The sequence below is a fragment of the Brenneria alni genome (genome assembly GCF_003666245.1).
In the GTDB taxonomy this organism is placed as follows: Bacteria; Pseudomonadota; Gammaproteobacteria; order Enterobacterales; family Enterobacteriaceae; genus Brenneria; species Brenneria alni.
The window spans coordinates 1-55,522 of record NZ_MJLZ01000029.1; the positions used below are offsets into that span (position 1 = coordinate 1).

Annotated in this window: 40 protein-coding genes; 31 read left to right on the forward strand and 9 right to left on the reverse strand. The window is 53.4% G+C overall.

Annotation, left to right across the window (positions count from 1 at the left end):
• Window positions 1-513 (reverse strand): EAL domain-containing protein (locus BIY29_RS13135; protein WP_121575597.1); only part of this gene is annotated, 513 nt, incomplete at its 3' end.
• A 702-nt stretch (window positions 514-1,215) separates the two neighbouring features.
• The gene (locus BIY29_RS20240; protein WP_170158938.1) at window positions 1,216-1,446 is read right to left on the reverse strand and encodes a hypothetical protein; all 231 of its coding nucleotides are present in this window, start codon (window positions 1,444-1,446) and stop codon (window positions 1,216-1,218) included.
• Between the two features lie 439 nt (window positions 1,447-1,885).
• On the opposite strand from BIY29_RS20240, the gene cspA reads away from it, so the two are divergent.
• The 24 genes from cspA to BIY29_RS13260 all read left to right on the forward strand — a co-directional run bounded on the left by cspA (window position 1,886) and on the right by BIY29_RS13260 (window position 37,216).
• A complete protein-coding gene (gene cspA, locus BIY29_RS13145) occupies window positions 1,886-2,104 on the forward strand; it encodes an RNA chaperone/antiterminator CspA (RefSeq protein WP_009114380.1) in 219 nt (72 codons plus the stop codon).
• Window positions 2,105-2,481: 377 nt separating this feature from the next.
• Window positions 2,482-3,405, forward strand: a complete 924-nt coding sequence (gene lpxP, locus BIY29_RS13150) for a kdo(2)-lipid IV(A) palmitoleoyltransferase (RefSeq protein WP_121575564.1) — start codon at window positions 2,482-2,484, stop codon at window positions 3,403-3,405.
• Between the two features lie 368 nt (window positions 3,406-3,773).
• Window positions 3,774-5,141 (forward strand): NCS2 family permease, encoded by a 1,368-nt coding sequence (locus tag BIY29_RS13155; protein ID WP_121575565.1) that lies wholly within the window; start codon window positions 3,774-3,776, stop codon window positions 5,139-5,141.
• A gap of 332 nt (window positions 5,142-5,473) precedes the next feature.
• Complete coding sequence (locus BIY29_RS13160; RefSeq protein WP_121575566.1) at window positions 5,474-7,120, forward strand: Na+/H+ antiporter; 1,647 nt, start codon at window positions 5,474-5,476, stop codon at window positions 7,118-7,120.
• A 297-nt stretch (window positions 7,121-7,417) separates the two neighbouring features.
• Window positions 7,418-8,128, forward strand: coding sequence for a response regulator transcription factor (locus tag BIY29_RS13165; RefSeq protein ID WP_121575567.1), 711 nt, complete (start codon window positions 7,418-7,420; stop codon window positions 8,126-8,128).
• Window positions 8,106-9,563, forward strand: a complete 1,458-nt coding sequence (locus BIY29_RS13170; RefSeq protein ID WP_121575568.1) for a sensor histidine kinase — start codon at window positions 8,106-8,108, stop codon at window positions 9,561-9,563. Before BIY29_RS13165 ends, BIY29_RS13170 begins: the two co-directional genes overlap by 23 nt.
• A 227-nt stretch (window positions 9,564-9,790) precedes the next feature.
• Window positions 9,791-10,021 carry a Flp family type IVb pilin gene (locus BIY29_RS13175; protein ID WP_121575569.1) on the forward strand — a complete coding sequence of 77 codons (231 nt, stop codon included), beginning with the start codon at window positions 9,791-9,793 and terminating at the stop codon, window positions 10,019-10,021.
• 5 nt (window positions 10,022-10,026) lie between these two features.
• On the forward strand, window positions 10,027-10,581 hold the full coding sequence (locus BIY29_RS13180; protein ID WP_121575570.1) for an A24 family peptidase: 555 nt from the start codon (window positions 10,027-10,029) through the stop codon (window positions 10,579-10,581).
• A 52-nt stretch (window positions 10,582-10,633) separates the two neighbouring features.
• Window positions 10,634-11,581, forward strand: a complete 948-nt coding sequence (cpaB, locus tag BIY29_RS13185) for a Flp pilus assembly protein CpaB (RefSeq protein ID WP_121575571.1) — start codon at window positions 10,634-10,636, stop codon at window positions 11,579-11,581.
• An 87-nt stretch (window positions 11,582-11,668) separates the two neighbouring features.
• Window positions 11,669-13,087, forward strand: a complete 1,419-nt coding sequence (locus tag BIY29_RS13190; protein WP_121575572.1) for a type II and III secretion system protein family protein — start codon at window positions 11,669-11,671, stop codon at window positions 13,085-13,087.
• A 44-nt stretch (window positions 13,088-13,131) separates the two neighbouring features.
• Window positions 13,132-13,794 carry a CpaD family pilus assembly lipoprotein gene (locus BIY29_RS13195; protein ID WP_121575598.1) on the forward strand — a complete coding sequence of 221 codons (663 nt, stop codon included), beginning with the start codon at window positions 13,132-13,134 and terminating at the stop codon, window positions 13,792-13,794.
• 14 nt (window positions 13,795-13,808) lie between these two features.
• Entirely contained in the window at window positions 13,809-15,017 is a 1,209-nt protein-coding gene (locus BIY29_RS13200; protein WP_121575573.1) for a CpaE/TadZ family protein, read from the forward strand.
• 25 nt (window positions 15,018-15,042) lie between these two features.
• Window positions 15,043-16,446: a TadA family conjugal transfer-associated ATPase gene (locus BIY29_RS13205; RefSeq protein WP_121575574.1), complete on the forward strand. Its 1,404-nt coding sequence runs from the start codon at window positions 15,043-15,045 to the stop codon at window positions 16,444-16,446.
• Window positions 16,447-16,464: 18 nt separating this feature from the next.
• Complete coding sequence (locus BIY29_RS13210) at window positions 16,465-17,445, forward strand: type II secretion system F family protein (protein WP_121575575.1); 981 nt, start codon at window positions 16,465-16,467, stop codon at window positions 17,443-17,445.
• Between the two features lie 19 nt (window positions 17,446-17,464).
• Complete coding sequence (locus tag BIY29_RS13215) at window positions 17,465-18,424, forward strand: type II secretion system F family protein (RefSeq protein ID WP_121575576.1); 960 nt, start codon at window positions 17,465-17,467, stop codon at window positions 18,422-18,424.
• A gap of 46 nt (window positions 18,425-18,470) precedes the next feature.
• Entirely contained in the window at window positions 18,471-19,337 is an 867-nt protein-coding gene (locus tag BIY29_RS13220) for a tetratricopeptide repeat protein (RefSeq protein WP_420808421.1), read from the forward strand.
• A 5-nt stretch (window positions 19,338-19,342) separates the two neighbouring features.
• Window positions 19,343-19,849: a TadE/TadG family type IV pilus assembly protein gene (locus tag BIY29_RS13225; RefSeq protein WP_205680343.1), complete on the forward strand. Its 507-nt coding sequence runs from the start codon at window positions 19,343-19,345 to the stop codon at window positions 19,847-19,849.
• A complete protein-coding gene (locus BIY29_RS13230; protein WP_121575578.1) occupies window positions 19,842-20,438 on the forward strand; it encodes a TadE/TadG family type IV pilus assembly protein in 597 nt (198 codons plus the stop codon). The genes BIY29_RS13225 and BIY29_RS13230 overlap by 8 nt, the downstream gene beginning before the upstream one ends.
• Window positions 20,428-22,080: a TadE/TadG family type IV pilus assembly protein gene (locus BIY29_RS13235; protein WP_240630140.1), complete on the forward strand. Its 1,653-nt coding sequence runs from the start codon at window positions 20,428-20,430 to the stop codon at window positions 22,078-22,080. The genes BIY29_RS13230 and BIY29_RS13235 overlap by 11 nt, the downstream gene beginning before the upstream one ends.
• A gap of 37 nt (window positions 22,081-22,117) precedes the next feature.
• On the forward strand, window positions 22,118-31,228 hold the full coding sequence (locus BIY29_RS13240) for a putative Ig domain-containing protein (protein ID WP_121575579.1): 9,111 nt from the start codon (window positions 22,118-22,120) through the stop codon (window positions 31,226-31,228).
• A 60-nt stretch (window positions 31,229-31,288) separates the two neighbouring features.
• Window positions 31,289-32,995, forward strand: a complete 1,707-nt coding sequence (locus BIY29_RS13245) for a TolC family protein (RefSeq protein WP_121575601.1) — start codon at window positions 31,289-31,291, stop codon at window positions 32,993-32,995.
• Entirely contained in the window at window positions 32,995-33,741 is a 747-nt protein-coding gene (locus tag BIY29_RS13250; RefSeq protein WP_121575580.1) for an efflux RND transporter periplasmic adaptor subunit, read from the forward strand. The genes BIY29_RS13245 and BIY29_RS13250 overlap by 1 nt, the downstream gene beginning before the upstream one ends.
• Window positions 33,738-35,078: an efflux RND transporter periplasmic adaptor subunit gene (locus BIY29_RS13255; protein WP_121575581.1), complete on the forward strand. Its 1,341-nt coding sequence runs from the start codon at window positions 33,738-33,740 to the stop codon at window positions 35,076-35,078. The genes BIY29_RS13250 and BIY29_RS13255 overlap by 4 nt, the downstream gene beginning before the upstream one ends.
• Window positions 35,078-37,216 carry an HlyD family efflux transporter periplasmic adaptor subunit gene (locus tag BIY29_RS13260; protein ID WP_121575582.1) on the forward strand — a complete coding sequence of 713 codons (2,139 nt, stop codon included), beginning with the start codon at window positions 35,078-35,080 and terminating at the stop codon, window positions 37,214-37,216. The genes BIY29_RS13255 and BIY29_RS13260 overlap by 1 nt, the downstream gene beginning before the upstream one ends.
• An 80-nt stretch (window positions 37,217-37,296) precedes the next feature.
• Here BIY29_RS13260 and BIY29_RS13265 read toward each other — a convergent pair whose 3' ends face one another.
• The 3 genes from BIY29_RS13265 to acs form a co-directional block, all read right to left on the reverse strand.
• Window positions 37,297-38,193, reverse strand: a complete 897-nt coding sequence (locus BIY29_RS13265; protein WP_121575583.1) for an Rpn family recombination-promoting nuclease/putative transposase — start codon at window positions 38,191-38,193, stop codon at window positions 37,297-37,299.
• Window positions 38,194-38,375: 182 nt separating this feature from the next.
• The gene (locus tag BIY29_RS20055; protein WP_147437158.1) at window positions 38,376-38,585 is read right to left on the reverse strand and encodes a hypothetical protein; all 210 of its coding nucleotides are present in this window, start codon (window positions 38,583-38,585) and stop codon (window positions 38,376-38,378) included.
• On the reverse strand, window positions 38,582-40,543 hold the full coding sequence (gene acs / locus BIY29_RS13275; RefSeq protein ID WP_121575585.1) for an acetate--CoA ligase: 1,962 nt from the start codon (window positions 40,541-40,543) through the stop codon (window positions 38,582-38,584). Before acs ends, BIY29_RS20055 begins: the two co-directional genes overlap by 4 nt.
• 711 nt (window positions 40,544-41,254) lie before the next feature.
• Here acs and BIY29_RS13285 point away from each other — a divergent pair.
• The 5 genes from BIY29_RS13285 to BIY29_RS13305 all read left to right on the forward strand — a co-directional run bounded on the left by BIY29_RS13285 (window position 41,255) and on the right by BIY29_RS13305 (window position 47,245).
• Complete coding sequence (locus BIY29_RS13285) at window positions 41,255-41,647, forward strand: transcriptional regulator (RefSeq protein WP_121575586.1); 393 nt, start codon at window positions 41,255-41,257, stop codon at window positions 41,645-41,647.
• Window positions 41,648-42,058: 411 nt separating this feature from the next.
• On the forward strand, window positions 42,059-44,431 hold the full coding sequence (locus tag BIY29_RS13290; protein ID WP_121575587.1) for a TonB-dependent siderophore receptor: 2,373 nt from the start codon (window positions 42,059-42,061) through the stop codon (window positions 44,429-44,431).
• Between the two features lie 187 nt (window positions 44,432-44,618).
• Window positions 44,619-45,143, forward strand: a complete 525-nt coding sequence (locus BIY29_RS13295) for a sigma-70 family RNA polymerase sigma factor (RefSeq protein ID WP_121575588.1) — start codon at window positions 44,619-44,621, stop codon at window positions 45,141-45,143.
• Window positions 45,140-46,075, forward strand: coding sequence for a DUF4880 domain-containing protein (locus BIY29_RS13300; protein WP_121575589.1), 936 nt, complete (start codon window positions 45,140-45,142; stop codon window positions 46,073-46,075). The genes BIY29_RS13295 and BIY29_RS13300 overlap by 4 nt, the downstream gene beginning before the upstream one ends.
• A 159-nt stretch (window positions 46,076-46,234) precedes the next feature.
• Window positions 46,235-47,245, forward strand: coding sequence for an AI-2E family transporter (locus BIY29_RS13305; RefSeq protein WP_121575590.1), 1,011 nt, complete (start codon window positions 46,235-46,237; stop codon window positions 47,243-47,245).
• Window positions 47,246-47,295: 50 nt separating this feature from the next.
• Here the strand turns inward: BIY29_RS13305 and BIY29_RS13310 are convergent, their stop codons facing one another.
• The 3 genes from BIY29_RS13310 to nifJ form a co-directional block, all read right to left on the reverse strand.
• On the reverse strand, window positions 47,296-48,420 hold the full coding sequence (locus BIY29_RS13310; protein WP_121575591.1) for a L,D-transpeptidase family protein: 1,125 nt from the start codon (window positions 48,418-48,420) through the stop codon (window positions 47,296-47,298).
• A gap of 170 nt (window positions 48,421-48,590) precedes the next feature.
• Entirely contained in the window at window positions 48,591-49,388 is a 798-nt protein-coding gene (locus tag BIY29_RS13315) for a deaminated glutathione amidase (RefSeq protein ID WP_121575592.1), read from the reverse strand.
• An 80-nt stretch (window positions 49,389-49,468) separates the two neighbouring features.
• Window positions 49,469-53,008: a pyruvate:ferredoxin (flavodoxin) oxidoreductase gene (nifJ, locus tag BIY29_RS13320; RefSeq protein WP_121575593.1), complete on the reverse strand. Its 3,540-nt coding sequence runs from the start codon at window positions 53,006-53,008 to the stop codon at window positions 49,469-49,471.
• 278 nt (window positions 53,009-53,286) lie between these two features.
• On the opposite strand from nifJ, the gene BIY29_RS13325 reads away from it, so the two are divergent.
• Window positions 53,287-53,604 (forward strand): hypothetical protein, encoded by a 318-nt coding sequence (locus BIY29_RS13325; protein WP_121575594.1) that lies wholly within the window; start codon window positions 53,287-53,289, stop codon window positions 53,602-53,604.
• 89 nt (window positions 53,605-53,693) lie between these two features.
• Here BIY29_RS13325 and BIY29_RS13330 read toward each other — a convergent pair whose 3' ends face one another.
• Window positions 53,694-54,248 (reverse strand): helix-turn-helix domain-containing protein, encoded by a 555-nt coding sequence (locus BIY29_RS13330; RefSeq protein WP_121575595.1) that lies wholly within the window; start codon window positions 54,246-54,248, stop codon window positions 53,694-53,696.
• A 71-nt stretch (window positions 54,249-54,319) separates the two neighbouring features.
• Here BIY29_RS13330 and BIY29_RS13335 point away from each other — a divergent pair, with 71 nt between their 5' ends.
• Entirely contained in the window at window positions 54,320-54,841 is a 522-nt protein-coding gene (locus tag BIY29_RS13335; protein ID WP_121575596.1) for a GNAT family N-acetyltransferase, read from the forward strand.
• Window positions 54,842-55,522: the final 681 nt, after the last annotated feature.

The window sequence follows — 55,522 nt, forward strand, 5'->3', positions numbered from 1 at the left end:
ATTTATTATCTCCCAGTAAAAAATTTTATCCAACTTGACATATTGGAATACAGATTGACTTACCGCATAAATATTAGCGCTTCCACTGCCAAAGTCATCTAACCAAAGTAGATAGCGTTCATACAGTTTCGCAAGTAGAGGGTTACGTTTCCCATCATTAAGATTCGGAAAATTTTCGCTAATTTCCAGACGAATAAATGGTAATTTATCCAGTAAAATTTTTGTATACGCATCCTGAGATAAAAACATCGCCATGGTGAAATCAATGTTTATCGATAGCAGTATATTGTTATCTATAAAATAGCATTTTTTCTCGGTGATAGATTCCAGTTGATCCAACAGTAACGTTTGTTTTTCAGATGTATTCATCTGCTGAATACGTTTTTCCGAATAGGGCCCCTCATCATTAAACCGGGTAAGCAGTTCCATAGCGAATAGCCGATTCTGACAACTATAGATGGGCTCTATAACATAGTGCCTCGTAGCATATGAAATTGAATCGACAATCATCATGACTCCTCGCTTGGGTATGTTTTGAACATTATTGATCGATCTATAAAATTGATCAATATAAATATATTAACCCGTTAAATTGATTGATTGACCGATCAATCTCAATCGTTTGATAGGTCAAATCTTTGATCATTCTGAGAAAAAATTTTTATATGGGATTTGATAAAAAGAACAAATAATTTGAATGAAAGTGTTCTCTATCGATGCCCTGAACAAGCCTGCGTGATTATCAATGGTTCTGATACTATCGTGAACAATAGCTATTTCTGGTCAGAGACTTTCAACAACTTGTAAGTTTAATCATCCATCAGAAGAGATATTTTTAGTTATTTATTATGCGGATATACGGGATAATTACAAAATATGGTGCACCTGCTACGGTCTTTACATGAGGATACATTGTTAAATGTGTTAATTATAAGTTTTATTAAGGGATTTTATTGATGGTTTTGTAACATGTTTTTCTGTCATCTTGTTTTGCTCATGGCACAGTATTCAAGTCGCAGTAGGTATTAATGCATGAGTGGTTGTATCGTTGTTCAGAGCAGAAATATTTCAATTAACCTAAATCTAAAAGAGATAATTACGTATGTTTTCGCAAGAAATAAACTCGTTGGTGTCGTTTCCAGCATTGTGAAAGGTGCGGTTAACAATGAGGTTGTCCTGACGTTGGATCATGGAAATTGCTGATGACCCTGATTACTACTCTTTTGCGTGTGCGTCCTGATTCTTTTCCAGAATTGAAATGGCAGTCATCATCCCTTCTATGTCTTCTTTTTTTTTCATGTCCCTGAGTTGGACATACATGAGATCAAGCAACGTCCTCGTATTCATCGGCCTGCCTTGCTCACAAACCAACACGGCAGCCTGACCAATAATGGCCTCAACACGTGAGCGCTGTGCCGGATACCAGGTTAAATTATGGATATGCATTGATTATCTCCGGCTTTTTTCGATGCGGTATCTTAACACCTTTTACCTTAAAGTACGGGAAATGATATCCAACAGACAGGGCGGGAAAGAACCGGTTATATGGAAATAAATTTATACTTATCATCGGTATGAGTGGTTTTTTCCTGGCGCTTACTTAAATGTTTCTGTCTTGAAAGGTTGTTTCTTTATCATTGATAGGTGTTTGTGATTCTTTGAAAGAAAGGCTTGCTATAAAAATTCGTTCGTGCGTTAATAGCCTCATCGGCCTGGAATACAGACCTATTTATGAAAGACATTGTAATTAAGTGGTTCCTAGTTCAAGCGATGCACCCAGTCTCTTATCCGACGAATTTCCTTCTTATAAGTGCCCATAAGTAATCACTGTGACAGACCATCTCCGCCCTATAGTGGCTATCTAAATATATAAAGGAAATTCTCTATGTCTAATAAAATGACTGGATTGGTAAAATGGTTTGATGCTGGTAAAGGTTTTGGTTTCATCACCCCGACTGACGGCAGCAAAGATGTATTCGTTCATTTCTCTGCCATTCAAGGCCAGGGTAACGATTACAAAAGCCTGGACGAAGGCCAAAAGGTAGAATTCAGTGTTGAAAGCGGCCAGAAAGGCCCATCAGCTGTGAATGTTAGCGTAATCTAATGGTTTTCCGCTGATGATAACCGACTTGGCTTAATCGCTCTCGTCTGATTTCATTACTGAAAATACCTGATTATGTGTAAGCCCCTCAGATATTCTGAGGGGCTTAATTATTTCTATTGTTACTATTCCTATCCTTATTCTGAATCGAGTATGATAGCCATCGCTGTTGCCGATTGGCCGGTTTAACTCGAGTTCTTCCAATGCCCTTCAATAATCAGCCTCAGATGCCTGGTGTTAACCTCAGGGTTTGAGACGGTTAGATTGAATTTCATACAACAGGGCAACTATATACAGTAGTTAGTGTCACAGTAGATGTAGCGCGACAGGGGAGTGATTCTTTATGCGGTACGTACTCTGACCACTTAAAGATGAGTCTCATGAAAATTAAACAAAAATTTACCAGGGCTTTACTCCATCCTCGTTACTGGATCACATGGTTCGGCCTCGGAATTCTGTTTCTGTTGGTTCAATTGCCTTATCCGCTGCTGATGAAAATTGGCAGTAGTGCCGGGCGCTTCTCCCGTCTTTTTCTAAAACGCAGAGTGTCTATTGCCCGACGTAATCTGGAACTTTGTTTTCCCAATATTGCGGTTGCCGAACGGGAAGCGATGATCGTCGATAACTTCTCTTCACTGGGTATGGCGCTGGTGGAGACCGGAATGGCCTGGTTTTGGACGGACCGCCGCGTTCGCCACTGGTTTGATGTGTCAGGGTTGGAACATTTACAACAAGCCTGCATAAAAGAGCGCGGAGTAATGGTGATTGGCATTCACTTTATGTCGCTGGAACTGGGCGGCAGAGCGATGGGGCTGTGCCAGCCGATGATGGCGATGTATCGCCCCCACAACAACAAAGTGATGGAACTGGTGCAAACCTGGGGGCGTTCCCGCTCTAACAAAGCGATGATCGATCGTAAGGATCTGCGTGGTATGGTGCGATCCCTGAAACAAGGTGAAGCCGTATGGTTTGCCCCGGATCAGGATTACGGCCCGAAAGGCAGTGTTTTTGCGCCATTCTTTGCCGTGAAGAAAGCGGCAACTACCAGTGGCACCTTCACCATTGCGCGGTTAGCTAAACCAGCAATGATTACAACGGTTCTGATCCGCAAGCCTGATGCTTCCGGGTATAAACTGGTAATCCAACCTGAGTTGAATGATTATCCGTATCATGACGAGCAGGAAGCGGCATGTTATATGAATAAAGTGATAGAAAAAGAAATCATGCGGGCGCCAGAGCAATATCTTTGGCTGCATCGCCGTTTCAAAACGCGGCCCACTGGTGAAGTCTCACTGTATGCCTGAAAATAAGAATAGCCGCCGCAATGACTATTCCCGATCAGTTGCTTAACTGATCGGAATGACTTCTCCCGCCCATTTTTTTCCCCAGTGTCTGATAGCTGCTGCTTTTGAAGCCGATGTGGGCCTACACGGCAACTATAGGTAAATAGTCTTGATTAGCTGTTGAAATAGACGTTTGAGAAGCAGGATAATCGTTTGTTTCAAATAACCCGGCAAAATTTTGTGGCTGTGCACCGAACGAGCTAATCGTTTGCGTACACGGCCTTATGGTTCATGGCGTGTCGGCTGTGCTGACGCATACCCTGTGCAAGGCTGGGAGAACCGCCTACGATTTACCTTATATAATGATGACATTTCAGGGGATATCCACCATGTCAAATACCACTCGTCAGGCTGATAGTGCGGCTCGTTCGCATGGTGCGCTTGATGCATTTTTTAAAATAACCCAGCGCGGAAGCAATGTACGCCAGGAAGTGTTGGCGGGGCTAACCACGTTTCTGGCCATGGTTTACTCGGTTATTGTTGTTCCGGGCATGTTGGGCAAAGCGGGTTTTCCTCCGACAGCGGTGTTTGTCGCAACTTGTCTGGTCGCCGGGTTGGGTTCATTGCTGATGGGGCTGTGGGCGAATCTGCCGATGGCCATCGGTTGTGCGATTTCCCTGACGGCTTTTACGGCGTTTAGCTTGGTATTGGGTCAGCAGATCAGCATTCCGGTTGCGCTGGGTGCGATTTTTCTGATGGGCATCCTGTTCACTCTTATTTCCGTCACCGGGATCCGTACCTGGATCTTGCGTAATCTTCCGCTTGGGGTAGCACACGGAACGGGGATCGGGATCGGTCTGTTCCTGTTGATTATTGCCGCCAATGGCATCGGTCTGGTGATTAAAAATCCGATTGACGGCCTGCCAGTCGCATTAGGCGATTTTACTTCCTTCCCGGTTATCATGGCGTTGCTGGGGCTGGCCGCCACCATCGGCTTGGAAAAGCGTCGCGTGCCGGGGGGGATTTTGTTGGTCATCATGGTGATTTCCGTTATTGGCCTGATTTTCGATCCAAACGTGCAGTATAAAGGCTGGTTTGCCTTGCCAAGCCTGACGGGGGCCGACGGTACTTCACTGATTTTCAGTCTGGATATTATGGGCGCATTGCAACCGGTGGTTTTGCCCAGCGTTCTGGCGTTGGTCATGACGGCGGTATTTGATGCAACCGGCACGATCCGTGCAGTGGCAGGTCAGGCAAATCTGCTGGATAAAGACGGACAAATCATCAATGGCGGTAAAGCGCTGACGGCTGACTCCGTCAGCAGTATTCTCTCCAGCCTGGTAGGGACATCTCCGGCGGCGGTCTATATTGAATCCGCAGCGGGTACGGCGGCTGGCGGTAAAACCGGTCTGACTGCAACGGTAGTCGGCGTATTGTTCCTGCTGATTTTATTCCTGTCGCCGCTGTCTTATCTGGTTCCCGGCTATGCGACTGCGCCCGCGCTGATGTACGTCGGTTTGCTGATGTTGGGCAACGTGTCAAAACTGAACTTTGACGACTTTGTTGATGCGATGTCAGGTCTGGTTTGTGCGGTGTTTATCGTGCTGACCTGTAACATTGTTACCGGCATTATGCTGGGTTTCAGTTCACTGGTGCTGGGGCGTATTTTCTCTGGCGAATGGCGCAAGCTGAATATGGGCACTGTGCTTATCGCCGTTGCGCTGGTGGTGTTCTACGCCGGTGGCTGGGCGCTCTAAATCCTGTATGGGGACATTGTCCCCTTTTAGCTGGCTGACAAATCTGCTTATCCTTTTTTCTTCCGTCCAATTTCTGCTTTTTCCTATATCTTTAACACCGATTTGAATGTGTTATGGTTTCTTTTCTTGTCGGTAATCTCGCCGTTTCGCACAGATCCTTCATTTGTTATTGGTTAACACTTGATATGTAAAAATGTGGAAAAATATAAATTTCTCCACTCAAAAATTCATTTTAATGTCAGAATAATTGCGTTAAATATTGGCAGTACGTCATGGAGCTGGCAGGCAGATAACTCACCTTTTAATGTAGCAGGAGATAGTCTAAGGACAGCATGGAAATCTTTTTTACGATTCTTATTTTGACCCTGGTGGTCTCTTTGTCAGGGGTAGTTACACGGATTTTACCTTTTCAGATACCTCTGCCGTTAATGCAAATCGCCGTTGGCGCCATACTCGCCTGGCCCCAGTTTGGTTTGCACGTTGATTTCAATCCCGAGCTGTTTATGGTGTTGTTTATCCCGCCGCTGCTGTTTGCCGACGGTTGGAAGACGCCGACCCGTGAATTTCTGAATCACGGGCGCGAAATTATTGGGTTGGCGCTGGTTTTGGTATTGATTACCGTGGTGGGTGTCGGGTACTTCATCTACTGGATGATACCCGGAATGCCGCTGATTGCCGCTTTCGCGTTGGCCGCCGTGTTGTCGCCGACTGATGCCGTGGCGCTGTCCGGCATCGTGGGTGAAGATCGTATCCCGAAAAAACTGATGGGTATTCTCCAGGGCGAAGCGTTAATGAATGATGCTTCCGGTCTGGTATCGCTGAAGTTCGCCGTGGCGATTGCTATGGGGACGATGGTGTTCAGCGTTTCGGGTGCCACGCTGGCATTTATCAAAGTAGCGATGGGCGGGCTGCTGGCCGGTGTGGCGGTCACCTGGTTATATAGTAAATCATTGCGCATCATCAGCCGCTGGAGCGGCAATGACGCGGCTACCCAAATTGTTTTGCTGCTGCTGTTGCCCTTTGCGGCCTATCTGATTGCCGAACATATCGGGGTTTCAGGCATTCTGGCGGCGGTCGCGTCCGGGATGACTATCGGCCAGTCCGGGGTTATCCGTAATGCGCCGTTGACGATGCGATTAAGGGCGAACGGCGTCTGGTCGATGCTGGAGTTTGTGTTCAACGGTATGGTGTTCATTATGCTGGGGCTGCAATTGCCGGGCATTCTGGAAACCTCGATTACCCAGGCGGAACTGGACCCGACGGTTGAAACCTGGATGCTGTTTACCGACATCGCGGTCATTTATGTGGCGCTGTTGCTGCTGCGTTTTGGCTGGCTGTGGGTAATGAAAAGATACAGTATGCATATCCAGAAAAAGAAGCCGATGGTGTTTGCCGAGTTCACGACGCGTGAACTGTGGATTGCCTCTTTTGCCGGCGTACGCGGCGCCATTACGCTGGCCGGTGTGCTTTCTATTCCTTTGTTGCTGACCGACGGCACGGCTTTCCCGTCACGTTACCAACTGGTGTTTATCGCCACCGGCGTTATCCTGTTTTCCCTGCTGTGCGGCGTAATGGCGTTGCCGTTACTGCTGCGCGGGATTGTGGTGGCGGATAAAGCGACTTACGCCAAAGAGGAACGGATGGCGCGCCGCGCCGCAGCGGAAGTGGCGATTAATAGCCTGCACAAAATGGAGGAGCGGTTGGTCGCCGACCGGGAAGAAAATATTGACGAGCAGGTGCTGAAAGAGGTCAGCGCCAGGGTGATAGGCAATTTGCGACGGCGGGTGGTGGATAAAGACGATCTGGATAATAGCCTGCTGATTGAAAACCTTGAGCGCCGTTTTCGCCTGACTGCTCTTAATTCGGAACGTGCGGAGCTTTATCACCTGCGCGCCACCCAGCAAATCAGTAATGAGACGTTGCAGAAAATGCTGCGCGAACTGGATTTACTGGAGGCGGTTTTAAGCGAAAGTGCGTAAGTCACGTCATTTGATATCGCTATCGCATTGATTTCTTTCTTTTCCTGTTAATCCCACTGCCGAGGGCAGTGGGGAGCCAGACTTACTCTTGTCTTTCTCACTTTGTAAATGACTTGTCACTAAATGATAATGATTGTTATTATCCGTCTAATAATTTTCAGATGACATCTTTTGTTCATGCTCATGATGCGCTTGCAAGAGTGATATGAGCGTTGCCAGATATGACAACCTGAAATAATAAATGGGTATTATCCATAATTAAAATATGTGAATAGCGACATTTAGCAGGGGAAAACAATGCGCGTACTAGTAGTTGATGATGATTCTGTATTGTGCCATTGGCTGGGGTCTAAATTACATTCCCACGGTCATTCCTGTCGAATGGTTCATGATGGCGTACATGCATTAAAAGCCATAAAAGATGAAGTTTATGACGTGGTGCTACTGGACAGAATGCTGCCGATTATGGATGGATTTACTGTCCTGCGTGAATTGCAGGGATCGCGTCATCCTCCTATTATGCTGCTTTCCGCTTTGGATCGGGATGTCGATCGAGTGATGGGATTAGAACTTGGCGCGGAAGATTATCTCGGTAAGCCGTTTAATTTTAATGAATTAAGGCTACGTCTGGATATCATGGCGCGGCGTGGTATACGTCATGCGGATAATTCCTCAATTCTGACGTTTGAAGATCTGCAACTTGACCGTCTGCAACGGGTCGCCTGGCGCGGCGGTCAGCGTATTGATCTGACGGATAAAGAAATCAAATTATTGATTATATTGATGGAAAATCCAGGCCAGGCAATTACGCGCACCATGCTGCTGGAGCGGGTATGGGGCTATCATTTCGATCCGCAGACCAATTTAATTGATGTTCACATGTCGAAACTACGGGCAAAAATTGATAAAGGTTTCCCGCGTCCGTTAATCAAAACACTAAGAGCGATGGGGTATGCGTTAGGGTCTGTTGACAAGGATAGAACGGATGCTGGCAGCTACACTGAATAAGTTTAAAATAAAGAAATTGGGCCTATTCTGGCAGATAAAGATAAAACACTGGCAATTAATAGGGGCAAGCCATTACCCCGGCTTTTTATGTACCTCTAATTTCAGGCAGGCGATCACCATTGTTTTTTTATTTTTAATGATGATGCTGATATGTATTATCGGCTTCAGTTCATTAAGTGAAACGTTAATTAGAACGCATGTCCGTGAAGTTATTCTGGGTAATATTTATGATTACTCCATGCAGTCTAATTTAACCAATACCGATACTCTGATTACCCAGTTGCGTCAGGATAATCAGGCCAGAAATGATGAATTGCCGCTATTTCTTGTCATGGATAAAAGCGGTGATATTTTGTATCACAACCCTCCGTTAAAAAATGTGCCGCGTACTGATTGTCAGATGAATGTCGCCTGCCTGAAAGCGATCCTCTCCAGCAAGAACGATCCTAACCTGATCGGCCTCTCCGTAATGCTTGATGACGGTGGGGTATTTTTTACTGCCTACAATATTCGCCCGATGCTTGAACGCGTGCGGACTATCCCTTTGGTGGCGGGGGCCGGGTTATTTATCGTGCTGCTGTTTTGTCTGTTTGTCAGCCGCCACTTCAGCCTGCGCAGTCTGCGCAGCGTGGAACAAATCCGTACCGCACTGCATCGCTACAGTACGGGTGAGAAACAGATGAGGATGCCGTTGTCGCCCTATGGTGACGATTTCGACAGCCTGAGTGCGGATATCAACCAGAATCTTGAGCGGATCGAACGGCTGATGGAGCAGGTGCGCAGTACTTCCAGTCATATCGCGCATGAGTTGCGCACGCCGTTGACGCACCTGCAAAACCGCTTGTTTAACCTGACGGAACGTGTGGGCCTGGATAGTGAACTTCGTGATGAGCTGAATCTGGCGGTGGGCGAAGTGCATAAAATTCTGGCACTGTTCCGCACGGTGATGCGCATCGGTGAGATTGAAAGCGGGCGCTGTATTCACCAGTTTGAGTGTATTGAAGCGCGGTCTCTGCTGGAGGAGATTGCCGAATATTATCAGCCGCTGGCAGAGGAGCGCGGATGCCGCCTGGTGATAGAAGTGAACGCGGGTATTCAGCTATTTGGCGATCGGGCCTTGCTGTTTCAGGCGTTGGCTAATCTGATTGAGAATGCCCTGAAATACGCCTCGAACGGCAAGTACATCACCTTGAGCGTAAAATTATACCGGGGCTGGATTGCGTTGAGCGTTGCCGATCGCGGGCCGGGCATCCCGACCGCGCAACATGAGAAAGCGCTACAGCGTTTTCAGCGACTGGCGAGCTGGCAGCAGCAGTCCGGTTATGGGCTGGGTTTGTCGTTAGTGAAAGCGATTACCGATCTGCATGGCGGCAAACTCTGTCTGGAGTCAGTCAATCCTGGATTAAACGTTTATTTATGTCTCAAGCGTTGTTAAAAGAGTAATACCCCCTTAAAAAACCTGTTTATCCATTATCATTACACTTGCTGTGTGGTTGTATTATTTATTGATTTATATTGATAATTTTATGTATTTAAAGATTAACGAATATTAATGTTCTGCATCTTGTAGAGTTTGATAATAAGTCTCATTATTGCTCTTATTAGCGTCATGGCACCCGTTATTTGCCATGATCCCTTTGGCTGCAAATAAGAGGTCTCCCCATGAACAATATGAAAGCAACATTGCGTTCTTTCCTGCGTGATGAAAGCGGTGTGACGGCAATTGAATACGGCATTCTGGCGGCGGCCATGGCGGCGGCGATCGGCGCTATTTTTGGCAGTGACGGTATTTTTGTTCAGGCCCTGAATGAGAAGTTCAGCGAAATTGCAGATCAGATTACCGGTTCCGGCACCAGCACCGGCGGTTCCGGCACATCAGGGACGGCGAAATAAACCCAGTGGTTGGGTATGACACGCACTGGCTGCAAACGGCATTACTGGCGGGATGCCTGTTGTGGTGTATCGCAACCGATCTGTTAATGAGAAAGATCGCTAATCAGGCGGTATTGATTCTGTTGTTGGGTTGGCTGTTTTTCAGCGTGATCGATGCCCTGCAATCCGGCGCGTTTGATATGCCGAAACTACAGCAGGCGCTGTGGGCGTTGCCGGGAGCGGCGGCGGTGCTGATGGTCGGTTTTTTACTTTTCCTCACCGGCAGACTGGGTGCGGGGGATGTGAAACTGATGAGCGTGTTATGCCTGTGGGTGGGTCATGGGCAACAGATCGTTTTTGTTATGATCACTGCGCTGGCAGGTGGGGCACTGGCATTGAGCCTGCCATTACTCAATACCGTCCCGACTGCGGTCGCTATGGGTATCCAAACCACCAACCGGATGTTTAAAAGCCGGTTACCCATGCCGCCTGCGTTGCCAGCCGATCTTTCACAAGGCATTCCCTACGGGATAGCCATTGCATTTGGCGCGGCGTACGTCCTGATTTTTCCCTTGTTTTAATTTAATTCTGTCGCAATTTTTAAGACGCACACACCAGGGTAGGTAAGTTGAAATGAAAGTTAACTCTACGTATGTACTGTCGGGCGCTTTGATCCTGGCAGGAATTGTTGCGCTGTTGGTGCGTAGCCAGTTGTCGTCATCGCCCCCTGCGCCCCAGCAGATCGTGGTAAAAGCGCCGGAACAGACCGCCGTTCTGGTGGCTGCGAAAGACCTTCATCCCGGTGATTTTCTTGATTCATCCTCGTTGCGCTGGCAGGTATCGGAAGAACCGGTATCCCGTACTTTCAATTTCATTCGCGGTAAAGACAGCCAGACGCTGCTGTTAGGCGCGACCCTGCGTGAAACCGTTATCGAAGGCACGCCGCTGACCAGCAATGTGGTGGTAAAGCCGAATGAGCCGGGCTTTGTCGCCGCCGTATTGCGCAAAGGGATGCGCGCCATCTCCATTCCAACCAATGCGGTGGCCAGCAACTCCGGTCTGGTCGCTGCAGGCGATCGTGTTGATATCATCCTCAGTCTGCAAAGGGATGAACAGCCAGAACTGTCGCCAAGCCGCACACAGCCGGTGGTTGCTCCGATGCTGGCGTCACAGACGATTGTGCGCGATTTACGGGTTCTGGCGCTGAATAACCAAACCGATACCGATGTTCGCCCCCGGCAGGATGTTGAACCGGAAGATAACAGTACGCTGAACGCCTCGGCCAAAAGCCGGACGTCCGCCACGTCCAACCGACCGCGCACGGCCAGTTTCCAAACGGTAACAGTAGAGGTTACGCCAGAACAGGCGGAAATTCTGGCGGTAGCAAAAGAAGTGGGGATGCTGCATCTGGCGCTGCGCAGCACAACGCCGGACGACCAGGAGGATGACCGGCAGAGCGCCTCGCGTGTTACCACGCTTTCACAGAGTACCAGCATTTATAACGGTCTTTCCAGCAGCGGCCGTCAGGTAAAGGTATTCCGCGGCGAACAAAAAGATGTGTTGACGTTCCCGGCACGGTAGGACGTGCGAATAATCAATCTGGCAGCCTCTGAATCGCTCAATCAGGCTGTTTATGGAAAAAATGAAGCCTATTACGGAATTAAGTAAATGACGATGTTTTCCCTGTTTTTGAAACCGGACTCTTGGGATAGGTGCAAAAGATTGTTGGCGGTTGGGTTGCTGGCAACCATGTTGACGCCCGCGATAACTTCTGCGACAGGTGTCTCTGAAGTGGCTGAAACGAATGTTATTCGTCTGACGGTGAATCAGGGGCGGTTATTACAATTGGATGCCTTACCGGACAGCGTGCTGGTGGCGGATCCGAAAATTGCCAGTTTTGAATTGCCGTCTCCAGGGAATCTGTTTGTTTATGCCAAGAGCGTGGGCACCACCACGCTGTATGCCATGGATGAAAATGGCAATGTCATCAATGCCATCCGTATTGTTTCCGAACATGACCTGAAAGCACTGAGCGAACGGATGAAGCGTGAGTTCCCCGGTGCGGATATCCAGTTGGAGGCCTCTGTTCCCAGCGGTGTGATTGTGCGCGGCAGCGTTGATACGCCGCAGGATGCCAAGCGCGTCATTGATAGCGTACAAGGTTATATCAGTGCTTCCATGTCGGCAGGAGCCGGTAGCGCCGCCAACGGCCTGCCCGGCACCAGCGAGACGTCACCCAACGTTATTAACCAGCTAAAAATCAAAACCCCTTCACAGATCAATATCCGTGTAAGGGTGGTGGAAGTCTCCCGCAATTTGACGCACGAATTGGGTTTTAACTGGGACGCCTCACTTAACCGGGGCAGCGCCAACTTTGGTCTGGGCACCGGTACGGTAAGCGGATTTTTTAATTCCAGCACCGGCGCATTTACCGGCGTTGAGGGCAGTAACTTCTTCGGCGCCAATGTCGGCGGCGGGGAAGGTTCTCTCAGCGGGTTGCTGTCCGCCATGAATAAACAGGGCATGGCTTCCGTTCTGGCGGAACCTAACTTAACCGCCATGTCCGGTGAAACCGCCGCATTCGCTGCGGGTGGAGAAGTCCCCATTGTCCTGATTACCATCAATAACGTCAGCATTGATTACAAATCTTACGGCGTGATCCTGCGCATGACGCCCACCTTACTGTCCGCCAACCGTATCAGTCTGCATATTGCGCCGGAGGTCAGTGAATTGACCTCGGTCGGTTCCGTGCAACTGGAAGGGGGGTCGACCATTCCCGCGCTGACCGTGCGCCGCGCCGATACCACGGTGGAACTGGCCAGTGGACAGAGTTTTGCGCTGGCGGGGATGTTGCGCAGCTCCAATAGTCAGACGGTGACCGGCGTGCCGGGGTTGAGCAGCATTCCGGTGATTGGCCGCGCCTTTGAAAATGAATCTTCCGAGCATGAGGAAACTGAACTGGTGATTATCGCCACCGCTTATGTGGTGGAACCCGTGAACGCCGGTGATCTTCAAATGCCGGGTCAGGGCGTCAAAACGCTGGACTCTGTGATGCCAAGCTACGGCGCGGTGGGCTACCTCTACTGAACCTGATGATAAACGGTGAGAAAATGAATAACCAAAACAATGGAATGAAACCGTCAGCCAGCCCGATATTTCGCCTGACAGTCTGTGCTGTCTGTTTGTTGCTGGCCGCATGTGGTGACAGATCCGTTAACAGCCAGCGGATGCAGCGTTATCAGCAACCGGCATTAACACCGATAGAGGTGCGCCCTTCCTCACTGGCGGTGACGTTGCAGGTGGCGGCGAACGGACGGGGGTTTACCCCGGAATCGCTTAAACAGCTCAACGTGATGCTCAAAGATCAGGGGCGTTTATCCAAACAAACGCTGACGCTGATCCCCCGCACCGTGCGTGGTGAGCAAATGGCGGGCAGACTGGTCAGCGTATTAAAAAATGCCGGTGCCGATGCGCAGAAAGTGAAACAGATGCGCATCACTTCCGCCAGCGGTCAGTCCGGCGATCTGGAGGTGATCTCCGAAGCGCTGGCGGTAAAAACCACCCGTTGCCAGGTGAACGATCCCGATCTGCTGATGGTGAAACCGTTTGACGGCATTGGGTATCTGGGTTGCGCCACCCAAAACAATCTTGCGCTGATGGTGTCGGAACCCCGTGATTTGATTCAGGCGAAAACGCTGGATGAGGCGGACGGCGTGGCGGCGGTCAACAGTATCGAGCGGTATCACACCGATAACGTGAAAGATCTCATCGATATTAACTTTGAGGAAGATTAAGGGAGTGGCCAGCCATGAGTGAAGTGACGCTTTCTCCGTCGGTTGACAGTGACGATCCGGCGTTATCGCTGGTAGCCTTTGTGTATGAAAATCATGACGTTGCTGATATCAGCGACCAGTTGGCACGCCTCAAGCAGCAGGAGGCGCCGGTGATGGCGGGCGGCATTGCAGCAGCGCGTCAATGGTGTGAGTTGAATGTGCCTCCCCGCATTCTGTTGGTGGATTTGGACGGTACGCACTGGCCGTTGCCTGAGCTGGAGGCACTGCTCAACGTGTGCGGGCCTACCAGCCAGGTGATTGCCACGGGTAAGGAACAGGATGTCGGTCTGTATCGGGCGCTGTTACAGGCGGGCGTGGTGGATTACCTGGTGAAGCCGTTCACCCTGGATCTGTTGGCGGCGACGTTGGCGAAATGCGAAGGCCAGCAGTCCGGCCCGGAATATGCCCGTATGGGACGCACTATCGCCGTGGTCAGCGCCAGCGGCGGCTGCGGCGGCAGTACGGTGGCAATGGGACTAAGCCGGTTACTGTCTGGCGAACGTCACCTGCCGGTGGCGTTGGTGGATTTCGACCGTCGTAATGGCGATCAACTGCTGTTGCAGGGGCAAAGCGAAGACGCCGGACTGGCTGCGGTGCTGGGAACGCAGGAACTGGATACCCGGCTGTTGCAGCGTGCCATGTTGCGGGTAGACACACGTTTGCATTTGTTGGCGCAAAAACCGGAACTGGGCGAGCCAGCTCCGGTTGAGGTGGACAACGTGCTGAATCTCGGCGGCGCACTGTGCCGCATGTTTAATCAGGTCATCTGGGATTTACCCAGCAGTTACCCCACCGGGGCGCTGGATGTGCTGACCTATGCGGATTTACGCATCATCGTGACCGAACTGACGCTACAGGATGCCCGCAATATCCGCCGGGTGCTGCATGAGATTGGTGATGAAAGCGAAGGGCAACGCCTGCTGATCGTGCATAACCAAAGCCGGTTTGCCGGGGCGACGCCGCTCAACCGTGAGCAGTTTGAACAGTTCACCGGGCGGAAAATCGACGCGGTGTTGCCGAATGCCGGTCATGTGCTGGCGCAGAGTCTGAGCCTGGGGGCACTGGATACGGCTGTAGCGCCGGCGTTCCAGCAGGGGTTGCGCCAGCTTGCCGATCTGGTCTGTGGCGTGCGTGCTCGGCCAGCGGAAAAACGCTGGTTCTCGCGCTGGTTAAAGCGAGCCTGAGCAGCTAACGAAAGGATTACCGATCATGCTGATTCGTAAAAATAACCTGCAAAAAGGTGAGACACATAAAAGTGCCGCTCAACCCGCCGTGACGGCCAATGTGACCGAACTGAAAGCGCGTCCGGCGGTTGAAAGCCGCGCACCGTCCACGGCTGGCAATCCGGCGGTATCAACGCCGTCGGCACGACAGACGGAAAGTCGCACCAGCCAGCGGCGTTTGATCCGCGCCCAGCTTTACGATCAGATCGATGCCGGTAAAGCGGCCATGATGGGGCGCGACAAACTACTGATACAGATCGAAACGGTGATCCGCCGTATTTGCGACGAACAGCGCTTGCAGCTCTCCCGACAGGAAGAAGAAGCCATCGCTGCGGAAATGCTGGATGAGATGACCGGTATCGGCCCGATCCAGCCGCTGTTGGCCGACGATACGGTCAACGACATTCTGGTGAACGGGGCCAATCAGGTATTTGTCGAACGCTTTGGCAAACTGGAGCTTTCGCCAATCACTTTCATTGATGAAGAACATGTCTTCAATACCGCCCAGCGTATCGCGGCGGCGGTCGGTCGCCGTATCGATGAGGCCAGCCCGATGGTGGATGCCCGCCTGCCGGACGGCAGCCGGGTTAATGTGATTACCTACCCGCTGGCCATCGACGGCACCACCATTTCTATTCGTAAATTTATGCGCCGCAACCTGTCGCTGGAAGCGCTGGCGGAAAGTCGCTGTATGTCATACGCGATGGTGGATGTGCTGAACAAAGCCATGCAGGCGCGGGTTAACGTGATTGTCTCGGGCGGCACCGGCGCGGGTAAAACCACGTTGCTGAACGCGCTATCGCAAAAGATCGGCAGTACCGATCGCATCATCACCATTGAAGACGCCGCCGAGCTGCAATTGCAGCAGGAACATGTCATTAGGCTGGAAACCCGTCCGGTCAGCGCCGAAGGGACTGGGCGTATCGATCAGCGTGACCTGATGCGCAATGCGCTGCGTATGCGGCCCGATCGCATCATTCTTGGTGAGGTTCGCGGCGGCGAAAGTTTCGATATGTTGCAGGCAATGAATACCGGCCATGACGGCTCGCTGTGTACCGTTCATGCCAACACCTCGCGTGATTCGATCCAGCGCCTGGAAAACATGGTGATGATGGCAAATATGCAACTGCCGCTGATGGCGATCCGCCGTCAGATCGCCAGTGCGGTGCACCTGATCGTACAGATTGAACGTATGCGTGACGGTATGCGCCGTGTGGTGTCGATTACCGAAGTGTGCGGCATGGAGAATGAAGTGATTCAGCTACAGGACTTGTTTACTTTCCAGATCAAAGGAATGGATGCACAGGGAATGCTGACCGGCGAATACGTGCAACATATTCAGCGCCCGCAGTTCTACAGCGATAAAGCGCATCTGTTTGATGCATTGTGATGGAGTGAGGAGACGCCGATGACCCCCTTATTCCTGAATCTGATCACCTTGCTGGTGTTTTGCTGCGTGCTGCTGTTGGTTTTTGTCGTTTATCTCTGGCAAAAGGCGCGTCAGCGCAGGGCGCAGGGCGAACAGCGCTGGCGGCAAGTTCTGGCTGACGTGGAGCCAGCATCGACGCAGCCGGTTTCCGATTCTATCCTGCGCGACGAGATAACGACGCCGCTGATGCGGGTGCCGTTATTGGGGCACTGGCTGGCCGGGATCTGGTCGCAACTGGCGTTTATTGGCTGGAAAAAAAATTTGCGTCAGCGGACATTGCTGCTGGCGGTGCCGTCGCTGATGCTGGGCATGGTGATGGGGCAAAGAACAATGCTGCCGTTAACGCTGGGGCTGATATTTTCCCTGCTGTTGTTCGTCGGCATCGGTGGTTTACTGTTTCGCTCCACGCTGCAAAAACACCTGAAAGCGCTGCGCGAAAGCCTGCCGGAAGCCATTGACGCCATTACCCGCAGTTGCCGGGCCGGTGTCCCGGTGGCGAATACCTTTGCCATCGTGGCGGAGCATCTCACCGGGCCGCTGGCGGCTGAATTTAAAACCATCGACCACTGGTTGAAACTGGGGATACCGCTGCGTCAGGTGATTCAGACCTCGGCGGGCAGGGTGCCGATGGCGGAATACCGCTTCTTTGTGGTGATCCTGATTATCAATCAGGAAGCCGGCGGGCGGTTGGGCGAAACGCTGGAGCGGCTGTCCGCTACGCTGCGCGATCGCCGTGAGTTGCAGCTTAAAGTGCAGTCCAAAACCTCCGAGGCGCGGGCGTCCGCCAAGATTGTCGCGGCGCTGTTTCCTTTCTGTCTGGCCTATTTGTATATGAGATCCCCTGATGATTTCAGCTTTCTGTTTTCCGATCCGATCGGGACAACGGTACTGATGTATTCCCTGTGCAGCGTCTCTCTTGGGATGCTGGTCACGCATTTTATGGTCAAGCGAATAAGCTAAGGACGAGGGAGAGGCCAACATGACGGTATTTAGCGATCCCTTATTATTACTGGCGCTGGGATTAATTGGCGCGGGAATATACGTTGCCCGTCTTCACCAGAGCCAGCGGCAGCACAAGCAGTTGACGGAGCGGATGCGGGCGCATTTGCCCGCCGCCCCTATAGGGGCGGCCTCTCAGGATAGTATCCTGAGAGGCCAGGGAACAACAACAATACCCTGGCTGGAAAAAATTCTTTTACCGATAGCGCAACAGGGCTATCGCCTGTCTGGATCCGATCGGGATCGTCTTAATTTACGCCGTCTGCTTGATCTGTCCGGGTTCCGTCGTAGCGAAGCGGTAGGCTGGCTGGTGATGGGCAAGTTTCTTGTGGGTTTGCTATGCGCGGTGGCGCTGGTCTGGGGCTGTTTGCCGCCTGCGGATCGATTGGGCCTGACCGGCATTTCCGCCGGGTTGATCGGCTATTTTGTCGGGGCGATGCTGCCGGAATGGTGGCTGAAATGGCGGGCGGCCAGCCGTGGGGAAAAGCTGGCGCGGGCGGTGCCGGATGCGCTTGATCTCATGGTGGTCTGTGCCGAGGCAGGGTTGCCGATTGGCCGTGTGTTGCAGGTGGTATCGAAGGAATTGGGGCTTTCGTCGCCGGAAATGGCCGATGAGCTGCATTACACCGCCGCTGAACTGCAAATTCTCTCCGATCGTTCCCTGGCAATGGCGCATCTGGCGGAGAGAACCCGTGTTGCGGAAATAGAAAGTATGGTCGCTACGCTGATTCAGGCCGAACGCTACGGGACGCCGCTGTCGCAGGCGCTGCGCACCATTGCGGACGAAAGCCGTAAGACGTTGATTCTGGGGTTGGAAGAAAAAGCGGGCAAATTACCGGCACAGCTCAGTGTACCGCTGATGGCGCTGATCCTGCCGCCGATTATCGCCATTATGGCCGCACCCGCATTGGTGCGGGTGATTCGGCTACTGTCGCAATAAAGGCGTTTCCCCGGCGATATTGGCCACAATGGAAAAATAATGACGGATGAAATTCTCGATGATGATCGGTCTGATAACAAAATATAAACGCAGATCGCCACTCCTGGCGCTGGTGGTTGTGAGTACGCTACTGGCAGGGTGTGGCAGTTCAATGGCGATTAAAGGCACCAAAGATGAGGGGCTGCGTCTGGCCCGTTTACTGCGCGATCAGGGCAGAATTGAAGCGGCAACGGAAGTCTATGCCCGCCTCGATGGACGTGGAGAACTGAAAGGAACCGAACTGCTGGAGTATGCCAGCGTGGCGGCGCCGGTGCGTTCGCCCCAGCAAGCGCTGGAGTTGTATGGGCGCACCCGTCATGAGTTAGGCGGTGATACCGACAAGCTGAAACCACAGGAAGCGCTGGCCATCTGCTTAGGTATGGGGCGTGCGCATCTGGCGCTGGGACGCCATGAGATGGCGCGGAAAGATTTTAGCTGTGCGCTGAAAGCGCAGCCGGACAGCGCGGGGGCGCTCAATGGTATGGGCGTGGTGATGGATGCATCCGGCAAACACAGCGAAGCCCGTCAACTGTTTGAAAAGGCGTTACAGATTAACCCGGCGGATGTGGCCGCCATGAACAATCTGGCGCTGTCCTGGCTTGCCAGCGGTGATGCGGATCAAGCCATCGGTTTATTGCGATCGGCTGATAACAGCAACCCCGCCGCCAAGCTCAATTTGGCGTTGGCCTATCTCTACAGCGATCGCCAGGATGAGGCGCGCAGTACGCTGGCGACCATTGCGCAGCCGCAGCGTATTGATGGGTTGATGGAGACGTTACAGCAGCGTTTGGCGCAGATGCGGCAGGACAAAAACGGCGGCGAAACCCTGCTATTGTCCAGCCGCCAGCGTTTGCAACTCAGCAGCCCGGAGTGATGAAGATGTTGCGGCGCAATGATCTGGATTGGCGCAGTACGCACGGCGTGATCGCCGTAGAAGTGGCGTTCCTGGTGCCGGTGGTGCTGGTCGGCGTGATGATGCTGTTCGAACTGGCGCGTATCGCGCTGGTAATTGCCGTCGGCAGCGCGGCGTTGGATAACGCGGTGCAGAGTTTTCGTCTTGACGATCTCCAGACCGACAGCGCCGAACAGATGGGCCAGAATCTGAAAGAGCGGATGATTAGCGCGGCATACGGCTATCTGCAAGAGGATGATTTAACCGTCAGCGTCTTGCATTTCGACAATCTGAGTCAGTTAGGCGGGCTGACGGTCAATACCGACAGTGAAGATGTGGACGACAGTGAGGTCACCAGCACGTTGCCGGTCTGGTCTGTCACGGTGCAGATCAAAAAGGCGTTTATTACCCCGTTACCGGCGGTGCTGACCCTGGGCGATACCTTCCGCTATCAGTACAAGCATGTTTTCGGTACGGAGCTGAGTAATGAGTAAGGCCGTCCTGTCCCGGCTGCGTCGTTTCTGGCGTTGCGGCGGCGGTTCAGTCGCCGTTGAAACGGCGCTGGCGTTTCCCATCGTGTTGGCGATCGGCATGCTGTGTGCGGATATCTATACCGTCAGTCTTGAACGTGAGCGTATGGAGCAACGTGCCGGGGCGATAGTTTCGGTGCTTGCGCTCCAGCAGGAACTGACTGAAGAAGGGTTGCAAGGGTTGCTGGATACGGTGTTGCCGCAAGACGGCCTGGGCAATTACCAGTTGCTGATCAGCAACGTGCGGCAGACCGGGGAACTTTACTGGCAGCTAGGCCGGGGGACGGCGGAGGATCTGTGCAGCGAGAATCAGGCCGGTTACGGCGACACCTATCCGGGTGATTTGCCGGAAAAAGATACGCAAGACGGTAAAGAGGACATTTCGATGGTGGTGGTGGAACTGTGCCGTGAAGGTAAAGACATCAGTCTGCTCGGCGGGTTGTCGTTGAACAACCTGTTGCACGTCACGTCGATAAATCGCGTGGCGAGGGGCGTCGTCGCGCTTGATGAAGCATTAATGCAGGAAGCGGGCTTGCCGGAAGATGATGAATAATCTTTATCGCATGATGAAATGTCGGATCGACGGATGGTGCAGCGCCGTTCGCCGCGATCTGTGCCGCTTTCTGCGTCAGGAGCGTGGCGCGGGAGCCGCTTTCTATGTATTGGGCGCAATGGCGTTGCTGGTCACTGCCGCGTTTATTGTCGATACCTCAACCTCGACCGGCGATGCGGCGCAAATCAAACGTGCGACCGATGCAGCGGCGCTGGCGGTGGGGTATCAGGTGGTTGTCAGCGGCAATGAAAATAAAAAGTATGATCAGCAACAGATGACGGAGCTGGCGTTCGATTACGTCAAAGCCAATATCGGGCTGAACAGCGCACTGGCCGAAAAGATCGCGCTTGACAAGGTGAGCGTCCGCGAAGGGCGCAGCGATAATGATTATCCCACCTATACCGTGACCGTCAGCTTCACCACCGCGCCCGAACTGCTTCAACTGGGGGAATCAGAACAGGAGATTTATTCCACTGTAGAGGTGCTGAACCGCTCGACGGAAGTCGCGCTGATTTTGCCCAATACCTCGAAAGAGGATAGCGCCAATCTGGCCGTATTGCGCCGTATCGGCAACGAGTTTGCGGAAAATCTGATCGGCGAACGCGAAAACATCTGGCTGGCGCTGGTGCCGCATAGTCAGGCGGTCAGTGTCTATGACGCCGAACATACCAACCGGATCCGCGAGTGGGCCGCTCCAGGGGCGCTCACCCCGGTGGAGCTGACCTCGCTGTTCAACTCGGGCTACGGTGGTCTGGCCGATCGCCGTATCCCAGACCGCCGTTTCAACCTGCTGTGCATGTACCGTGGGCTGAACAGGGGCGACAACTATTTCTGGGACGAGACGCCGACGGGACAATTCCGCGTCTATTATCGGGCGGATCTGCCGCCGAATGCCCCGGAGGCTTATTTTATCTCCTGGGTCGGACCAAATCCGAGTTTCGGCCAGGCTATCGGTACCAACGACACGCGCTATCTGGTTGTGGATCAGGGCTGCCCTTATGCGCCTCTGCTGCCGCTCACCAACGATTTCGACAAGATCGCCGGGCGGCTCGACGAGATGCGCACCGGTTTTAATGTCAACTACGCCATCGCCATCGGCTGGGCGGCAATGGCGCTGGCCCCGAACTTTCGCGGCAGCGCTGGCTGGGATCTGGACGACGATCTGCCCAAAGACTTTGACGAGGGCAATGGCGAACGCACCAAAGCTATCGTGCTGCTGGTCAATTCCAGCGACATGCTGTGGTTCGACAGCGATTCCTATAACGCTTATGTGGGCAGACCGATCGACGGCTGTAGCGCGCAGACGACGGAGAATGACGGTTGCACCAGCGAGCAGTTGATTACCGCACGCTTCGCCAATCTGTGCACCAGCTTACGTGAACGCAATATACGCTTCTTTCTGGTGGTGACCGGCAACGACGAGGCGGTAAATGAAGATAAAAATGGCGGCACCGTCGCCAGCGCTTCCGAGTTTCGCCGCCTCGCCGATGCGGGACTAGGCGGCTGCGCTGAAAAAAGCGCTGATCTCACCTATTACAACGGCGAGGATTTTGTCGCATCGGAAAGCAAAATAAGAAACCGCCTGAGTGAAATTACTGACGAACTGCATCAGCAAAGCGGTTTCGTCCGGCTGATTGAGTAACGGCCCATGTGCCTTTTGACTAACAGGATATGACACGATGACTTTTTCTCGCTCAAAAGCCGGTTCTGCGCCGCAGCGTATTCCCCGTCAGGCATGGGTGCTGGAACCGCGTATGATGTTTGACGCCGCCGCCGTCGCTACGGTGGCTGATGTTGCCGTGCAGGTGGCGCCTACCGATAGCGCGCCCGGCGCTTCAGCTACGCCCGTTGCGGCTACCGTCACCATTACCGACAGCAGCGACAGCTTCCCGGCGGTGGATCTGTTCAGCAATGTCAGCGTCTCGCCCGATACCGGCGGCGGGGAGCTACAGGAGTTGGTCATTACCGTGGACAGCAGTGGTGGCAATCAGGCGCTGATTATCGACGGTTCGGTCATTACGCTGACCACCGCCACCGGCAATACGAAGACTAATAACTATTTCTACTCGGTTGCGGTCAGCGGCAATGTCACGACCATTACGGTGAATATCGCCTCCTCGGACACTGGCTATACGGCAGAGGGCGCAGCCGCTTTGATCGACGGTATTTCCTATCAGGCGCAGGACAAGAGCGTCGAAAGCGGCGAGGTCTCCGTCACCCTCACTACGTTGAGCGACGACAGCGACAGCGCCAGTCTGAATATCAGCGCCACCATCACCATTGACAGCCAGATCAATGTCGCACCGGTGCTGTCCGGTGATAGCGCCCTCGAAGCCGCTGAGTCATTCACCGCCGACGAGCTTGGCGGCAGCACGGAAGTCGCTTATTCCAGCGACGGCAGCTACGCCTATGTCGCCGGGGACGGCGTCCTCTCGGTATTCTCTGTTGATGACTCTGGGCGATTGGCCCTGCTTCAGACGCTGGCCGTCGACAATCTTGGTGCCGTCAGCCATATGGTGACCAGCTCTGACGGTCTGTCTGTTTATGCTACCGATGGCAGCAGTAATATTTTCGTTCTTGACGTCAATGAAGACGGCACGCTGCGCTATGTCTCAACCATCGATACCAATAATGGCAACGTTACCGGCGGGTTGGCTATCTCGCAAGATGGCGCCTGGGTCTATGTGGGCACCGAATGGAACGGAATGGTGATCTACAGCCGCGACGCCGCCAGCAGTGCGCTGAACCATGCGGGACGCGTAGATGACGGCAGCCGCGACGGCGTGATCGCCACCGCTGGCGACTATGTTTACGCGATCTATTCTGGCGCGGGTCTTTTCGGTTCGGTCAGCCTGAGCGTTTATCAGCGCAATGATGATGGTTCACTGACCACCATCACCAGCGTGACCGTCAGCGACCTTAATCTCGACTTCAGTAATATCGACTGGAGTAACCCGAACTACACCAATAATGTCAGCACTGTCACGCTGGCGGTTTCGGCGGATGGTCAGTATCTCTATATTGCCGCACCGCTCAAAGGGGTTGTTTTCGTCTATCAGTTCAGCGGCGGCAACCTTACCCAGCTCGATAGCGTTGCCATTAGTGGCGTATCCAGCATTACCCTCAACGATGAGGATGGTTTGCTCTACGCGGTGTCCGGTGACGGCGCTATCAGCGTCTACTCGGTCGCCGGCAATGGCGGGCTGATATTTTCCAGCAGTATTGCCGGCAACACCAGCGGTAGCGATATTGCGGTGTCCGGCGACGGTTTATCCATTCTGGCGGCAGGCGGCAGCGTAAGCCGCTACACCAGCGCACAGACGCTGAATCTGGGGGAAGCGCTGACCTTTGCCAGCGGCCTGACGCTTAAAGACAGCAACTATGATGTGCTGAACGGCGGCGAGGGCGACTACAACGGCGCCAGCATCACCGTTAGCGCCAGCGTCGATGGCGGCAGCTTTGGTTTTGCCGATGGCAACGGGCTGACGCTTGAGAACGGCGTCATCTCCCTCGGCGACGACGCTATCGCCGCCCTGAGTGTGAGCGACGGCGTACTGACCGTGACTTTCACCGATGTTGCTACCCGCGCAGTCGCCAATCAGGTGTTGCAGCAACTAAGCTATACCAATGCCAGCGTCGCCATGGGGAGCCTGCTTACGCTTACCGTGCGCGGGCGGGACAGCGGCGCGGGCAATCTGTCCAGCAATGACATAACCCTGACGCTGCGCGCCAACGCCGTGCCGCAGGTCAACACCGACGCCGCCACCGGCTATGGTCTGAGTTCGGCGACCAGCGAAACCGCCTATCGCTTTACCCTGTTTTCCGGTCTGTTCCATGATGAAGACGGCGACACGCTTACCTGGAGCGTCAGCGGTTTGCCTGACGGGCTGACTTTCGACGCCACGACCCGTACTATTGCGGGGACAACTGCGGAAACCGGCACTTTCACCGTGACTGTGAGCGCCACCGATCCCTCGGGCGCCAGCGCTTCTCTGGCGTTGGATTTGGTGGTTGAGCAGGTCGCCAACCGTGCGCCTGAAATTAACCCGCAAGCCGCCGCCACGCTGGACTCCGCCGTTGAAAACACCGCCTATAGCGTCACGCTGGACGCCAGCCTGTTCAACGACGCCGATAGCCGCTACGGTGATAGCCTGAGCTGGAGCGTAAGCGGCCTGCCCGACGGTCTGACTTTCGACGCCGGGACTCTGACGCTCTCCGGCGCCGCCGCTACGCTGGGCAGTTATACCGTCACCGTAACGGTAACCGATCAGTCGGGGGCCAGCGCCTCGACCGAACTGACGTTGCGGGTGATCACTCAGTCCGAGGCGGACAACAGCGCGCCGGTTCTTGATGTTGACGAAAGTGGGTTGGTCTATACCGCTGAAGGCAACCTGACGGGTTTCAGTCAGTATGTCTACGGTCTGGCGCTGTCGCCCGACGATGGCACGCTAATGGTATTAGGCAGCGGCAGTAACTCTCATGCGATCACCCCTTCCGGCAACAGTACCCTGTATGTTTACAGCCGCGACGCCGATACCGGCGAACTGACTCTGGTGCAGACCTTCGTTCAGGGCGCCGCCGACGATGGCGACGACAGCAACGGCATCGAAATCAATGGGCTGGACAGCGCGACCTCGGCGGTTTATTCCGCTGATGGCAAGTACGCTTATCTGGTGGGCAAGAACGCATCCGGCAACTATGTGGTTACCGTGTTCAGCGTCAATGACAACGGTACGCTCGGCGTCACTGGTTTGAGCGCAGAGGTGACGGGTGCATCGGAGATCAAACAGTTGACGGTTTCGGCTGACGGCGGCGCACTCTATGTTATTTCCTCCAGTACTCTTTATGCCTATACGGTTGGCGAGAATGGCGCGCTGAACCTGTCCGGCAGCTACAGCGACAGTTACAGCACAGCTTCCGCCATGGCCATCGATTCGTCGGGCAATGTCTATGTGCTGGGCGGCTCCAAACTGATTGTCTACACCGCCAACGGCGACGGCACCCTGACCTATGCCACCACCGGCACCGGTATCGGCTTGAGTGGAACGTCGAGAGGCATCGTGGTTTCGGACGCGGGCTACATTTATGCGACGACCGGCAGCAACAACACGGTGGTCACGCTGTATTACGACAGCGCAACCAACACGGTGACCCGGACATCGACCGCTTCCCCTGGGAGTCAGGTCTGGGGGCTTTCACTTTCGCAGGATGGCACCGCGCTTTATGCAGGCGGCCTGACGGGGCAGGTATACATCTATAGCGTCAATGGAGATGGCTCACTGACGCATACCAATACGCTGGCTCTCTCCACCAATGGCCGTGCATTCCGCTATGCCATTTCCTCGGACAACACGTCCATCTATGTGGGCGGTTTCTACAACCGAGCAGGTTTGAGCCTGATCAGTGCTGGCGCGGTATCCGGGGCTTACACCGAAGGCGAAACCACCAACCCCGCCGCCAGCGTGTCGCTGTCCGACGTCGACTACGATGCCCTGGCCGATGGCGCGGGCAACTACAACGGCGCAACCATCACGCTGATGCGCGAAGGCGGGGCCAACAGTGCCGACAGCTACAGTTTTAGCGACGGCAACGGCCTGACGCTGGCCGATGGGGTTCTCTCCCTAAACGGCGCGGCCATCGGCACGTTCGCCAGCGACAATGGCGCGCTGACCATCAGGTTTACCGCAGACGTGACCACCGTCACCGCCAATCAGGTGCTGCAACAGATCGGTTATGCCAACACCAGCAGCGATCCTGGGAGCCGTGTCATGCTGACGCTGGCCGTAGGCGACGAATACACTACCAGCAGCGTCAATATCTTGCTGACGGTGGATGAAATCAATAATGCCCCCAGCCTGGTGAGTACGGCGGGCGATGTGACCTACACCAGCGGCGGCAACGCGGTAAAACTCTTCAGTGATACCCGTATTTCAGCCGGAGAGGTTGACCAGTTAATCTCGGAACTGACACTGACGGTTTCAGGCGTAGTCGATGGTGAAAGCGAAACGCTGACCATCGACGGCACAGCTATCGCGCTGGTTGCCGGTAGCGGCACGACGACCCGTGGCTACCGTTATACGGTAACGGTGGAAGATAATGCGGTCACCGTTACGCTGACTGGCAGTGAGGGGATAGCAGCCAACACCGCAGAAGCCCTGGTTAATGGTATTGGCTATGCCAATCATAGCGATGAACCCACCATCAGCAGCCGGACTGTTACCCTGAAGACGATTAAGGACAATGGCGGCACCAATAATAATGGGGTGGATACCACTGCGCTGACAATCAGCGCCAACGTCACGCTGTCGCTTACCAACCATGCACCGAGCCTCAGCTCCACGGCAGCCAGTACCACCTATGTCGAGAATGCCGACGCCAGCAATCTGTTCAGTAATACCGTTTTGTCTACCGGAGAGGATGGTCAGGCTATTCGTTCGCTGACGCTGACGGTCGCTGGCCTGGCGGATGGTGAAAATGAAACGCTGATTATCGACGGTATCAGCATCGTGCTGGTGGAGGGGATTAGCGGTACGACTACCAGCGGCTACGGCTATACGGTGAGCGTGGCGGAAGGAACCGCCACGGTGATCCTTAATAGCGTCGACGGGATCGCGGTGGGTGCCGCCGCCGCGCTGATCGATGCCATCGGCTACGTTAATACTAGCGATGATCCTACCGCGACTGCTCGTACCGTGACTCTGGCGGCCATTCAGGACGATGGCGGCGCCAGTAATAATGGCACTGATATCGCAACGCTGGCCATTGCCGCCACAGTAAACGTGATCGCCGTGAACGACGCTCCTGGCGTGGTATCCAGCGCCGTCAGCGGCATTTATACCGAAAGCGGCAGTTCGATTAGCTTGTTTAGCGATACCGCCATTTCGACGGTAGAGGACGGTCAGGGCATTATCGGACTGACGCTGACGGTCTCCGGGGTGGTGGATGGCGGCAGTGAAATCCTGGAGATAGACGGCGCGACTATCCGGCTGGTGGCGGGATCGGGCGCCACCGACAGCGGTTATCGCTATACCGTCACGGTAGAGGGGGATACGGTCACGGTCGCGATCGATAATAGCGGCAGTATTGATGTCAGTACCGCAGCGGCGCTGGTTGACAGTATTAATTATCTCAACCTGAGTACGGCGTTTACCGCCGGAGACCGTACCTTCACTCTGAGCGTCCAGGATAATGGCGGTACGGAGAATGGCGGTAGCGACATCACTACACTGGCTGGCAGCACCATTGTCACTCTGGTTGAAAATACGGCCCCCGTGCTTGGCAGCACACCGGATAACGAAACGTTGGAGGTGATCCAAAGCCTGCCTGCCATTGAGGGGATAACGGCTATCGCGGCCACTGCGTTGAGCGGAGACGGCAGCCATTTATATGTTGTCGCCAGCGACGGCGCTGTCGCAACCTTTAGCCGCAACGCCAGTACGGGCGAACTGATTTATCAGGGGAGCATCGTCAGTGGTGTGACCACGGTTTCCGATATCCAGATCAGTGATGATGGCGCCAGGCTTTATATACTGGGCGAGGGTGGCGATGCTATCGCCATCTTTAGCCGCACGACCTCCGACGGCAGTTTGTCGCTGACACAAACGCTGGCAACGGAGAATGTCGTCGATCTCGGCATCTCCAGTGATGGCGGCGCGATCTACGTGGTCGACGGTAACTACGCGGGACTGAGCGTCTATACGCTTGATAGCGAAAGCGGTCTGTATGCGCTCACGCAGCAGATCGCGGCGTCCACCTCGACCGAGCCTTACTTGTTCACCGGGGTAGGCATCAAGGCTGTGGGCGACTATGTGTTTGTTATCACCGATCCTGCCGCCAGCACCGTGGCCGACACGCTTATTGTCTACCAGCGTGGCAGTGATGGCGCACTCAACGCTATCTCCTATCTGCGCGACGGCGCCGACGACAGCGCAGGCACGATGGTGGAGATGTCCTCGCCCATTGATATCACTGTCTCCAGCGACGGCCAGTCCGTCTATGTCGCCAGCGCCGACGGTGTGTCGATCTTCAGTTTTGATGCGGATAGTGGGACGCTGAGTGTCGCAGGACACATCGCGGGTCTGAGCAATGTCACGGGTGTTGCGCTGGCTGGCGATAACCACACGCTGTATGTAACGTCGTCGGATGGCACCCTTAGCCGCTACGATATCAGCGCCAGTACGCCGGTTCTGCTGCAAGTGCTTACCAGCGACACCGACAGCGGTCTGTCTGGCGCCCGCCACATCAGTGTGAGCAGCAACGGTATGGCCGTCGTTACCGGCGCGGGCGGACTGGTCAATCTCAGGGATGGGCTGGCCGCCAGCCTTGATCTCGCTTACACCGAACAAAGTACGATTTTATTGGCTCAGATACTGACGCTGACGGACGCGGACTATGACGCGTTAAACAATGGCAGCGGTAACTACGCAGAGGCGACGATCGCGATTGCCCGCGCCGATGGCATCAGCAGCGACGACAGTTACGGCTTTATGGATGGTAATGGCCTGACGCTGGTCGACGGCACGCTTTATCTCAATGATGCGGCCATCGGCGCTTTCGTCAGCCGTGATGGCGCATTGACCGTCACTTTCAGCGCCGACGTGACAACCGCCACGGCTAATCTGGTGCTGCAACAGATTACTTATACCAACAACAGCAACGATCCCGGCAGCAGTATTGCCCTGGTGCTGACGGTGTCCGACGCTTATACCTCTGACAGTGTGAGGCTGGCGCTGGCCGTTAACGAGGTCAATAATGCGCCGTCGTTGACGACTACCGGCATGACGGCAGCCTATACTGAAGATGGCGCTCCTGCCAGCCTGTTTAGCGCAACGGCCCTCAGTACGGTGGAAGCGGGGCAGGAGATTGTCGGCCTCACGCTGACGGTATCGGGCCTGACCGATGGTGCGAGTGAAACGCTGACGGTTGACGGCACGGTGATTGCGCTGGTGGCGGGGTCGGGCGCTACCGCCAGCGGCTATGGCTACACGGTGACGGTCACAGGGGACACGGCCACCGTTGTTCTCAGTAGTGTAGACGGTATTGAAACAAGTGCCGCCGCGGGCTTGATTGACGCTATTACTTACGCCAACGCCAGCGACGATCCCACCACTGGCACTCGTACCGTAACGCTCACCGCCGTACAGGACAGCGGAGGGGTACAGAACGGCGGTAGCGACATCACGGCACTGAACATTGCCGCCACCGTTACCGTGGCGGCGGTTAACGATGCGCCAGTGGTGAGCGCCAGTGCCAGCAACAGCGATTATACGGGCAGCGCCATCAGTCTATTCAGCAATACTCATATTGATACGGTGGAAGCGGATGACCGTATTCTTGCCGTGACCTTAAGCGTTGCCGGAGTCGTGGATGGCGTCAATGAAGTCCTGAATATTGACGGGAGCAGCATCACCCTGACGGATGGCGCCAGCGTGACCACGGGTAATGGTTACCTTGTCAGCGTCAGCGTTAACGCAGATGGCGTTACCACTGTGACGATCGCCAGCGGCGCTGGCATCACCGCCGATCTGGCCGCAGCGCTGATCAATAGCATCAGCTATCAGAATGCCGCCGCCAGCGGCGGCGATCGGGTCATCACCCTCATTGCGGTGCAGGATAGCGGCGGTAAAGATGGTGCTGGCCGTGACACGGTTAATCTGGCTATTTCCGCCACGGTATCCGTTAATTTTGTTCCGGAAATCACCGCTACTGACTATCGCCTGAACCAGGCCACCGAGAATGAAGCCTACAGCGTGACGCTGCCGGACAATCTGTTTACCGACGCCGATGGCGACACGTTGACCTGGCGCCTCGACGGATTGCCTGACGGCCTGATTTTTGATGCCGACACCCGAACCATCAGCGGTACGCCGACTGAAAGCGGTACGTTTAGTCTGACCATAAGCGTTCAGGACAGCGCCGGTGGCCGCGCCACGTTGACGCTAACCCTGACGGTTGGACGGGAGATGACATTTAACAACCTGATGCTGTTTGCCCGCCCAGGTGATGCTTTTGCGCCGGATAACACTGATCGTGAAGATGAAGGTGGATTAAATGAGCGCGTATTTGCCAGTTCCCGGCCAACCGGTTCGTTGCTCAGGGCCGCCATACCGGCTGTGACGGCTGATGCGGCGGAAACACAGCGTCAGCGTGCAGCGGAATGGGGGCTGGAACCCGTTATGACGACGCTGCTGCCCGCGCTGGAAACCGTCAATTTCTCTTCCCGCGATCAGGGAACGCTTGTCAGCGATACCCGCTCAACCCTGTTCCAGACCATACGCGGACAAACCACGGCGCTGGAATCCGCATTCAGCAGTTTACAAGGCACACTCCAGCCGGATAACGCCGGAGCGCTGGTTTTCACCTTGCCACAGCACATTTTCAGCACCCGCGAAGGTGGCGCGGTGCTGACGTTGCAACTGGCAAATGGTCGTCCGCTGCCGTCATGGGTGCAGTTTGATGCCCGCAGCGGCGTGGTGCGGATAACCGATGCCAGCGCATTACAGGTCAATCAGATCCAACTGTCGCTGACCGCGCAAACCGCAGATGGCTCCAGCCGTACCCTGCCAATCACCCTGCGCGTCGGGCAGGGGGTAGAACCGCCAGTGCCGTTAACGCAGTTATATGAAACAGAGGCGGCAGCCACGTCATTATCTGTCCAGCGGCTTACGTCTGACCCGGCTGAAGTCGCCCATAGCGCAGGAAAAGCAGCATTTAGCCAACAGCTTGAGGCGCGCCGGAACATAGATGAATTATTGAATGCATTAGATCAGTTAACAGGGAGTGTGTCGTAACACATGACGCCACGTGAATTTCAATTAACCAATGAATTAATAAGAGGGGAGAAAACCCTGGTGAATCAACACATAGCAACACTCTGGGATAGTAAGCCAAAATCCGCCGGTTCCCGCGCTCTGACGCTGGCGGTGACACTGGCCTGTCTGGGACTGGCCGGGTGTGCGGTAAAGCCCGAGCCGATAACGCCGGAACAACAGATTGCGCAGGCGTTAAGCGATCGCACGCAGATGTTCGCCAATCAGGAGCCGGTGCGCGGCACCATCACGCTGGATGAGGCTATTGCCCGTGCGCTGAAATATAACCTGCAACAGCGGGTGGCGCTGATGGAGCAGGCAATGGAGGACGAATTGCTCGGCGTACAGAATCTGGATATGCTGCCTAAGCTGGCGGCGCGTGCCGGGTTGCAAACGCGTAACAACGTGGCTGGCTCCAGCAGTGAATCGGTGACTACCGGCGAGGAGTCGCTGGAAGCCTCCACCAGTCAGGATAAAACCCTGCGTACCGCCGATCTTTCACTGAGCTGGAACGTGCTGGATTTTGGCATCAGCTATTTCAACGCCAGGATGCAGGCGAATAAATCGCTGGCAGCGGAAGAACGCCGTCGCCGTGTGGTGGCGGATATCACCCGTCAGGTGCGCACGGTCTATTGGGAAGCGGCGACCGCCCAGCGTTTACAGCCGGAAGTGACGGCGGCGCTGGCCGAGGCGCGTCAGGCGCTGGAGTATGCCCGTCAGACGGAGCAACAGCGCCTGCTGGCACCGATAGACGCGCTGCGTTTCCAGAAAAATATGCTGGAAATGGTACGCCAGCTTGAGATCGTCGACAGCGATTTGGTGGTGGCCAAGTCCCGCCTGGCTTCGCTGATGAATTTACCGCCCGCCAGCAAGTTTGATGTGGTGGTGCCTGGTGAAAGCAGCCTGATGGCGCCGAAAATGGCCTATTCTCTTGACGATCTGGAAAACTTCTCGATGGTAAAACGTCCTGAAGTGCGTGAAGAAAGCTATCTGGCGCGTAATGCCGTGTTGGAAACCCGTAAATCGCTATTGCGCCTGCTGCCGGGCGTAGCGCTGTTTGCCGGTATTAATGGCGACAGCAACAGCTATCTGGTCAATCACCAGTGGGCGAATGCCGGTGTGCAGGTCAGCGGCAACCTGCTCAATGTCCTGTCATGGTCATCGGTGAAACGTACCGGTCAGACCAATGAAGAACTGGCGGAAGTGCGGCGTCAGGCGCTGCGTATGGCGGTGCTGACCCAGGTGAACGTGGCCTGGCAGGAGTATCAGCAAAGTACCCGCATGTTCAGCCGTTATCAGGAGCTGGCGCGTATTCAGCGCGGCATTCTTAATCAAACCGAACTCACCGTGCGTAATCAGGCGGCGACCCAGATGGAGCAGGTGCGGGTCAGCACCGAAACCATTCTCACCACCCGGGCGCGTGACCGCAGCTTTGCCGACGTGCAAAACGCATTGGGCGCGGTGTATCAGGCCGCCGGTCTGGATGTATTGCCCGATAACGTCAGCGATACCAGTCTGGCCGCCTTAAGCAATACCATTGCCCGTACCACCAGCAATCTTGAAACCGGCAGTGTGCCGGTGCCGCGCCTTTCCCTGGCCGCGCCGATGGCGGTCGCCGACACTCCGGCGGTAACCAAACCGGTCGCCGCCGTTACGCCGCCAGCCGCCATTGCCGGAAAACCCTACCGCACGGTCAGCACGGATATGTGGGATAACCTGCAATCGTTACAGGCCGGGGGATCGCATTGATGAAAGCGTGGCCGTTTCTGCTGGCAGGGGCGTTGCTGACGCCCTTGTTGGCTCAGGCGACAACAGGCAATGACATCCGCGTACAGCTCAGTGCGCTGCGTTACACCATGCTTTCCAGCGAAATTGCGGCCAAAGTCACGGATATCGCGGTGAAAGAGGGGGAGCGCTTTAAACAGGGCGATACGCTGCTCACCTTTGACTGTACGGTACTGAGAGAGAAACTGAATTACTCCGCCGCCGCTGAAAATGCCGCCCGTAAAAAACTGGCGATTGCCAACCGGCTGGACAAGCTCAATTCGATCAGTTTGTCTGAGGTGGATCAAGCCCGTTCGGCGGTATCGATGGCGCAGGCGGAAAGCGGCGTGAACCGCGCCATGCTGCAACGTTGCGTTATCATAGCGCCGTTTTCAGGCCGGGTAACGGAAACCAAAGTGAAACGCTGGGAATCGGTGCCGGAAGGCAAAGAACTGCTGGCGATTTACGATGACAGCGCCTTTGAACTGGAAATGATCGTGCCGTCGCGCTGGCTGGTGTGGTTAAAACAGGGCAATAGCTTTCAGGTCACGCTGGATGAAACCGGGCTAAGTTACCCGGCGGAAATCAGCCGTATCTCTTCAGCGGTTGAGCCTGTCAGTCAGTCCGTCAAAGTGTTTGGACGCATTACTCAATCCACCGCCGGGCTGCTGCCGGGGATGAGCGGCGTGGCGCAGATTATGCCGCCGACGGCAGGCGGCGTTGCGCCATGACTCAGGCGGTAAGCGAGCAGGATAGTCGGCTGGCGCTGCTGGCGGAGCTGTTGCAACTGGAAAGCCGCGCCAGAGCGCGGGAAACACAGGATGAACTGGCGTTTTTCATCGTTAACGAAACGCACAATCTGGTGAAGTATCGTCAGGCGCTGCTGTGGGAGGGTGAAAGACAGCGTTTGTGCGCGGCGTCCGGTCTGGCGACCCTCGATGCTAACGCGCCGTTTTGCAGTGAATTCAGCCGTCTGTGCCGCCAGTGGCAACAGCAAGATCGACCAACGCAAACCTTGCGCTGGCAGAATCTGCCAGCCAGCGACCAGTTGCTGTGGCAGGAATATCTGCCGGAGTTTCTACTGTGGCTGCCTTTGCGGCGTCCGCAAGGGGAGCCGCCGCTGGTGCTGATTCTGGCGCGAGACAGCGGGTGGCAGCCAGCGGAAGTCGTGCTATTGGAAAAACTGGCCGACGCCTATTCCCACGCCTGGATTAGCTTAGGCAAAAAAAGACGCGGTAAAACCGTTATCCCGCCTAATCGGCGTCGGCTGATACTGGCGGGGGCGATAGCGCTGTTATTGATTATGCTGATCCCGGTGCGGCAATCGGTGCTGGCGCCAGCGGAGATTGTGGCGCACCGTCCGGTAATGGTGCGTGCGCCGGTAGCCGGGGTGGTCGACGATATCCTGGTACGCCCCAATCAGCAGATTACGGCCAATCAACCGCTGGTACGGCTGGATGCCCGCGAACTGGAAAACCGGCTGGAGTCCGGCCGTCAGGCGTTCGCCACCGCCGATGCCCAGTTCCGGCAGGCGCAGCAACAGGCGCTGTTTGATGCCAACAGCAAAGCCAGTCTGGCTGTACTGCAAAGCCGACGCGAACAGGCGCAGAGTGAAATGGATTTTCTGCAACGGCAACTGGAACGTATGCAACTGGTTTCCCCGCGTGACGGCGTGGCGATTTTTGATGACGTCAGCGATTGGATCGGGCGGTCGGTGGCGGTCGGCGAACGCATTATGATGATTGCCGATCCGCATGATGTTGAGCTGGAGATCCAACTGCCCGCTGCCGATGCCATTGCGCTGGATAAGGGGGCCGATGTGCGCCTATTCCTTAATGTGGCCCCAAACTCGGCACTGCCAGCGCAGTTGGAGCACATTGGCTACCGTTCGGCGCCCACGCCGGACAATATTATGGCCTACCGGCTGCGGGCCAAATTTATCCAGGATGATCCGCTGCTGCGCGTTGGGTTGAAAGGCACGGCGAAATTGTATGGTCAGCGCACGGTGCTGTTCGTCTATCTGTTGCGTAAGCCTTTAGCGACGCTGCGCGTGTGGCTGGGCGTGTAATGACCGCATCCGCTCTGGATCCTCATCCGGCCGCCCGGCTTAGTCCGTTGCGCGATGAACTGATCCTCCATGCCGGGCCTGCCAATCGTGATGGATCGCCCAGTTGGACATTGGAAGATCCGTTGCGCGGTCTGTTTTTCCGTATTGGCTGGGCGGAGATGGCAATGTTGTCACGCTGGTCGCTGGGGGAGACGGCGAAAATTGTGGCTGAGATCAATCAGACGTTGCCGCTGACTGTTGATGATAGCGACGTACAGTATTTCAGCCAGTTTTTGCAGGCCAATAGTCTGACGCGGGCATCGGGTGATGAGGCGCTGGCGCAGTTTGGGCGGCAGTTGGCTCACACGCAGGTTTCGGTGTGGCGCAAACTGCTGAAAAATTATCTGTTTTTCCGCATTCCGCTGTGGCATCCCGATCGTTTTCTGACCGCCACTTTATCGTGGGTGGAACCCTTTTTCAGCCGGTTTTTTTTAACGCTGACGCTGATAGCGGCGGTGCTGGGGCTGTTCCTGGCCGGGCGTCAGTGGGAAACCTTCAAGCACACGTTTCTGCATTTTTTTACCCTGGAAGGCGCTGCGCTGGCGGGGATCACATTGTGTTTCACCAAAGTGCTGCATGAGCTGGGTCATGCCTACACCTGCAAGCGTTTTGGCGCACGGGTTGCCAGCATGGGCGTCGCGTTTCTGGTCATGATGCCGGTGCTGTATACCGATACGTCCGGCTCATGGAAGCTCACCCGCCACCGGCAACGGATGGCGATAGGCGCCGCCGGGATGTTGACCGAACTGACGCTGGCCGCCTGGGCGACACTGGCGTGGAGCTTTCTACCGGACGGCATGTTGCGCAGCGCGGCGTTTATGCTGGCGACCACCACCTGGATTATGACGCTGGCGATTAACCTCAGTCCGTTGATGCGTTTTGATGGTTATTTCCTGCTGTCGGACTGGCTGCAAATACCGAATCTGCAAAACCGGGGCTTTGCCCTTGGCCGCTGGCAGATGCGTGAATGGCTGTTCGGCTTGGGTGACCCCCCGCCAGAGCCGTTTCCCCGCTGGTTACGGCGTACACTGGTCGGCTATGCCTTCTGCGTGTGGATATATCGTTTTTTTCTGTTTACCGGCATTGCCATTCTGGTTTATCACATGGCGTTCAAATTGCTGGGTATGCTGCTTTTCGCGGTAGAAATCGGCTATTTCGTGATAATGCCGGTGGTTAATGAACTGCGTGAGTGGAGCAAACGCCGCAAGGATTACCGTATGAATCGAAATATGATGGTGACGCTGACATTAAGCGGCATATTGCTGCTGCTGTTGGCGATCCCCTGGCAGCGCACGGTGTATGCTCCGGCGCTGCTGCGTGCCGAACAGCAAAGCAGCCTGTATATGCCGTTGCCTGCCATGATCAACCGCATCGATGTTCAGGTCGGCCAATCGGTGCAGGCCGGTCAGGCGCTATTTACGCTGTCGGCGGAGGCGTTATTACATGAGCAACAGCAACTGGAGCGGCAAATTGCCACCTTGAGTTGGCAGGGCGCGTTTCAGGTATTCAATAAAGAGGCGGTGGGCGAACACCAGCGGGTGAATCAGGAGCGTGAGGCGGCGCAACAAAAGCTGGCGGTACTGAAACGACAGTCGGCGCAACTGACGGTACGCGCACCGATAAGCGGCGTGGTGGCGGACGTTGCCGCGCCGCTGGCAACCGGGGAGTGGCTGGCGCAGGGCGAATGGCTGGCGGTGATCGCCAAACCGACCGGCGGGCTGGTGGAAGCCTTTGTTTCGGAAAAAGACTGGCAGCGATTGAAAGCCGGTGGACAAGGGCGTTTTTACCCGCAGGATGTCAGCCGCCCCGCGTTGCCTGTGACGATTGTGGATATCGACCATACCGCTACCCGCGATCTGAGCGCCGTACCGGAACTGACCTCGACTTACGGTGGGGACATCGCCACCTTAAGCGATGCACAACGCAAGTTGCATCCTGAGCAGGTGGTTTATCGGGTGCTGTTGACTCTGCCTGCCGACAGTACGGCCCAGCCGCAGATGCTGCGCGGCACGGTGGTCATGGACGGCGAAGCGCAAAGCCTGCTGGTGCGCGGCTGGAAAGTGGTATCGGCAGTGTTGATCCGGGAGCTGTCGTTCTGAAGCCGGAGATGCCGCACTTTTCCCTTAATCGTCGCCCTTTCAAACAGATGAAGATAAATGGTGCTACTCCGGGAAGCTGATTATTCGCCGTCGGACAAAATTAACTGCTTAATCTCGTCGGCGGAAAGTTTGGTTATCTGCTGAACGTGCTCGCTTTCCATCCCTCTTAGCAGTAGTTCCCGGGCGATGTGTTGTGCGCTGGCTTTCATGCCTTGCTGAATGCCTTCTTCATACCCGATCTGCTTCAGTTGCTGGGCGATGGTCATAAGTTCCTCCCGATTTGCCGACAATGGCTCTAATACGGTTTTAATAAAATCTGCTGGTCTGGATGTGTTGCCGCTCTTAACAATATAAAACAGCAGCGCTCTTTTTTGTGTCAGCGGCACTTGCCAGCGCTCAAATAATAACCCGATATCCTGGGCCAGTTCCAGCATATCCCTTGTGCGGATGTGTTTTTGTACCAGAGACAGCAACGCCGCCCGCCCATGGGTCTTAATCTCCTCATCTGGAATGACGGTGAGATCTATCAGTGGAAATGCATGACAGTAAATTTGTTCTGCCAATTGAGGGTTTTCAAAACTATCCAGCCAACGCAGGCTATGGGGATAAGGGCTACGTTTTCCATGATAAAACAATAGCGGTACAACCAGCGGTAATGCCTGATGGCCTTGTGCCAGATGCTGTTGCATAGCGGCCAGACAGTAACGTAATAGCCTGAACGCCATCAGTTTTTCAGGCCGGCTTTGATGCTCTATCACACAATAGATATAACCTTTACCAGCCTCGGTGTTTAGCGAATACAGCATATCGGATAGCCGAGCGCGCAGCTCATCGTCAATAAAGGAAGAGGATTCCAGTTGCAGGGTAGTGAAATCGCATCGTGCCCGAATAGAGGGTGGCAGATGTACTGATAGAAAATCCCGTGCGACATCAATATCACTCAGGAATTGTTTAAAGATTGCATCGTGAGAATGCATTGGCGTCCTTTCTCTCTGATTGCTGATACTCAGCAACCATAATGGATAAACCGTATCAGCCAAGCAGGAAAAGGAAAATCAGGAAAGCGCCCCGCAAAAAACTTTCGGGAGCTGTCGTTCTGAAGCGGGTTTATAGCACGGGGCTGCCAGACATCGATGAGGGATGTTGCAACTAGCTACTTTCAGGGGACTTCCTGGGTCATATGTTGTTCAAGTTCCATCGCATCGTGCAGAACCCGGCCAACAATAAAGCGTTCAGTTTTCATCCGATAGATGAGAAAACGGCGTGGACGATGAACGACGCCATCCTCATTGAGAACAAAGCCCAGACGCCACCAAAGCCACAGTCTGGGGTTTGGTGGTGTGCAAGGAGAGCATGGGGTCAGATTCATTGAGGGGACAGGTTCATTGCCTGCTTTTCTTCCAGCAACTTTTCGACCACGCCAGGGTCGGCCAGTGTTGAGGTATCCCCCAGATTACTGGTGTCGCCTGCGGCGATTTTGCGCAAAATGCGGCGCATAATTTTACCGGAGCGCGTTTTCGGTAACGAGTCGGTCCAGTGCAGGATGTCAGGTGTGGCAATTGGCCCGATTTCTTTACGCACCCAGTTGCGAACCTCCGTATACAGTTCGCTGGAAGGTTCTTCACCGTGGTTTAGCGTGATGTAAGCATAAATCGCCTGACCTTTCATATTGTGCGGGATACCCACCACCGCCGCTTCGGCAATTTTGGGATGAGAAACCAGTGCGGATTCTATTTCCGCCGTTCCCAGTCGATGACCAGAAACATTCAGCACATCATCGACGCGCCCGGTGATCCAGTAATAGTCATCTTCGTCGCGGCGGGCGCCGTCACCGCTGAAGTACATCCCTTTAAAGGTGGAAAAGTAGGTTTGTTCAAACCGATGGTGATCGCCGAACAGTGTCCGCGCCTGTCCTGGCCAGGAATCGGTAATGACCAGATTACCTTCGCACGCCCCTTGCTGCGGGTTCCCCAGATTGTCCACCAGCGCTGGTTGAACGCCAAAGAAAGGATAGGTTGCCGAACCTGCTTTGGCTTCAATCGCGCCGGGCAAGGGGGTAATCATGAAGCCGCCGGTTTCCGTCTGCCACCAGGTATCAACGATCGGGCACTTGGCGTTACCGATCTTGTTGAAGTACCACTCCCAGGCTTCCGGGTTGATCGGCTCGCCAACGGAACCCATGATTTTCAGCGATTCACGCGACGTGCCTTCAATGGCTTTGTCGCCTTCCGCCATCAGAGCGCGGATCGCCGTAGGGGCGGTGTAGAGAATATTGACCTGATGTTTATCGATCACCTGCGCCATGCGCCTGGCATCGGGCCAGTTGGGAACGCCTTCAAACATCAGCGTAATGGCGCCACAGGCCAGCGGACCGTACAGCAGGTAACTGTGGCCGGTAATCCAGCCGACATCGGCAGTGCACCAATAGATATCACCCGGATGATAGTCAAAGACATACTTAAATGTCAGCGCCGCGTAGACCAGGTAACCGCCGGTGGTGTGCAACACCCCTTTAGGCTTACCGGTGGACCCTGAGGTATAAAGGATAAATAGCGGATCTTCGGCATTCATTTCTTCCGGCGGACAATGATCGTCCGCTTGTTCGATCAGATCGTGCCACCAAAGATCGCGTGCGGCGTACCATTCCGTCTGTTTCCCTGTTCTACGCAAAACGATCACGCTGGTAATGCTTTTCACCCCAGAGTTTTTTAATGCTTCATCAATATTTTTCTTGAGTGGGATAGTGCGTCCGGCGCGGATGCCTTCATCGGCGGTAATCACCAGTTTGGCGTTGGAGTCGATGATTCGCCCGGCGATGGCTTCCGGGGAAAACCCGGCAAAGATAACGGAATGGATGGCGCCAATGCGCGCACAGGCCAGCATGGCAATGGCCGCCTCCGGCACCATCGGCATATAGATGGCAACCACATCACCCTTTTTGATCCCCTGCGATTTCAGGGCATTAGCGAAACGACAAACCGACTGATGTAACTCGCGGTAGGTGACGGTTTTACTTTCTCTGGCGTCATCCCCTTCCCAGATTATCGCCGTTTGATCGCCGCGCTCTGCAAGATGACGATCGAGACAGTTGGCCGCGACATTCAGCGTACCGTCTTCAAACCAGCGAATACTGATATGACCGGGGTCAAATGACGTGTTTTTCACTTGTTGATATGGCGTGATCCAATCAACAATCTTTCCCTGCTCACGCCAGAAAGAGACGGGATCGTCAATGGATTGCCGATACATCTTTTTGTATTGGAGGGCATTTATCAGGGTTTTTTCCGCAATTGCGGCAGGTATGGCATGTTTATAATGTTGGGTCATGGGCGCTTCTCCTTAAACATGTTAAGGATATGTCAACGGATGGTTAATTGTCATTAACTGGCAACATTTGTTTCTTTTTTGCGCGATGGATCACGCAATGCGGGAAAGGCAGAAAGGAATTAATTAAACTCAATCGCCTGAATGCTCATGAATAACTAAACTGTTGCGCAGCGGGTAAAACATCATCAGTTATATATGCCATAATATGAAAAATTATAAGAATTATCCCCTTATTCCCGATGAACATAACGATCAATCTATTGTTTTCAATAGACTTCATCTATTGTTATTCGCACTTTGATCGTCTTTTACGATCAAAAGGCATAAAGATCTCTCTTATTCCGCCGATAGCGACAATATTGTTCAGGTATATTTTTACCCGCTATCGCTATTTGGATTTATCTGATTATCAACAGCCGGTCGGTGTGGATAATCTACAGCGCAAGGCGATACGGCGATAAAATCGTCGATTTATCGATGAGAAACAGAGAAGAACCGTTCGCCAATCACAAAGAAAACGCTAATTGTTATTTTTTTGTTTTTTTAATCAACAAGATCCGGTTTTCAAAACTAAACAACATAGATAACTACATTATGCCGGGTGCCACGGTGGCGCCGGTGAGTTGAATGCTTATTGACGGGTTGCTGTAGAAGAGGCTTGCCTGACAGCGCTTCGCAATATCTTTTATATAGCATGAGGCAGAGGAAATAATGAGTCTGATATTTGGCCGGAATGAGATCATCGGTATGCTAAGTCAACCTGTTCAGAATGAACGGCGTGCTGTCGCAGTGATTGACGAGAAGTGTAAGGTAGTTTGCGCCAACTCTGCTTTCAATGCCCATTTTGGACTGCGTTCCGAAGCGAATACGCCGGTTTCCATTGATGATGTACTGCCGATTAACGTGAAGTTTGCCTATCAGGACTTTATGACTGATTCCAATATATTAAGTACAAATGTGGTTTCAGATCTGTTGTCTGATGGCTTTACTAAAAAGCAGTTGAGTACGCTGTCTTTCTCTAAATTAAATGTCGAAAACCGTGTGCTTTCTCTGTTGATCCTGAATCAGGACTCGACGGAATCGTCAACGAATCTGGCTTCTTAAATAAGCTCCTGAGTGTTTTGTTATCAGAGATGGCGAAGTGTTGTTAGTAACCATGCGGTCGTGAGCAGCGTATTGTAATGGGATAGAGAGGGCGGATATCAAGAAGTAATCGATTACGTTGGTATTATGCAACGAGGGCTATTTATCTATTTTAACCTGGTTGAGAATTCATAATTGATTCTTATTAATATTCTGAGGATTTCATAAGCGAAATTTCCGTATCCTCGGTTTTCGATCTATTTTTCTGCTTAATTTTTATACTCATCATACTTCAAGGTACACGTGAGTTGGCCGCGATTTTGTATCAATGATCTAAACCATTTTTTTTCGATTTTATGGTTCCCCTTTTTATCTGTTCAGTTGGCATACCTATTGAAACCGATAATTTTTTTAATATAAAGGGGATAAAGAATGGCAAGATTGCGTACCCAACTGTTGGCCCGCGCCTTACACGCCGGGGTGCTGGGGGCTTCTTTCGGCGTAACTCTGCCGGTTGTGGCGGTGTATGCCGCCCCGGCAACACCTGTTCAGCAATATAACGTGCCGGCGGGGCCGCTTAATCAGGTTTTAAATCAGTTTGCACAACAGTCTGGTGTGTTGCTTTCTTACGATCCGGCATTGGTGGCGGGTAAAAATAGTGCAGGTTTGCAAGGGCGCTATCGTGTTGAACAGGGGTTTCAGCACATCCTTAATCGTAACGGTCTGACGGCTCAGTACAGTGAGGATGGCAGCGTAACGCTGGTACAGCAGACGGTGAATGTTCCCGTGCCGGCTTCTGCTGTCACGCCGTCCGACAATGAACAGATTGTTGTCACTGCGCCGCCCAATACTGCACTAAAACTGGATGTTCCTATTTCAGAAACGCCACGCGCTGTCTCGGTGGTTAACGAAAAACAGATTCAGGAGCGCGGCGCTCAGAAAATCGATCAGGCATTACGTTACAGCGCCGGAATTCTGGCTACGCCGTATGGCCCGGATAACAAGGCTGAGTGGGTAACGATTCGCGGCTTCAGCGATCAGTCCCGTTTTCAGAATGGGCTGGCCACGCTCAACGAGGACGGTTTTTACGGTCAGCAGATTGAGCCTTTTGGCATTGAACGTATTGAGGTGTTGAAAGGCCCGGCGTCTGTGCTGTACGGACAGAATCCTCCCGGCGGTTTAGTCAACGTTATTACCAAGCGACCAACACGTCTTCCACAGGGGCAGATTGAACTGAAATACGGTTCTGACGATTACCGTCATTTAGCGGTTGATAGCTCCGGCCCGCTGAATGACGATGGCACGATTTTGTACCGTGTGGTAGCGCTGGCGCGAGACACGTCGGGTGAGGTTGATTTTGCCAAGAGTAAGCGTTTCTACCTTGCACCCAGTATGACCTTCCTGGGAGAAGATACCGAGTTAACGATACTGGCCAGCTATATGGACACCCAGTCGGGGATGACCAACGGGTTTAAACTGCCCTACGGCACCCTGCATAACACCCCATTTGGCAAGGTTGGCTATAAAACGTCGCTTGGTGAACCGGACATTAATCACCATAACACCCGCCAGTTTAATCTTGGTTATGAGTTCACCCACCATCTGAACGACACCTGGACGTTTCATCAGAACCTGAATTATGCCTACCTGAATTTGGATCTGCGCGGGGCGTATGTCCTGGGCATGGTCAGCGACCGTCTGGCTAACCGTGGCCTGACTTATCGTGATGGTTTTGCGCAAAACTGGTCGACGGATAACCGTATGGTGGGCGAGTGGCAATTTGGCGATATTGAGAATACCTTGCTGCTGGGATTTGATTATCGCCGTGCCAACACGCAAAGCCGTGATGGGAATTTGTACTCCTTTGGCGATCCGATAGATATCTTTAACCCGGTTTACGGCAACTATACCTCACCCACTGATAACGAGCTTTTTGATCATCGTTCAGGACGTCATCAGACGGGTTACTATATTCAAAATCAGATTAAATATAATGAGCGCCTGATCTTTCTGCTAGGGGGGCGTTACGATGTGGCGAAGTCCCGCGATCGCAATCTGACGTCAGGCGTCGATACCCGTACAGATGATACCAAATTCACTAAAACCGCTGGCTTGATGTATCTGTTTGATAATGGCATATCACCTTATGTCAGTTATTCGGAATCTTTCCTGCCGGTTTCAGGGCGTGACGGATATGGTCGCCCCTATGTCCCAGAAGAAGGGCAGCAGACTGAAGTCGGGGTAAAATATACGCCGGAAGGCTTTAATGGCTATGCCTCGGTGGCGTTGTTTAACCTGGAACAAAAAAACGTTCAGACCACCGATCCCGCTAATCCCAATATTACTGTTCAGGCCGGAGAAGCTCGCTCTCGCGGTGTTGAAGTCGAGTTCAGCGGTGAGGTGTATTCGGGGCTGACGTTAACGGCGAACTATACCTATAACGAGGTGGAGACAACCAAATCCGGCACGGTCGGGGAAGTGGGCAAACGTCTGCCTGGATTACCGGAGCATATTGTTTCCGGCTGGGCGACCTATGCGTTTAACGGCCCGCTGGAAGGCTTGACGATTGGCAGCGGTGTCCGGTATGTGGGAAGTTCTTACGGCGATATTGCGAATACGGCGAATATGAAAGTGCCTGCTTACACGCTGTGGGACGCAATGATCGCCTATGATTTCAGTAAAGACTGGCGGTTACAGGTTAATGCGACCAACCTGGCAAATCACGAATATGTCAGCGCCTGTAATTTCTGGTGTTATTACGGTGAGGGGCGAAACCTGAGCGCCAGTATCAGCTATCGCTGGTAAAATATTTTCCGCACGCGGTGAAGGAAGCGTATGGCTTCCTTCTATCAAGTGGTCTGCTTGATTTTTTGATTTCTCTTCCTGTTTTAGCAGCAAACGACATAGCGGATAGTCAACACCGCGAATATTCATTGACTTTATTGATAGTGATAATGAAAATCATTTCATTGCTATGAATTGAGCTACGCCTGTGAATAGTTCCGCGCTCGTTTATTCAAATCAGACTGAGTCTTTAGTCGTTCAGCAGATTTATCACGATCACCACTCCTGGTTACAGGCATGGTTGCGTCGGCGTTTAGGATGTTCGCAACAAGCGGCCGATTTGGCGCAAGATACCTTTTTACGGCTTATCAGCCAGCATCAGGCTATGCAAATCCGTGAACCCCGAGCCTGGCTAACCACTGTGGCGCATGGGCTGGTGGTCAATCACTGGCGGCGTAAAGATATTGAAAACGCCTATCTGCAAGTGCTGGCCAGGCAAGACGATTCGGTTGCGCCTTCTCCCGAACAGCAAACCCTCATTATTGATGCATTAATCGAGATTGATGGCATGTTGGCAACGCTGCCCGCCAATGTGCGTCAGGCGTTTCTATGGGTACATCTTGACGGATTAACCTACCAACAGATTGCCGAACGATTAGCGGTCTCTGAACGGATGGTAAAAAAATATATGGCGCGGGCAATGCTGAGTTGTCTGCTCTGTCAGGATCTATGATCTCCACTGTTAAATCCGCTATCTCAAAAGAGGTGCTTTATGCCGCCGCACAGTGGTATGCCACCCTGTACGATGAAGATTGTACTGAACACGATCGGCAGCAATGGCAACAGTGGCTGCTTTGTGACGACGAACACCGTCTGGCGTGGCAACAGGTCGAACAGATCCACGCGCGTTTCCATGCGGTAGACCGCCAACTGGCCTCTTCGGTACTGAGCAACAGCGGGCAAGAACGGCGACGGATGCTCAAATTGCTGGTCATTGCCAGCCTGAGCGGGGCAATAGGCTTCGGATTACCGTGGGAAAGCTATGCCGCCGACTATCGGACGGGCACGGGCGGAACCCGTGAATTGAAGATTGCCGATGGCATCACCGTCTGGCTGAATACTGATTCCGCGTTGAATCAACGATCCAGCGGTTCCCGAGCGCTGACGTTTCAGTTGGTCAAAGGGGAGCTGATGCTGGAAAACCGCACTGCCCAGCCGGCTGGCCTGATAACTCCACATGGGAAGATTGATGCCCCATTACCCTGTCAGATTGCTTTACGCTACACCGCTGCGCAGAGTTTCCTGTCGGTATTCAGCGGCGACGTCATGCTGCATACCGCCATCCGGGCACAGCAGGTTGTTACCGGGCAGCAGGTTGTCTTTACCCAGGATGAGTGCAGCCTTCCCATGCCCGTTGAGAGCTTCCGCCAAAGCTGGCGCACCGGTGTGCTGGTGGCGGATAACATGCGTCTTGACCAGTTGGTTAGCGAAGTTTCCCGTTATCATAATGGCTATTTCCACGTTGATAAGCTGGCTGCGCCATTGCGCATTTCCGGGGTATTTCCGCTGCGTGAAACAGATCGCTTGCTTGATGCGTTGGTCCGAACGTTGCCGGTTAAAGTGACGAAACGCTTTTCCTGGTGGATTGATATCCGCCAACGCTAAAACCCGCTGGTGTTTCTGCCGTAAAACGCGAAGAATAACGGTTTAAACAGCCGATTTAGCCTCTAAACCCAATAGATTTCAACATGCGGGAAGCCGACGTGCCTGCAACTTGAAAGATGCCGGGTTCAGCATTGGGTTTTACGTACACAGGACGTCATTATGCAGTTACTGAATCTGAAACAAGCTCGGTTTTTGAGCTTTTTCTTTATTATGGGTGGTTTGTTACTGTTGCTGCCTTTGCGCCTGTTAGCCTGCTTTATTGCCGGTTTTCTTGTTTATGAAATCGTTAACCTGCTGACGCCCTATTTTCAAAAAGTGATTAGTGGTAAACGTGCGCGCTGGATAGTGGTGGCGATCATCAGTACGCTGGTCGTCAGCTTGTTGAGCCTGCTTTTCGGTAGCCTGGTGGGGTTATTAATGCAGGAAATGAAAGACACCACGGCGTTTAACACACGCATTGCCTATATCCTCAATGATATCCAGCGGCAGATGATGCTGTATTTACCGGGATACCTGCCTGTTAGTGTAGAAGAGTTGCAGCATGAGTTTTTGCAATGGGTACAGCAACATATCGCTATCCTGCAAAACATGGGTAAAAGTTTTCTGCACGGTTTTGTCACCATGCTTATCGGTATGGTGCTGGGCGCCATTATTTCTTTATATAACGTGGAAGCTGATGAAGAAAAACCGATGCTGAAAGCGGAATTACTGCGTCGGGTGTCACTGCTGTCGGCTTCATTCCGCAATATTGTTTTTGCTCAGGTAAAAATTTCCGCCGTCAATACCGTATTGTCTGCTATTTTCATTCTCGGCGCTTTTCCTTGTTTCGGCATTCACTTGCCTTTCTCTAAAACCCTGGTTGTGTTGACGTTCGTTTTCGGCTTATTACCGGTCATCGGTAATTTGATTTCTAACACCATCGTCTTTATTTCCGCATTATCCATTTCCTTGCCGATTGCGCTGATTGCACTGATTTATCTGATGCTGATTCATAAGCTCGAATATTTTCTGAATGCGCAGATTGTCGGTACAAGAATTAAAGCGCACGCCTGGGAAATCCTGCTGGCCATGTTGGTATTTGAAGCGGCATTTGGCTTATCCGGCGTGATCGCCGCACCGATTTATTACGCATATCTGAAGAGTGAACTTAAAGAAGCATCGCTTATTTGAGAAAATTATAGGAAACCAGTTTCCATTTGGTTTCCCGTAATCGTGAGATATTAAGAGCGATCGGTGCTGGATTCTGGTTCTATAGCACCCGTTTGTGGCGCCGTATTGTCTTGAATGGGAGCGTTTTGATTTAATTCGTCTTGCACTGAATCCTGCGCTGAATTATCTTCCGGCAGTGTTTCCGGCTCGGCAGCTTCTGGTTCAATGGGCGCAGCAACAGATTCAATCGGCGGAACCGCTGGCATGGCTTCTTCAATCAGGCCGTTGATCTTGACCGGCATACCGGAGCGTACCTGAAGCGCCTTGTCAATATCACTCTGGTTGACGCTGGCATCAGCCACCACTTTGCCCACACTGGCCGTGATGGTCAGTGGTGCTGGCGTATCGGAGTTAAACTCCTCTATGGTACGCGATAGCGGGTGATGGACTTCCACATAACGGGAACCATCCGGTTCTACCGTTGCTTTAATCGGTTCGTTGATAAACTGTACGCGAGTGCCGACCGGGACGTGATCGAACAGGTATTTTATGTCATCGGCCCGTAAACGAACGCAACCGTGACTGACTCGCAGGCCGATACCAAAATTGGCGTTAGTGCCGTGAATGGCATACAGCCGACCAATATACAAGGCGTAAAGTCCCATCGGATTATCCGGGCCGGGCGGGAAAACTTTCTGTAAAGTTTCACCGCGTGCGGCATATTCTTCATGCATGGCGGCGGTCGGCGTCCAGGTCGGGCCAGCTTTTTTACGCTGCACCGAGGTGGTCCAGTTAATCGGCGTATCTTTACCTAACTCACCGATGCCGATCGGCAACACCACCACAGTTTTGCTCCCTTTCGGATAGTAATACAGGCGCATTTCCGCACTGTTGATCACAATACCTTCACGCGGCGCATCCGGCAGAATCAACTGATGAGGAATGATCATGGTGCTGCCAGGTAGTGGCAGGTAAGCATCAATTCCTGGGTTTGCTTCCATCAGGTTGCTTAACCCCATTTGATACTGAGCGGCAAAATGCTCCAACGGCAACGTGCTGTCTGCCGGGATAGTCACTTCCAGATTTTCTCCCACCAGTCGGCTATTGGCCGCAGGCAGAGGATAGACAACGGCAAAGGCGGCCTGGCTGAATGCCGCGGCTGCCATAACTAAGGTAAGGATCGTGCGAATACTCATTTTGATGTCTTTGTTGAGAGATAAATACCATACCAGCGGTAATGGATCTGGTTTGTGTCTGGTCAATATAACCGGATGCGCATTATATGTGCAGAACGACCTCTGAGGGAAATAACATGTGTAACTAATCACACTTTTTGCTCGACGTTGAACGCCCTTGCTGCCGGTACTCAGTATTCCCCGTCAAGCAGTGGTTTCTTAAAGCGGCGATTAGCCAACACCGGCAGCGCCTGACGAGCATAGCTGAGGCGTTCCGGTAGGATGTCAGCGTAGAGCAAGGCTGGCACTTCCGGTGCCTGAACAACGACAACGCCTAATGGATCAACGACCATGCTGTTACCGATATTTCTCACGCCGCACTCTCCGACAGCCACCACATAAGCCGTATTTTCCAGTGCCCGCGCCCGAACCAACAGCTCCCAATGAGACTCTTTTAGCGGCCCTTTGATCCAGGCTGCGGGAAGAACCAGAACCTCCGCGCCATCCAGCGCCAGGCGTCGTGCCAATTCGGGGAAACGAACGTCATAACAGGTCATAAGACCGATTTTCATACCCGCAACGGAAACCAGCGGAGGCACTTCATCTCCGGCGACAACGTTTTCCGATTCGCGCATTGAGAAAGCATCGTACAGGTGCAGCTTTCGGTATTGGGCGATGATGACGCCGTTGCGAATAGCAATAAGCACATTCCACACTTTTTCTGCACTATTTGGCACATGAAGGCTCATTATGGTGGTCATTTCGCTGCCTTTGCTGGCGGCAAGCACCTGAGTGACGAAGGGGCCGTCCAGCGGTTGGGCGGCGGTTAACACCAGTTTGGGATTGGTGATGTCGCGTGCCAGCACGCCTTCGGGCAGCACCAGCAAGTCGGCGCTGTTTTGCTGTGCGGCCAACATGAGTTCTGATAGGGTGGCAACGTTGTTTTGCCATGCGCGATCGACCGCGAATTGCCCCAGTGCGACTTTCATCCCTTTTCTCCTTTAACTCAAATTAGTTGGTTTATATACCCAAAATATAAGGTGACTTCCAGGTTGTCAGCTTCTCCTTATTAACGATCGGGTTGGGGATTTTTCTCCGCTTTACCTGCCATCATGGTCAGAAAATCATAACGGCGGCGCAGATCCTGTTCCGCCTCTTGGTAAAGCAGCGCTGTTTCTTCCGGCATCTGGCTGTTCAGGCGGCGGAAGCGCTGTTCTTTCAACAGGGTTTCGCTCAGGCTGCTTGATGGCGGGCGGGAGTCCGTCACCAGCGCTGCCTTGCCTTCTTCAGTGCGACGCGGATCGAAACGGTAGAGCGGCCAGAAGCCGGTGGCGGTCAACTGGCGCATCTGATCGTGGCTGAATGCCAGATCGTATCCGTGTTCTTCACAAGGGCTGTAAGCAATAATCAGCGACGGGCCCGGCCAGGCTTCCGCTTCCTGAATGGCTTTCACTGTCTGATTCAATTGCGCGCCCAGCGATATCTGCGCCACATAAACGTGGCCGTACATCATCACGTTGATACCCAGATCCTTACGCGCCTTGCGCTTGCCTTTTTCGCCGAATTTGGTCACCGCGCCCAGTGGGGTGGCTTTCGACTGCTGCCCGCCGGTATTGGAGTAGCACTGGGTATCCAGCACCAGCACATTGACGTTTTCGCTCAGGCTCATCACGTGATCCAGACCGCCGTAGCCAATGTCGTAAGCCCAGCCATCTCCGCCAATCAGCCAGATAGACTTATCCACCAGATGATCGGCGGCGGCGGCCAGCGCTCTGGCCTTATCACTGTTGAGATCGGCCAGCAGCATTCGTAGTTGTTCAATCTGTTGACGGCGCAGTTCCGGGGCAATCGCCTCTTCCTGCAACGCCGCTACTAAATCTACCGGTAACTGCGGCGCAAGCTCATGCAGTAAACGCAGGACGCGCTGACGATGTTGGTCGACGCTCAGGCGGAAACCCAGTCCAAACTCGGCGTTATCCTCGAACAGGGAGTTGGCCCAGGCCGGCCCGCGTCCGTTGGCGTCGGTAGTCCACGGCGTGGTGGGCAGGTTGCCGCCATAAATGGATGAACAGCCGGTGGCATTGGCCACCAGCAGGCGATCGCCGTAAAGCTGCGTCAGCAGTTTGATATACGGTGTTTCGCCGCAACCGGAACAGGCGCCGGAATATTCAAACAACGGTGAAATCAACTGCGAGGTGCGGATATCGATACGTTCCAGCGTGGATCGGTCGATTTCCGGCAGTTGCAGGAAGAATTCAAAGTTCTCTTTTTCGACGTTCAGATTATCCAGACGCGATGCCATGTTGATGGCTTTGATTTCTGGATTCTGGCGGTCTTTCGCCGGACAGACTTCCACGCACAGGTTACAGCCGGTGCAGTCTTCCGGCGCGACCTGCAAAACGTATTTCTGACCGCGCATATCGCGGGCTTTGACATCCAGCGATTGCAGTGACGACGGCGCGCTTGCCATTGATTCGCCCGGCACCACTTTGGCGCGGATGGCTGAGTGCGGGCAGGCTGCGACGCAGTGATTACACTGGGTACACAATTGTGGCTGCCACAGCGGGATGGCTTCCGCGATATTACGCTTTTCCCAGCGGGTGGTGCCGGTCGGCCAGGTGCCGTCGGGCGGCAGGGCGGAAACCGGCAGCGTATCGCCCAATCCGGCCAGCATGGTGGCCGTCACGGTTTTCACAAAGTCGGGGGCGGCATCGGAAACTATCGGCGGGCGCTGGGGGCTTTGCGGATTAACAACCTCCAGCGGCACGGCGGCCAGTGCTTCCAGCGTGGCGCTCAACGCCTGCCAGTTGCGTTCAATTAGCTCCTGGCCTTTGTTGCCATAGCTTTTGGCGATTGCCGTACGTAGTTTTTCAACCGCCATTTCACCCGGCAGGATCTGCGACAGGTGGAAGAAGGCCATCTGCATCACGGTATTAATACGGGCGCCCAACTGACATTCTCGGGCAATTTTGGCCGCGTTAATGCAGTACACCTGCGCCTGGCGCTGGTTCAAGCCAGCCTGAACTTCCTGCGGCAGACGGTGCCATACATCATCACTGGTGTAAGGGGCGTTAATCAGGAACACGCCGCCGGGTTTCAGCCGCTCCACCATGCTGTACTTGTCGATGAACTGCCACTGGTGACAGGCAAGAAAATCCGCCTGATCGATAAGATAAGCGGAATTGATGGGATACGGGCCGACGCGCATATGAGATACGGTCAGGCTGCCGGCCTTTTTGGAGTCATAGACAAAATAACCCTGCACGAACATCGGGGTGGTGTCGCCGACGATTTTAATCGAGTTTTTGGTAGCGGATACCGTACCGTCACTGCCCAGCCCATAGAATAGCGCCTCCAGAGAAGCATGAGCGGGAAAATGCTGGGTAGGTAGCGGCAGTGACAGGTTAGTCACGTCATCGTAGATACCCACTGTGAAGCGCGGTCGCGGGTTGGCGAGCGCCAACTCATTAAAAATAGCCTGCACACACTGCGGGGTGAATTCTTTAGATGACAAACCGTACCGCCCGCCGATCACTCGTGGCATCTGTGAGCGTTCACCCGTGGAAAACGCCTCAGCCAGGGAGGTCATCACATCCAGATACAGCGGCTCTGCGACCGCGCCCGGCTCTTTGGTGCGATCCAGTACGGCAATGCTTTTCGCCGTTTGTGGCATCTCCGATAGCAGATGACTGGCGGAGAACGGACGATACAGGCGGACCTTGACCACCCCTACTTTTTCACCGTGTGTCAGCAGCGTATCGATCACTTCTTCACAGGTGCCGACACCGGAACCCATCAGGACGATAACCTGGGTGGCCTCGGGATGGCCGTAATACTCAAATGGCCGGTAACGGCGGCCAGTGATTTCGGCAAAGTCATCCATAGCCTGTTCAACGTGCCGACAGGCAGCGTTATACCAGGGGTTGGTCGCTTCACGCGCCTGGAAGAAAGTGTCGGGGTTGGAGGCAGTGCCGCGGATCACCGGTCGTTCAGGAGTAAGCGCTCGCTCACGGTGAGCATCAATGGCCTGCTGGGGCAGCAACTGACGCAAGTCGTCATCACTCAGCCGTTCTATCTTGTTGATTTCATGCGAGGTGCGAAAACCATCGAAGAAGTGGATAAACGGCAGCCGGCTGTTCAGGCTGGCTATCTGCGAGATCAGCGCGAAATCCTGCGCTTCCTGTACGTTGCTGGCGCAGAGCATGGCGCAGCCGGTCTGGCGTACCGCCATAACGTCAGAGTGATCGCAGAAAATGGACAGCGCATGGGTTGCCACCGTGCGGGCTGCCACGTGCAGCACAAACGGCGTCAGTTCACCGGCCAGCTTATACAGCGTGGGGATCATCAGCAGTAAACCCTGCGATGAGGTAAACGTGGTGGCTAATGTACCGGTTTGCAGCGCGCCATGCACGGTGGCAATCGCGCCCCCTTCCGACTGCATTTCGACAACGCGGGGCGTGTCTCCCCATATATTCTTTTTTTCGTCGCTCGACCAGGCCGCTGCCTGCTCGGCCATAGTAGAACTGGGGGTAATAGGATAGATGGCGATGACTTCGTTTGTCCGCCAGGCCACAGAAGCGACTGCATTGTTACCGTCGGTGGTGATCATGACTTAGCCTTTTTTGCTCACAAAGCCCTTCATCTTTCAGGTTACAGACGGGTTGGCTTCCCGCATGTTGAAATCGATTGGGCATAAATGGAAATACGATTCTTATCCGGGGGATTATCGCATTTCAGGTACGAAGATGATGGATCGATTCGCGTGGAGTTGTATCAATATGTGTTTTCGTCCGTTTAGCACTATTATATACACAGAAGCGGGTCGTGGCGCCTTTGCGTACCTATAATCACACCTTATGAGAGGCGCTGATGACATGAAGGAGCTGAATGGTGGCGAATGAATTAAAAGATAAACTGGTTTCCGTACTTGCCTCGTTGCAGGCACAAGGCATGACCCCGGAACAGGCTGCCGACCATGTCCTTCAGGCTCTCGGGGGAAGCGCCATTGAAATCTCGGCTATTTCGGTGATTACGCCGGGGTTGATTGCCGATGTGTTGCGCACGGTGTATCAGGAGGCCATTTCCGCCCGGCAAATCGCCACCATCCTGCACCAACTGGGTTACGACCGACAGGCCGTGGCCGATACGCTGCGTGAACAGTTTCCTGAGCTTGCTCGCTCAGGCGGCAGGGCGGCGGGGGCTTGATGATGGCGTCTACCCAGAGAGATCTGCTATAAGCGCCGGGTTATGCAAAATGTTCTCCCCAAGAATGGTATTACGCGCTTTATCTGCCGCTATTCATTGGTTATCACCAATAGATAACGGCATTCATTCGGGTGAGGGTTATAAAAAGTGACGGGATGCCCTACGTCAAAATGCAGACAGTCACCTGACTCTAGCTCAAAGCGTTCATCGTGATACTCGACGATCAATGCCCCTTCAATCATCCACAGACGCTGCTGATAGGGATGGCTGCTCCAGCTCGGGTAGCTGACTCTGGCGAACGCGGGGAGCGTAATTTCAATCATCTCCAGCCCGGTGGTCGACTCACGTTCTGAAACCTGTCGACGCAAATAGTGCAGTGCCGGATCGCGCCATGTATCCTGATCCGCTTTTCTACGCAGTCGCTGCCGCGGCTGATGGTCATGGCTTAAAAGCTGGGTAATAGGTACGCCCAATCCAGCGGCCAATCGCCCGAGGATTGTGGCGCTGGGGCTGCTCTCTTTTCGCTCAATTTTGGAAATCATTGCCTTACTGACGCCTGAGTGCTGCGCCAATAGTTCAATACTCATGTTTTTGGATTTGCGTAATTGATAAATCTGCACCGCAATGACATCGTCTATTGACATGGGAATTTCCTTTTTATTACTTTAGTAGAATAAATTCCACTATAGTGAATTTTACTAAAAAGGTAACGAAAATGAAACGGGTTGACTGTACTGAAGCACGCCATGCACAGCAGATTCTGGATATATTTAATGATGCCATTCTAAATTCCACGGCGTTATATGACTATAAGCCCAGGCCACTGGAGAGTATGACGGCCTGGTTTGTCAGCAAAACAACCCACAACTTCCCCATCGTTGGCTATGAAAACGAACAAGGAGAGTTATTGGGATTTGCCACCTATGGCACGTTCCGCGACCGGCCGGCTTATAAATATTCCGTTGAACATTCCCTCTATATTCATAAGGATCACCGGGGAAAAGGGCTGGGTAAGCTTTTGCTTCAGCAATTGATTGTGGAGGCAAAAGCGCAGGGGATGCATACTCTGGTTGCCGGTATTGACGCTGAAAACAGTGTTAGCATCGTCCTACATGAAAAGCTGGGGTTTTGTCATGCGGGTACGATATCCCAGGCGGCATTTAAATTTGGGCGCTGGCTGGATTTGGTTTTTTATCAATTGATTCTCGATACACCGCGTCACCCGACGGAAGAGTAGTTCGCACCAGCGTGTTAATGCCATACTTACCTTAGCGCTTAAAAAGGGCAAATGTCCGGTGGCCCGGCGGGGTTCATGCCGACACCCGCTTTTCAAAAATGGCATTACTTTGTCGACACGACCAACGTCGTTCCTGTCAGTATCAAAATGCTGCCGGTTTGGCGTTTGAACAGAGTTATTCGCCGTAGACTGGAAGAAATAGCGGATAATTACGCTCTGTGAAAGCACGGATTAGCCTTTTATTCGAGGCTATTAATCAACAGCCTTACCATTTTTTTAATTATTATATTTTTAATCATAATGTCATAAATATCTTTATCAGTTATCGATCTGCTGATTTTACGTTCATTTAATGTATGGCATTTTTTTTAATTACTACCGGGTATATGTAATACGTTTGTCTTATTTGTGGTGTTGCTATCTGGTCAATTTCACCTGCCCAACTCCGGTGATATTTTTTGTCTGTAGGGTAAGCAATACCTGAACGTATGCCATAGTAACTGCGCTGTAAGCCTTGCCATCAGCGGGTTGCGCCTATTGCTGGCTGTTTTCATGGTATCTCGTTTCAAACACGATTAAATGTGAAGTTATGGGATATTGTTGTTAGAGAAATAATTCTTTGCACAGAAAATAATGATCTTCGTAATCGATTCTATAGATTTATTTTGATGTATATATGGG

Bases quoted from the DNA above. Each gene is read 5' to 3' on its own strand.
- BIY29_RS13260 (WP_121575582.1), top strand. From the start codon at position 35,078: ATGACCGCATCCGCTCTGGATCCTCATCCGGCCGCCCGGCTTAGTCCG.
- BIY29_RS13165 (WP_121575567.1), top strand. From the start codon at position 7,418: ATGCGCGTACTAGTAGTTGATGATGATTCTGTATTGTGCCATTGGCTG.
- BIY29_RS13235 (WP_240630140.1), top strand. From the start codon at position 20,428: ATGATGAATAATCTTTATCGCATGATGAAATGTCGGATCGACGGATGG.
- BIY29_RS13305 (WP_121575590.1), top strand. From the start codon at position 46,235: ATGCAGTTACTGAATCTGAAACAAGCTCGGTTTTTGAGCTTTTTCTTT.
- BIY29_RS20240 (WP_170158938.1), bottom strand. From the start codon at position 1,446: ATGCATATCCATAATTTAACCTGGTATCCGGCACAGCGCTCACGTGTT.
- BIY29_RS13335 (WP_121575596.1), top strand. From the start codon at position 54,320: ATGAAACGGGTTGACTGTACTGAAGCACGCCATGCACAGCAGATTCTG.
- acs (WP_121575585.1), bottom strand. From the start codon at position 40,543: ATGACCCAACATTATAAACATGCCATACCTGCCGCAATTGCGGAAAAA.
- BIY29_RS13285 (WP_121575586.1), top strand. From the start codon at position 41,255: ATGAGTCTGATATTTGGCCGGAATGAGATCATCGGTATGCTAAGTCAA.
- nifJ (WP_121575593.1), bottom strand. From the start codon at position 53,008: ATGATCACCACCGACGGTAACAATGCAGTCGCTTCTGTGGCCTGGCGG.
- cpaB (WP_121575571.1), top strand. From the start codon at position 10,634: ATGAAAGTTAACTCTACGTATGTACTGTCGGGCGCTTTGATCCTGGCA.
- BIY29_RS13155 (WP_121575565.1), top strand. From the start codon at position 3,774: ATGTCAAATACCACTCGTCAGGCTGATAGTGCGGCTCGTTCGCATGGT.
- BIY29_RS13325 (WP_121575594.1), top strand. From the start codon at position 53,287: ATGGTGGCGAATGAATTAAAAGATAAACTGGTTTCCGTACTTGCCTCG.
- lpxP (WP_121575564.1), top strand. From the start codon at position 2,482: ATGAAAATTAAACAAAAATTTACCAGGGCTTTACTCCATCCTCGTTAC.
- BIY29_RS20055 (WP_147437158.1), bottom strand. From the start codon at position 38,585: ATGAATCTGACCCCATGCTCTCCTTGCACACCACCAAACCCCAGACTG.
- BIY29_RS13250 (WP_121575580.1), top strand. From the start codon at position 32,995: ATGAAAGCGTGGCCGTTTCTGCTGGCAGGGGCGTTGCTGACGCCCTTG.
- BIY29_RS13300 (WP_121575589.1), top strand. From the start codon at position 45,140: ATGATCTCCACTGTTAAATCCGCTATCTCAAAAGAGGTGCTTTATGCC.
- BIY29_RS13170 (WP_121575568.1), top strand. From the start codon at position 8,106: ATGCTGGCAGCTACACTGAATAAGTTTAAAATAAAGAAATTGGGCCTA.
- BIY29_RS13210 (WP_121575575.1), top strand. From the start codon at position 16,465: ATGACCCCCTTATTCCTGAATCTGATCACCTTGCTGGTGTTTTGCTGC.
- BIY29_RS13265 (WP_121575583.1), bottom strand. From the start codon at position 38,193: ATGCATTCTCACGATGCAATCTTTAAACAATTCCTGAGTGATATTGAT.
- BIY29_RS13290 (WP_121575587.1), top strand. From the start codon at position 42,059: ATGGCAAGATTGCGTACCCAACTGTTGGCCCGCGCCTTACACGCCGGG.
- BIY29_RS13175 (WP_121575569.1), top strand. From the start codon at position 9,791: ATGAACAATATGAAAGCAACATTGCGTTCTTTCCTGCGTGATGAAAGC.
- BIY29_RS13205 (WP_121575574.1), top strand. From the start codon at position 15,043: ATGCTGATTCGTAAAAATAACCTGCAAAAAGGTGAGACACATAAAAGT.
- BIY29_RS13330 (WP_121575595.1), bottom strand. From the start codon at position 54,248: ATGTCAATAGACGATGTCATTGCGGTGCAGATTTATCAATTACGCAAA.
- BIY29_RS13200 (WP_121575573.1), top strand. From the start codon at position 13,809: ATGAGTGAAGTGACGCTTTCTCCGTCGGTTGACAGTGACGATCCGGCG.
- BIY29_RS13255 (WP_121575581.1), top strand. From the start codon at position 33,738: ATGACTCAGGCGGTAAGCGAGCAGGATAGTCGGCTGGCGCTGCTGGCG.
- BIY29_RS13190 (WP_121575572.1), top strand. From the start codon at position 11,669: ATGACGATGTTTTCCCTGTTTTTGAAACCGGACTCTTGGGATAGGTGC.
- BIY29_RS13160 (WP_121575566.1), top strand. From the start codon at position 5,474: ATGGAAATCTTTTTTACGATTCTTATTTTGACCCTGGTGGTCTCTTTG.
- cspA (WP_009114380.1), top strand. From the start codon at position 1,886: ATGTCTAATAAAATGACTGGATTGGTAAAATGGTTTGATGCTGGTAAA.
- BIY29_RS13310 (WP_121575591.1), bottom strand. From the start codon at position 48,420: ATGAGTATTCGCACGATCCTTACCTTAGTTATGGCAGCCGCGGCATTC.
- BIY29_RS13215 (WP_121575576.1), top strand. From the start codon at position 17,465: ATGACGGTATTTAGCGATCCCTTATTATTACTGGCGCTGGGATTAATT.
- BIY29_RS13195 (WP_121575598.1), top strand. From the start codon at position 13,132: ATGAAACCGTCAGCCAGCCCGATATTTCGCCTGACAGTCTGTGCTGTC.
- BIY29_RS13315 (WP_121575592.1), bottom strand. From the start codon at position 49,388: ATGAAAGTCGCACTGGGGCAATTCGCGGTCGATCGCGCATGGCAAAAC.
- BIY29_RS13220 (WP_420808421.1), top strand. From the start codon at position 18,471: ATGAAATTCTCGATGATGATCGGTCTGATAACAAAATATAAACGCAGA.
- BIY29_RS13230 (WP_121575578.1), top strand. From the start codon at position 19,842: ATGAGTAAGGCCGTCCTGTCCCGGCTGCGTCGTTTCTGGCGTTGCGGC.
- BIY29_RS13225 (WP_205680343.1), top strand. From the start codon at position 19,343: ATGTTGCGGCGCAATGATCTGGATTGGCGCAGTACGCACGGCGTGATC.
- BIY29_RS13240 (WP_121575579.1), top strand. From the start codon at position 22,118: ATGACTTTTTCTCGCTCAAAAGCCGGTTCTGCGCCGCAGCGTATTCCC.